At 45.5% G+C, this 51,497-nt stretch carries 38 protein-coding genes and 3 pseudogenes; 26 read left to right on the forward strand and 15 right to left on the reverse strand.

Annotated elements, in window-relative coordinates:
• Window positions 1-267 precede the first annotated feature (267 nt).
• Genes NSB03_RS10095 through NSB03_RS10105 form a run of 3 tightly spaced genes read left to right on the forward strand, consistent with a single transcriptional unit; the run spans window position 268 to window position 3,785 of the window.
• A complete protein-coding gene (locus NSB03_RS10095) occupies window positions 268-2,403 on the forward strand; it encodes a cation:proton antiporter domain-containing protein (protein WP_257466374.1) in 2,136 nt (711 codons plus the stop codon).
• Window positions 2,385-3,119 (forward strand): tRNA threonylcarbamoyladenosine dehydratase, encoded by a 735-nt coding sequence (locus NSB03_RS10100; RefSeq protein WP_024987067.1) that lies wholly within the window; start codon window positions 2,385-2,387, stop codon window positions 3,117-3,119. The genes NSB03_RS10095 and NSB03_RS10100 overlap by 19 nt, the downstream gene beginning before the upstream one ends.
• Before the next feature lie 9 nt (window positions 3,120-3,128).
• Window positions 3,129-3,785 (forward strand): ABC transporter ATP-binding protein, encoded by a 657-nt coding sequence (locus NSB03_RS10105; RefSeq protein ID WP_024987043.1) that lies wholly within the window; start codon window positions 3,129-3,131, stop codon window positions 3,783-3,785.
• 177 nt (window positions 3,786-3,962) lie between these two features.
• Here NSB03_RS10105 and NSB03_RS10110 read toward each other — a convergent pair whose 3' ends face one another.
• Both NSB03_RS10110 and NSB03_RS10115 read right to left on the reverse strand, forming a co-directional pair.
• Window positions 3,963-4,889, reverse strand: coding sequence for a ComEA family DNA-binding protein (locus NSB03_RS10110; RefSeq protein ID WP_024987044.1), 927 nt, complete (start codon window positions 4,887-4,889; stop codon window positions 3,963-3,965).
• The gene (locus NSB03_RS10115) at window positions 4,889-6,259 is read right to left on the reverse strand and encodes a sodium-dependent transporter (RefSeq protein WP_172503708.1); all 1,371 of its coding nucleotides are present in this window, start codon (window positions 6,257-6,259) and stop codon (window positions 4,889-4,891) included. Before NSB03_RS10115 ends, NSB03_RS10110 begins: the two co-directional genes overlap by 1 nt.
• 102 nt (window positions 6,260-6,361) lie before the next feature.
• Here NSB03_RS10115 and NSB03_RS10120 point away from each other — a divergent pair, with 102 nt between their 5' ends.
• Window positions 6,362-6,769 carry a VanZ family protein gene (locus NSB03_RS10120; protein ID WP_024987045.1) on the forward strand — a complete coding sequence of 136 codons (408 nt, stop codon included), beginning with the start codon at window positions 6,362-6,364 and terminating at the stop codon, window positions 6,767-6,769.
• A gap of 66 nt (window positions 6,770-6,835) precedes the next feature.
• On the opposite strand, the gene NSB03_RS10125 is transcribed toward NSB03_RS10120, so the two are convergent.
• Window positions 6,836-8,134, reverse strand: a complete 1,299-nt coding sequence (locus NSB03_RS10125; protein ID WP_172503707.1) for a UDP-N-acetylmuramoyl-tripeptide--D-alanyl-D-alanine ligase — start codon at window positions 8,132-8,134, stop codon at window positions 6,836-6,838.
• A 95-nt stretch (window positions 8,135-8,229) separates the two neighbouring features.
• Here NSB03_RS10125 and folP point away from each other — a divergent pair, with 95 nt between their 5' ends.
• From folP to NSB03_RS10165, 7 genes and pseudogenes are all read left to right on the forward strand, one after another.
• The gene (gene folP, locus NSB03_RS10130) at window positions 8,230-9,096 is read left to right on the forward strand and encodes a dihydropteroate synthase (protein WP_024987046.1); all 867 of its coding nucleotides are present in this window, start codon (window positions 8,230-8,232) and stop codon (window positions 9,094-9,096) included.
• A 12-nt stretch (window positions 9,097-9,108) separates the two neighbouring features.
• Window positions 9,109-9,873 (forward strand): diadenylate cyclase CdaA, encoded by a 765-nt coding sequence (gene cdaA / locus NSB03_RS10135; RefSeq protein WP_257466368.1) that lies wholly within the window; start codon window positions 9,109-9,111, stop codon window positions 9,871-9,873.
• A 481-nt stretch (window positions 9,874-10,354) separates the two neighbouring features.
• Window positions 10,355-12,691 carry a beta-galactosidase gene (locus tag NSB03_RS10145; RefSeq protein ID WP_024987048.1) on the forward strand — a complete coding sequence of 779 codons (2,337 nt, stop codon included), beginning with the start codon at window positions 10,355-10,357 and terminating at the stop codon, window positions 12,689-12,691.
• A gap of 23 nt (window positions 12,692-12,714) precedes the next feature.
• Window positions 12,715-13,418: pseudogene (locus tag NSB03_RS10150) on the forward strand (family 43 glycosylhydrolase); the annotation flags it as partial.
• 326 nt (window positions 13,419-13,744) lie between these two features.
• Window positions 13,745-16,210, forward strand: coding sequence for an alpha-L-arabinofuranosidase family protein (locus NSB03_RS10155; RefSeq protein ID WP_024987049.1), 2,466 nt, complete (start codon window positions 13,745-13,747; stop codon window positions 16,208-16,210).
• Between the two features lie 27 nt (window positions 16,211-16,237).
• The gene (locus NSB03_RS10160) at window positions 16,238-18,241 is read left to right on the forward strand and encodes a glycoside hydrolase family 97 protein (RefSeq protein WP_128824297.1); all 2,004 of its coding nucleotides are present in this window, start codon (window positions 16,238-16,240) and stop codon (window positions 18,239-18,241) included.
• Window positions 18,184-18,654, forward strand: a pseudogene (locus NSB03_RS10165) (glycoside hydrolase family 88 protein); the annotation flags it as partial. The gene NSB03_RS10160 and the pseudogene NSB03_RS10165, both read left to right, overlap by 58 nt.
• Window positions 18,655-18,662: 8 nt before the next feature.
• Here NSB03_RS10165 and NSB03_RS10170 read toward each other — a convergent pair.
• From NSB03_RS10170 to NSB03_RS10185, 4 genes and pseudogenes are all read right to left on the reverse strand, one after another.
• Entirely contained in the window at window positions 18,663-19,679 is a 1,017-nt protein-coding gene (locus NSB03_RS10170; protein ID WP_121766134.1) for a GNAT family N-acetyltransferase, read from the reverse strand.
• A gap of 17 nt (window positions 19,680-19,696) precedes the next feature.
• Window positions 19,697-20,614 carry a DUF2156 domain-containing protein gene (locus tag NSB03_RS10175; RefSeq protein ID WP_135035442.1) on the reverse strand — a complete coding sequence of 306 codons (918 nt, stop codon included), beginning with the start codon at window positions 20,612-20,614 and terminating at the stop codon, window positions 19,697-19,699.
• Window positions 20,615-20,670: 56 nt separating this feature from the next.
• Window positions 20,671-21,366 carry an LrgB family protein gene (locus NSB03_RS10180; RefSeq protein WP_024987052.1) on the reverse strand — a complete coding sequence of 232 codons (696 nt, stop codon included), beginning with the start codon at window positions 21,364-21,366 and terminating at the stop codon, window positions 20,671-20,673.
• Between the two features lie 105 nt (window positions 21,367-21,471).
• A pseudogene (locus NSB03_RS10185) lies at window positions 21,472-21,807 on the reverse strand (CidA/LrgA family protein); the annotation flags it as partial.
• 198 nt (window positions 21,808-22,005) lie between these two features.
• On the opposite strand from NSB03_RS10185, the gene pta reads away from it, so the two are divergent.
• From pta to NSB03_RS10215, 6 genes are all read left to right on the forward strand, one after another.
• A complete protein-coding gene (gene pta, locus NSB03_RS10190; protein ID WP_120465758.1) occupies window positions 22,006-23,025 on the forward strand; it encodes a phosphate acetyltransferase in 1,020 nt (339 codons plus the stop codon).
• Window positions 23,026-23,065: 40 nt separating this feature from the next.
• The gene (locus NSB03_RS10195; RefSeq protein ID WP_024987054.1) at window positions 23,066-24,265 is read left to right on the forward strand and encodes an acetate kinase; all 1,200 of its coding nucleotides are present in this window, start codon (window positions 23,066-23,068) and stop codon (window positions 24,263-24,265) included.
• Between the two features lie 141 nt (window positions 24,266-24,406).
• Window positions 24,407-25,396 (forward strand): glycosyltransferase family 2 protein, encoded by a 990-nt coding sequence (locus tag NSB03_RS10200; protein WP_172503704.1) that lies wholly within the window; start codon window positions 24,407-24,409, stop codon window positions 25,394-25,396.
• Between the two features lie 273 nt (window positions 25,397-25,669).
• A complete protein-coding gene (radC, locus tag NSB03_RS10205) occupies window positions 25,670-26,365 on the forward strand; it encodes a RadC family protein (RefSeq protein WP_024987055.1) in 696 nt (231 codons plus the stop codon).
• A gap of 112 nt (window positions 26,366-26,477) precedes the next feature.
• Window positions 26,478-26,789, forward strand: coding sequence for a metal-sulfur cluster assembly factor (locus NSB03_RS10210; RefSeq protein WP_022139307.1), 312 nt, complete (start codon window positions 26,478-26,480; stop codon window positions 26,787-26,789).
• Window positions 26,790-26,841: 52 nt separating this feature from the next.
• Window positions 26,842-27,606 carry a UDP-2,3-diacylglucosamine diphosphatase gene (locus NSB03_RS10215; protein WP_024987056.1) on the forward strand — a complete coding sequence of 255 codons (765 nt, stop codon included), beginning with the start codon at window positions 26,842-26,844 and terminating at the stop codon, window positions 27,604-27,606.
• 196 nt (window positions 27,607-27,802) lie between these two features.
• Here NSB03_RS10215 and susG read toward each other — a convergent pair whose 3' ends face one another.
• From susG to NSB03_RS10250, 7 genes are all read right to left on the reverse strand, one after another.
• Window positions 27,803-29,881 (reverse strand): alpha-amylase SusG, encoded by a 2,079-nt coding sequence (gene susG / locus NSB03_RS10220; protein WP_257466369.1) that lies wholly within the window; start codon window positions 29,879-29,881, stop codon window positions 27,803-27,805.
• Between the two features lie 109 nt (window positions 29,882-29,990).
• Window positions 29,991-31,448, reverse strand: coding sequence for a starch-binding outer membrane protein SusF (gene susF, locus NSB03_RS10225; protein ID WP_257466370.1), 1,458 nt, complete (start codon window positions 31,446-31,448; stop codon window positions 29,991-29,993).
• Window positions 31,449-31,473: 25 nt separating this feature from the next.
• Window positions 31,474-32,637: a starch-binding outer membrane protein SusE gene (gene susE / locus NSB03_RS10230; RefSeq protein WP_024987057.1), complete on the reverse strand. Its 1,164-nt coding sequence runs from the start codon at window positions 32,635-32,637 to the stop codon at window positions 31,474-31,476.
• A 34-nt stretch (window positions 32,638-32,671) separates the two neighbouring features.
• Window positions 32,672-34,324 (reverse strand): starch-binding outer membrane lipoprotein SusD, encoded by a 1,653-nt coding sequence (gene susD, locus NSB03_RS10235; protein ID WP_024987058.1) that lies wholly within the window; start codon window positions 34,322-34,324, stop codon window positions 32,672-32,674.
• A gap of 21 nt (window positions 34,325-34,345) precedes the next feature.
• The gene (locus NSB03_RS10240; protein ID WP_257466371.1) at window positions 34,346-37,357 is read right to left on the reverse strand and encodes a SusC/RagA family TonB-linked outer membrane protein; all 3,012 of its coding nucleotides are present in this window, start codon (window positions 37,355-37,357) and stop codon (window positions 34,346-34,348) included.
• 166 nt (window positions 37,358-37,523) lie between these two features.
• Complete coding sequence (locus NSB03_RS10245; RefSeq protein ID WP_024987059.1) at window positions 37,524-39,734, reverse strand: glycoside hydrolase family 97 protein; 2,211 nt, start codon at window positions 39,732-39,734, stop codon at window positions 37,524-37,526.
• Between the two features lie 197 nt (window positions 39,735-39,931).
• The gene (locus tag NSB03_RS10250; protein ID WP_257466372.1) at window positions 39,932-41,785 is read right to left on the reverse strand and encodes a glycoside hydrolase family 13 protein; all 1,854 of its coding nucleotides are present in this window, start codon (window positions 41,783-41,785) and stop codon (window positions 39,932-39,934) included.
• 245 nt (window positions 41,786-42,030) lie between these two features.
• Here NSB03_RS10250 and susR point away from each other — a divergent pair, with 245 nt between their 5' ends.
• Both susR and NSB03_RS10260 read left to right on the forward strand, forming a co-directional pair.
• Window positions 42,031-43,626 (forward strand): SusR family glycan utilization regulator, encoded by a 1,596-nt coding sequence (gene susR, locus NSB03_RS10255; protein WP_257466373.1) that lies wholly within the window; start codon window positions 42,031-42,033, stop codon window positions 43,624-43,626.
• Window positions 43,627-43,700: 74 nt separating this feature from the next.
• On the forward strand, window positions 43,701-45,101 hold the full coding sequence (locus tag NSB03_RS10260) for an alkaline phosphatase (protein ID WP_121766122.1): 1,401 nt from the start codon (window positions 43,701-43,703) through the stop codon (window positions 45,099-45,101).
• Window positions 45,102-45,174: 73 nt separating this feature from the next.
• On the opposite strand, the gene efp is transcribed toward NSB03_RS10260, so the two are convergent.
• Window positions 45,175-45,741 (reverse strand): elongation factor P, encoded by a 567-nt coding sequence (gene efp, locus NSB03_RS10265; protein WP_024987060.1) that lies wholly within the window; start codon window positions 45,739-45,741, stop codon window positions 45,175-45,177.
• A gap of 192 nt (window positions 45,742-45,933) precedes the next feature.
• On the opposite strand from efp, the gene rpmH reads away from it, so the two are divergent.
• The 7 genes from rpmH (at window position 45,934) to NSB03_RS10300 (ending at window position 51,320) form a co-directional block, all read left to right on the forward strand.
• Window positions 45,934-46,095: a 50S ribosomal protein L34 gene (gene rpmH / locus NSB03_RS10270; protein WP_005678985.1), complete on the forward strand. Its 162-nt coding sequence runs from the start codon at window positions 45,934-45,936 to the stop codon at window positions 46,093-46,095.
• A gap of 248 nt (window positions 46,096-46,343) precedes the next feature.
• A complete protein-coding gene (locus tag NSB03_RS10275; RefSeq protein WP_024987062.1) occupies window positions 46,344-46,994 on the forward strand; it encodes a PASTA domain-containing protein in 651 nt (216 codons plus the stop codon).
• Window positions 46,995-47,020: 26 nt separating this feature from the next.
• Complete coding sequence (locus tag NSB03_RS10280; protein WP_128824298.1) at window positions 47,021-48,094, forward strand: RluA family pseudouridine synthase; 1,074 nt, start codon at window positions 47,021-47,023, stop codon at window positions 48,092-48,094.
• Window positions 48,091-49,065 (forward strand): D-alanine--D-alanine ligase, encoded by a 975-nt coding sequence (locus NSB03_RS10285; protein ID WP_024987064.1) that lies wholly within the window; start codon window positions 48,091-48,093, stop codon window positions 49,063-49,065. The genes NSB03_RS10280 and NSB03_RS10285 overlap by 4 nt, the downstream gene beginning before the upstream one ends.
• Window positions 49,066-49,072: 7 nt before the next feature.
• On the forward strand, window positions 49,073-50,221 hold the full coding sequence (locus NSB03_RS10290; protein WP_135035476.1) for a 1-acyl-sn-glycerol-3-phosphate acyltransferase: 1,149 nt from the start codon (window positions 49,073-49,075) through the stop codon (window positions 50,219-50,221).
• Window positions 50,218-50,913 (forward strand): NigD1/NigD2 family lipoprotein, encoded by a 696-nt coding sequence (locus tag NSB03_RS10295; RefSeq protein WP_024987065.1) that lies wholly within the window; start codon window positions 50,218-50,220, stop codon window positions 50,911-50,913. Before NSB03_RS10290 ends, NSB03_RS10295 begins: the two co-directional genes overlap by 4 nt.
• Window positions 50,914-50,927: 14 nt before the next feature.
• On the forward strand, window positions 50,928-51,320 hold the full coding sequence (locus NSB03_RS10300) for a rhodanese-like domain-containing protein (protein ID WP_024987066.1): 393 nt from the start codon (window positions 50,928-50,930) through the stop codon (window positions 51,318-51,320).
• Window positions 51,321-51,497 lie beyond the last annotated feature (177 nt).

Here is a 51,497-nt window from a genome sequence, read left to right on the forward strand (position 1 = left end):
GGAGACTATGTGACGAATAAAAACTGGTCGGTAAAGCCTATCTAACATAATCTCAGGAAAATTTAAACAGGCTCTTACTTCGTTACACTATAGTTATCCGCAAGGGATACTATAGTGTTCCGCAATAAAAGTGCCTGGCGAAATACATCCTGATAGGTAAGCGGTGAAAAAGAAATGATTGTAGCTTACATTAATACAGTTTGGACATTCATTGTGATTCTGCAAACTTTTTTGTTCCTTTGCATTGAATTCCTAAAGCCACAGTTTATGAACCTGTTTGATTTTAATTTAACCTTGCCGATAACCGACCCGACCTGGGTATTCTTTCTGGTATTGATTATCATTCTGTTTGCTCCTATGATTCTGGGGCGTCTCCATATACCTCATATTATAGGCATGATTCTGGCAGGTGTCCTGATTGGCGAACATGGTTTCTATGTGCTCGACCGTGACAGCAGTTTCGAACTCTTCGGCAAAGTGGGATTGTACTATATCATGTTTCTTGCCGGACTTGAAATGGATATGGAAGACTTCAAGAAGAACCGGACGAAAAGTATTGTGTTCGGCTGGCTTACCTTTCTTATTCCGATGGGACTGGGCATATGGAGCAGCATGAGTATGCTGGGCTATGGCTTTCTCACTGCTGTGCTGCTGGCGAGTATGTATGCTTCCCATACGTTGATTGCTTATCCTATTATAAGTAGGTACGGATTGTCTCGTCTGCGCAGTGTCAATATAACTATCGGTGGCACGGCAGTGACCGTAACGTTGGCTCTGATTATCCTTGCCGTGATAGGGGGGATGTTCAAAGGAAACGTCGACGGCTGGTTCTGGGGCTTTCTTGTGGCAAAAGTGGCTTTCCTCGGATTCCTGATTGTTTTCTTCTTCCCTCGTATAGGCCGTTGGTTTTTCCGGAAGTACGATGACAGTGTGATGCAGTTCGTATTCGTATTGGCGATGGTCTTCCTCGGTGGCGGATTGATGGAATTTGTGGGAATGGAAGGCATCCTGGGAGCCTTCCTTGCCGGACTGGTCTTGAACCGTCTGGTTCCTCATGTATCTCCTTTGATGAATCGGTTGGAGTTTGTAGGAAACGCGTTGTTTATACCTTATTTCCTGATTGGCGTGGGGATGATTATTGATGTAAGAAGCCTGTTTGCCGGTGGGGAAGCGCTGAAAGTGGCGGTTGTGATGACGGTGGTGGCTACTTTCAGCAAATGGCTGGCTGCATGGGTTACGCAGAAGATTTATGGCATGCACTCCAATGAGCGGAGTATGATATTCGGTCTGAGTAATGCGCAGGCGGCGGCTACGTTGGCGGCAGTATTGATTGGGCACGAAATTATTATGGAGAATGGCGAACGGTTGTTGAATGATGATGTGCTGAATGGTACAGTGGTGATGATTCTCTTTACTTGCGTCATCAGTTCGTTGGTGACGGAGCGTGCGGCACGTCGTTTTGCGCTGGATGAAACTACACAATCGGAGGAGGAAGGAACAAGGAAAAGCAACGAACAGATATTGATTCCGGTCGCTAACCCGGATACGATTGAAGACCTAATCAACCTTGCGTTGGTGATAAAGGACGCTAAACAGAAAAATGCGTTGATAGCGTTGAATGTCATCAATGACAATAACAGTTCGGAGAAGAAGGAGTTGCAGGGAAAACGTAATTTGGAGAAGGCTGCAATGATTGCCGCCGCTGCCGATGTGCCTGTCACTATGGTGAGTCGTTATGATTTGAATATTGCTTCGGGAATTATCCATACAATCAAGGAATATGAAGCTACGGATGTTGTCATCGGTCTGCACCGGAAAGCCAATATTGTGGATTCTTTCTTCGGGCATCTGGCGGAAAGCCTGTTGAAAGGCACGCACCGCGAAGTGATGATTGCCAAATTCCTGATGCCGGTGAATACTTTGCGGCGAATCAATATTGCCGTTCCGCCGAAAGCCGAATATGAGACGGGTTTTGCGAAGTGGGTGGAACACTTCTGCCGGATGGGGAGCATCCTGGGATGCCGCGTGCATTTCTTTGCGAATGAACGGACATTGATGAGGCTTCAGCAGCTTGTGAAGAAAAAGTATGCAGGAACGCCGACGGAGTTCTCTATGATGGAAGAATGGGAAGACCTTCTTTTATTAACAGGACAAGTGAATTACGACCATCTGCTGGTGGTTATCTCCGCCCGTAGCGGTTCTATCTCTTATGATTCTTCTTTCGACCGCCTGCCCGCGCAACTTGGAAAATATTTCTCTAATAATAGTTTGATTATTTTATATCCCGACCAATTCGGTGAGCCGCAGGAGATTGTTTCTTTCTCCGACCCTCGTGGGCATAACGAGTCGCAGCATTATGAAAAGGTTGGTAAATGGTTCTATAAATGGCTAAAGAAAAACTGATGGAAGAAAATGATTGGCAGCAAAGGACGGAACTCCTTCTCGGTGAGGAAAAGATGAACCGCATCCGGAATTCCCACGTGTTGGTAGTAGGTCTGGGCGGGGTAGGAGCTTATGCCGCCGAGATGATTTGCCGTGCGGGAGTGGGACGAATGACGATTGTAGATGCCGATACGGTGCAGCCTACCAATATAAATAGGCAGTTGCCTGCCGTGCATTCTACCTTAGGGCTGACGAAGGCGGAAGTATTGGCTGCCCGCTATAAAGATATTAATCCGGATATTGAGTTGGCTGTTCTGCCGGTCTATCTCAAAGATGAAAATATACCGGACCTGTTGGACGCCGCCAAGTATGACTTTATAGTAGACGCCATAGATACTATCAGTCCGAAATGCTATCTGATTAGCGAAGCGATGAAGCGGCGCATCAGGATTGTTTCCAGTATGGGGGCGGGAGCGAAGAGTGATATTACCCAAGTACGTTTTGCCGACCTTTGGGACACCTATCATTGCGGATTAAGCAAAGCGGTGCGTAAACGCTTGCAGAAGATGGGAATGAAGCGGAAGCTCCCGGTTGTATTCAGTACCGAACAGGCCGACCCGAAAGCGGTACTGTTGACCGATGATGAACAAAATAAGAAATCGACCTGTGGAACGGTCAGTTATATGCCGGCGGTGTTTGGATGCTACTTGGCGGAATATGTCATTAAACGATTATAAAAGGCTGTTATGATAAAACTAGAAGGAATTACGAAGAGTTTCGGTTCGTTGCAGGTGCTGAAAGGGATTGATTTGGAAATCAATAAGAGCGAGATTGTCAGTATTGTAGGCCCGAGTGGGGCAGGTAAAACTACACTGTTGCAGATAATGGGTACTTTGGACGAGCCGGATGCAGGTGTGGTCGAGATTGACGGAACCGTGGTCAGCCGGATGAAAGAGAAGGCGTTGTCTGCTTTCCGTAATAAGAATATCGGTTTCGTGTTCCAGTTTCATCAACTTCTGCCTGAATTTACGGCATTGGAGAATGTGATGATTCCAGCGTTTATTGCAGGTGTCTCTTCGAAAGAGGCAAATGACCGTGCGGTGAAGATTCTGGAGTTTATGGGGCTTGCCGGCCGTGCTTCTCACAAGCCGAACGAGTTGTCGGGCGGAGAGAAACAACGGGTGGCTGTGGCGCGTGCCTTAATCAACGACCCGGCTGTTATTCTGGCAGACGAACCGTCCGGTAGCTTGGATACGCATAATAAAGAAGAATTACATCAACTGTTCTTCGATTTGAGGGATAGGTTGGGGCAGACATTTGTCATTGTCACCCATGACGAGGGACTGGCCAAAATCACCGACCGGACGGTGCATATGGTCGATGGCATGATTAAAAAAGATTAATTAGAAAAACTTATTTCTAAAAAAACATAGCTAAAAGGCAGAACTTTGCAGAAGTTCTGCCTTTTTGGTATATATTTATAGTCGCTTCTCTACGGAAGTCTGTGAAGATGATAGTAGAGTGTTTGTTTTGTTTGTGTGTGATGCATTCTTGTCTGGTGTGATAGGAATGCATCTTTTTTATAAATCACAACAAACGTAAGGCTCGAGCCTTTCCAAATCTGCCGGAGTGAACTCTTCATAGAGCGATAGCTGCTTCAGGCTTTTTATGCTTCCTTTCTTTTTCCGGTATTCTACGATGACTTTCGCTTGATAGAAGTTGATGTACGGGTGATATGTCATCCGTTCCAGGCTTGCTTTATTTAAGTTGATACGATGTATCTGTCCGGCGTCAATGGAAAACCAGGGACGGAGTTTCTCTGCTTTTAGCTGAATCTCCTGCAATTGCTCTATCCGGCAGAAGGCTCCCAGCCGCTTGCGATAGTTTACAATTTTACGGGCGATGACGCTTCCGATTCCGGGAATCTTCTTGAGTTCGGTGGTATCGGCAGAATTGAGACTGATGACAGTGCCGGGTTGATACTTGAATATGGTATCCCGCTGTGTGCTTTGTGCTGTTAATAACTGTACTGTATCCCTTGTTTCTTCAGGTTCGGAACTTTTCGCAATCTGAATATAAGGAAGCAGTGTCTTATATTGTTCTTCTGTCAGTCCGTATATTTTCCGGAAGTCTTCCGGGCGGTGGAATCGTCCCTGTTTGCTACGATAACGCAGGATGTTCTTAGCCATCCATGACGGTAGCCCAAGAGACAGAAAAGTCATGGAGTCGGCCGTATTCGGGTCAAAGACAGTAAGCCTTGTTTCTCTTTTGGGAGATGACCGGAAGGAGGTGCCGGCAGGTTTTCTGTGTGGTCTTGTCTCTTCGAGGGAAGAGATAAATTCATTTAATTCTTTTTCGAACCTCTCTTGTTCTGCGGCATCCATCTCTTTGGGATGGACGAAAAGCGTGAAGAGCTTAGGAGTTGCGAATGCTCCTAAAATAAGAACGACAAGGACAATAATACCTTGTCGTTCGGTTTTAGTGAAATAAAAAAAGTCTTTCCACATTATAGTTTGATGAATCCTAATTCGTTGGTAAATATCAGTGTGATGGCAACCGGGGCGATATATTTCAAGATGAAGATGATTAGTTTATACACGGGAACTTTCAATGAACCGTCATTCGTAATCTCCGACCATACTACTTTCTTGTCGAGATACCATCCTGTGAAAAGGGAGATACACAATCCGCCGAGCGGCAACATGATTTTAGCTGTAACAAAGTCGAAGAGGTCGAACGTGCCTAGTCCAAAGACTGTGAACCCTTTTGTGACTCCCAATGACAAGGAACAGAATATTCCCAGGAATATGCATCCGCCGGTGACCAATCTTGCCGCTTTTCCCCGGGAGAACTTGAACTCTTCGTGCAAATAAGCTGTCACTACTTCGTGCAGTGAAATGGTGGAGGTCAATGCGGCCATTGCCAGCAGGGTGTAGAACATCACAGAGAATATGTATGCTAATACGGGTACTCCGCTAAATGCCTGTTGGAATACATTAGGCAGCGTAATGAAGATAAGACTCGGCCCTGAACCGGGTTGGATGCCTACGGAGAAAGCTGCCGGAAAGATGATAAAGCCCGCCAATATGGCTACAAGAGTGTCAATGATGCCTACGCTGAATGCGGTTTTAGCCAGATTGGTTTCTTTATTGAAATAGGAAGCGTAAGTGCAAAGGCAACCCATTCCCAAGCTAAGAGAGAAGAAGGCTTGTCCCATCGCGCTAAGGAATACATTCCCGTTCACTTTGCTGAAATCCGGTTTCAGCAGAAACTCGATGCCTGCACCGGCTCCCGGCAGAGAGACTGAACAGACTACCAGTATGAGTATAATAATAAATAAGGTAGGCATCATAATCTTGGAAGATTTCTCGATGCCTTTTTCTACTCCTTTTACGATGATAAAATGAGTAACCAGCAAGAAAGCCACCAACCATGCTACGGGACGCCAGGGGTTACTGGAAAAATCTTGGAAAGAAGTGATGAACTCATTGGGCGTTTTACCGGCAAAGCCATTCGTGACGGCCTCAAAGATATATTCAAGCGTCCATCCTGCCACTACTGAATAATAACTGAGTATCAGGAAGCCGGCCAATACCCCCATGCGCCCTACCCAACGCCAATGTGTGCCGGGAGCGAGTTTTTGATAAGCGCCTGCGGTGTTTGCTCTTGAACGGCGTCCTATAAGAAACTCGGCAATCAAAATGGGAAGTCCGAGAAGAAGCACACAGCCTAAATAAATCAAAATAAAAGCCGCACCCCCATGATTTCCTGTTTCATAAGGGAATCTCCATATATTGCCCAATCCTACTGCCGACCCGGCGGAAGCAAGTATTACACCTAATTTACTGCCGAAGTTCGCTCTATCATTTTTCGTCATAAATCTTGTTTTATCTTACAAATCGTTATAAATGCACGCATGCAAGTGCAAATATAAAAAATGATACTTATATTTGCATCGAATCTGTAATTTTATTTAGATATGCTATCTTATATTAAGAAATATCCCGTTTCGCTTTTTATCATATTGACTGTGATTTACCTGTCGTTCTTCAAGCCGCCCAAGACGGATTTGAGCGAGATTTCCAACTTGGACAAGTTAGTTCATATCTGTATGTATTTCGGTATGTCGGGAATGTTATGGTTGGAATTTTTGCGGGCGCACCGCAGGGATAATGCTCCTATGTGGCATGCTTGGGTAGGTGCCTTCATCAGCCCTGTGCTTTTCAGTGGTTGTGTGGAGTTGTTGCAGGAATACTGTACCAGTTATCGTGGTGGGGATTGGATGGACTTTGCAGCCAATTCTACGGGAGCGATTCTGGCGAGTTTACTTGCCTGTTATGTGGTACGACCGAGAATGAATAAAAAAGAGAGTGCGTCAAAAAGATAGTATTTACTTCTTTTTGACGCATTCTCTTTTCATTTTATAGTATTTTGCTTCTAATTATTCCACTGCTTATAAGTGTTCTACTGTCGAACTGAGTTTGATGCCGTTGGAACCTTTGATGAGAATGGTGTATCCTTTCGGTTTATTAGTTTCCAGTTCTTTGATGACTTCCTGCACATTGGCATAGGTCTTGAAGGAATGTTGTGCGGCTGCGAACTGTTCGCCTACAAGCCAGACTTTCTCAAAACCGTTCTCCTTGATATAATCTACAATCTTTTGGTGCTCGGCTGCACTTTCGGCACCGAGTTCCCTCATATCTCCCAATAGGAGCATCTTATGGGGAACAGTCATATTGCGGAAGTTCTGTAAGGCAGCCATCATGCTGGTCGGATTTGCATTGTATGCGTCAATAATCAACGTGTTGTCTTCTGTCTTTTTGAGTTGGGAGCGGTTGTTTTGTGGTGTATATTCTGCCAGGGCTTCGTCAATCTGTTGTGCTTCTACTCCGAAGAAACGCCCGATAGTAATGGCAGCCAGGGCATTCGGGAAGTTATATTCTCCGATTAACTGCGTGCGTACCTGGTGAACCTCTCCGTCTTTTCCTGCCTTCCATTCGAAAGTAAGATAAGGGGAATTGTCCGTAATGCGTCCGTTGATATACAATCCGTCTTCCGTACCGTAAGAAACCAGGTTTAGTCCGCCGGCTATATTCATTAAATAGGAATTGTCGTGATGGATGAAAACGGTGGAATCGCTTTTGGGACGAAGGAAGTCATAGAGTTCTCCTTTCGTCTTGATAACTCCCTCGAACGAGCCGAATCCTTCCAGATGGGCTTTGCCTACATTGGTGATGATGCCGTAATCCGGTTCGGCTATTCCGCAAAGGAACTTGATTTCTTCCAGGTGGTTGGCTCCCATTTCGATGACGGCAAGGTCGTGTTCCGGTTTCAACCGGAGCAGGGTAGCCGGCACGCCGATATGATTATTGAGGTTGCCTAAGGTATAGAGCACATTATGGGCTTTGCAAAGGACGGAGGAAATCAATTCCTTGGTAGTTGTCTTGCCATTCGTACCGGTGATGCCGATAATCTGTGTGCCGAGCTGGCGGCGGTGGTAATTGGCAAGTTGTTGCATGGTTTGCAGGCAGTCGTCTACAAGTATATAGCGTCTGTCGCCTTCTACGGCATATCCGGCCTCATCGACGATGGCGTACGCGCACCCGGATTTTAACGCCTTTTCGGCAAATGCATTGCCGTTGAACGACTCGCCTTTCAGGGCGATAAACAAAGAACCGTCCGGGCAGTTCCGGCTGTCGGTCGTGACCGATTGACACTCTTGGAATACTTGGTAAAGAGCTGTGAGTTCCATATCCTGAACTTATTAATTAAAAAACGTTGCAAAGATAGGAGATTCTTTCGGATTATTTCTCTACATTTGCAACAATCTATAAAGAAATAATGTCAATGATAAAACCTGTATCTCCTATTTACATAAACGTAAAAGGGCAGTTGCTCGACCTCGCCGTTCCGCAGGTGATGGGTATCTTGAATGTGACTCCCGATTCTTTTTATTCCGGCAGCCGGATGCAGACCGAAGAAGATATTGCAGCCCGTGCCCGGCAAATCATTGACGAAGGTGCTGCCATTATTGATATAGGGGCTTATTCTTCGCGTCCCAATGCCGAACATATTTCTGCCGAAGAGGAAATGCGCAGGCTGCGCACCGGACTGGAGATCCTGAACCGTCACCATCCGGACGCTGTCATCTCCGTGGATACTTTCCGTGCTGATGTGGCGGAACAATGTGTGAGGGAATATGGAGTAGCCATTATCAATGACATCGCTGCCGGTGAGATGGACGACCGTATGTTCCGTACGGTAGCCGAATTGGGAGTGCCATATATCATGATGCATATGCAGGGAACCCCGCAGAGTATGCAGAAAGAACCTCATTATAACAATCTGATAAAAGAAGTTTTCCTGTATTTCGCCCGTAAAGTGCAGCAACTCCGTGATTTGGGAGTAAAAGATATTATTCTCGACCCGGGATTCGGATTCGGTAAGACATTGGAGCATAATTATGAGCTGATGGCACACTTGGAAGAGTTCAGCATTTTCGAACTTCCGCTCTTGGTAGGAGTATCCCGGAAGTCCATGATTTATAAGTTATTGGGCGGAACCCCGCAGGATTCGCTGAACGGGACAACCATATTGGATACCGTCGCGTTAATGAAAGGTGCACATATCCTTCGCGTACATGATGTACGCGAAGCCGTGGAAGCCGTCCGAATCATGGAAAAGATAAAAGAAGAGAGTTCATGTAGCAAATAAAAGGAAGATAGCATGTTTTTTGAATTTGGCATAAAAGATTTTATTGATATTCTGCTGGTAGCTTTGCTGTTGTACTATACCTACAAACTGATGAAAGCATCCGGTTCCATCAAGGTTTTCACCGGCATCCTTGTTTTTATCCTGATTTGGCTCGTAGTGACACAAGTGCTGGAAATGAAACTGTTGGGCTCTATTTTCGACACCTTGATGAATGTGGGTGTGATAGCCTTGATTGTTCTTTTCCAGGATGAGATACGCCGTTTCTTACTGACCTTGGGCTCTCACCGTCACGTCAGTGCATTGGCACGTCTTTTCAACGGCTCAAAGAAAGAGGCTCTGAAGCACGACGACATCATGCCGGTAGTTATGGCTTGTCTGAGTATGGGAAAACAAAAAGTCGGCGCGTTGATTGTCATTGAACATAATACTCCTTTGGATGAAATCGTCCGTACAGGCGAAGTGATTGATGCGGCTGTCAACCAACGCTTGATTGAAAACATCTTTTTCAAGAACAGCCCTCTGCATGACGGCGCAATGGTCATCAGCAAGAAACGTATCAAAGCGGCAGGATGTATCCTTCCCGTGTCTCATGACTTGGATATTCCCAAAGAATTAGGATTGCGCCACCGTGCGGCTATGGGAATCTCGCAGCAGTCGGACGCCCATGCCATCATTGTCTCCGAAGAAACGGGCGGAATCTCCGTGGCTTATCGCGGACAATTCTATCTCCGCTTGAATGCGGAAGAGCTGGAAAGCCTGCTGACAAAGGAAAACTGATTTTAGTTATAGTAATAATGTAATGGTCAAAAGATGATGGTCATTTTGTGACCATCATCTTTTGACCATTACATTATGAATTCATTATCTTTGGAGCAGAAACCAGTGTAATATAGGTATGAACAATCCTTTTGTAACTAATGGCTATGTTTCTGCAAAGTACTTCTGTGATAGGGAAAAGAGACAGAGAACGTGATAACGATGCTGCTTAACGGAAATAATATAGCTTTGATTTCTCCGCGACGATATGGAAAGACGGATTTAATCAGGCATTGTTTTTCCTGTCCGGAAATAAACGAGCGTTTTTATACGTTTATTGTGGACATTTATGCGACCCGTTCATTGCGTGATTTGGTAAATAAGCTCGGGAAAGCTATTTTGCTTTATTTTCAACCCTTTTTGAATGATAATTATCCCCTCCTTTTTAGGTGAATCACCTATCTTTGCCGTATACTATTAAAATTCTATTTTTGAATAAACCATGAAAAACAGATTGATTGCTTTACTGTTGCTTTTTACAGTCATTATCTTTAGTAGTGCACAGGCGCAAACCACTGCCCACAAATTTGAGGCGGGCAAGAACACATTCCTACTTGATGGAAAACCATTTGTAGTGAAGGCGGCGGAGTTGCATTACACCCGTATCCCACAGGCTTACTGGAGTCATCGCATAGAGATGTGCAAAGCATTGGGAATGAATACGATTTGCATTTATATTTTCTGGAATATCCACGAACAGGAAGAAGGAAAGTTCGACTTCTCCGGTCAGAATGATATTGCTGCTTTCTGTAAACTTGCGCAGCTACATGGAATGTATGTTATTGTCCGCCCCGGCCCGTATGTGTGTGCGGAATGGGAGATGGGAGGACTTCCCTGGTGGCTGTTAAAGAAAAAAGATGTGGCCTTGCGCACGCTCGATCCTTATTATATGGAACGTGTCGGCATCTTTATGAAAGAGGTCGGCAAACAACTGGCTCCGTTGCAAGTGGATAAAGGAGGAAACATTATCATGGTTCAGGTGGAGAACGAGTATGGCTCTTACGGAACCGATAAACCATACGTTTCTGCCGTGCGTGATTTGGTACGTGAATCCGGTTTTACCGATGTGCCTCTGTTTCAATGCGACTGGAGCAGTAACTTTACCAATAACGCACTCGACGACCTGATTTGGACTGTGAATTTCGGAACTGGGGCTAATATCGACCAGCAGTTTAAGAAACTGAAAGAGCTTCGTCCCGAAACTCCGCTGATGTGCAGTGAGTTCTGGAGCGGATGGTTCGACCACTGGGGACGGAAACATGAAACACGTCCTGCCAAAGATATGGTGCAGGGCATCAAAGATATGCTCGATCGCAACATCTCCTTCAGCCTTTACATGACTCACGGAGGAACGACTTTCGGACATTGGGGTGGTGCCAACAATCCTGCCTACTCCGCTATGTGCAGTTCTTACGACTATGATGCCCCGATCAGCGAAGCCGGATGGACGACAGAGAAATACTTTCTCCTTCGCGATCTGCTGAAAACATATCTTCCTGCCGGTGAAGCGCTGCCGGAAGTTCCTGCTGCACTGCCTGTCATTGAAGTGCCCGAATTTCATTTCACCAAAATAGCTCCGCTTTTCTCCAACTTGCCGGATGCCAAACAGTCGGTGGATATCCAGCCGATGGAACAATTCAACCAAGGGTGGGGAACGATCCTGTATCGTACCACATTGCCCGAAGCAGTAACCTCAGGCACTACATTGAAAATCACCGAAGTGCACGACTGGGCACAAATCTACGCCAATGGCAAACTGTTGGCTCGCCTCGACCGCCGCAAAGGAGAATTTACCACTACCTTGCCGGCCTTGAAGAAAGGCACACAACTGGATATTCTGGTAGAGGCAATGGGACGTGTCAACTTTGATAAGTCCATCCACGACCGGAAGGGAATCACCGATAAGGTAGAACTCCTTTCGGGCAATCAGGCGAAAGAACTGAAAAACTGGATTGTATATAACTTCCCCGTAGACTACTCATTTATCAAGAACAAGAACTACAAGGACACGAAAATATTACCGACTATGCCCGCTTACTATCGATCATCTTTCAAACTCGATAAAGTAGGCGACACTTTCCTCGACATGAGCACATGGGGTAAAGGTATGGTATGGGTGAACGGTCATGCGATGGGGCGTTTCTGGGAGATCGGCCCCCAACAGACCCTCTTTATGCCGGGTTGCTGGCTCAAAGAAGGAGAGAATGAAATTCTTGTATTAGATTTGAAAGGTCCTGCCAAGGCTTCTATCAAAGGCTTGAAGAAACCTATTCTTGATGTGCTTCGTGAAAAAGCTCCCGAAACACACCGCAAGGATGGAGAAAAGTTGAAACTGACAGGAGAAAAGGTTGCGCACGAAGGAGCCTTCACTCCGGGCAACGGCTGGCAGGAAGTACGATTTGCTGCTCCGGCGAAAGGACGTTATTTCTGTTTGGAAGCGCTTTCTCCGCAAGCCAATGATAACATCGCAGCAGTGGCAGAGTTCGATGTCCTGGGAGCTGATGGCAAACCGGTATCTCGTGAGCATTGGAAGATTCGTTATGCCGATAGCGAAGAAACGCGTAGCGGCAACCGTACAGCCGACAAAATATTTGATTTGCAGGAATCTACTTTCTGGATGACCGTGGACAATGTTCCTTATCCTCATCAATTGGTGATTGACTTGAGTAAAGTGGAAACAGTGACCGGCTTCCGCTATCTGCCCCGTGCCGAAAAAGAATATCCGGGCATGATTAAAGAATATCGGGTGTATGTGAAATCTGCTGACTTTAACTACTAAACAATTGATGTACAAGCATTGAAATGATAATAGATATGAAGAAAAATATAATCCTTTTCGCACTCCTTTTCGTAGGAGTGTTGACTGGATATTGCCAACAATCTGCTTACCTGTTCGTTTATTTCACCGGCAATCGCATGAGTGAAGAAGCCGTCAGGATGGCTGTTAGTCTCGACGGATATAATTATAAAGCCTTGAATGGAAATCAACCGGTACTTGATTCCCGTGTGATTAGTTCAACAGGTGGAGTGCGCGATCCTCATATTTTACGTTGTGAAGATGGGAAGACATTTTATATGGTAGTTACAGACATGGTATCTGCCAATGGATGGAGTTCTAATCGCGCCATGGTATTGCTGAAATCGAAAGACCTTGTACACTGGACTTCCAATATCGTAAATATCCAGAAGAAATATCCCGATCAGGAAAACCTGAAACGTGTGTGGGCGCCACAAACGATTTATGACAAGGAAGCCGGAAAATACATGATCTATTGGTCCATGCAACATGGCAATGGTCCGGACAGTGGACGGAATCAGATGACTATAAGCAGCAGACGAAGGATGCGGTAGAGGGTGCGGGCATCTTTCCATTGATTGGCTCGGATAAGTATATCTTGATGTATGATGTGTATATGAAAGGCAAATACCAGTTTACGGAAAGTGCTGATTTAGAACACTTCAAAGTGATTGACCATGCCGTTAGTATGGATTTCCATCCACGCCACAGTTTCTTGTCGCGAAGATGATTTCATTGAAAGGAAATTTGGGCACCTCTCATCTACAAATTCAATGAATTTCAAGCGGGTAGTCTTCATTTCCAGATAAATACATTCATTCTTTCGTCTTTTTCTGAGTTATTAAGATAAGGTGGATTCACTAGTGTAATCCAGGAAAATAGTATACGATATTGGAAAAAGTGTATATTTTACTCTTGTTTACTTGTTTCTTATATATTTTTAAGTGTAAAACAACCAATTATAGCTTGAAATATATCAGTTAGAATAATGAAAATCTTAACTTTGCGATTGATAATCTTAATGCAATAGATACCATGAGAAAATTATTCCTGTTTTTAGTTGTCTTGTTTTTGTCGTTTCAGCAAGTCACTTTAGCTGCCATCAAAGAAATGACGAGTACCCCCGATTCGGTTTATCTCTTTTCCTTCGCTACTTCCGGAGACGACGGACGCAGCGGACTTCGTTTTGCCTGGAGCATGGATAAAGAAAACTGGTTTGAAGTCGGTCGGAACTACGGATATCTCCGGTGTGATTACAGTCGCTGGGGATCACAGAAGAAAATGCTCGACCCTTATTTGAAACAGTCGCCCGCTGGCGAATGGATATGTACCTGGAAATTGAATGATCGTGATGGATACGGTCAGGCCACTTCTAAAGACTTGATAAACTGGACCAGCCAGAAATATCCCCGTACTACTTCCGATTTTAACGGAACAAGAGTGAAAGCCGTAGTTGCCGGAGAGGAGCAGAAAGGAACTATCAACCGGGTAGCGTGGACTTTGGTAGATGGATTAAATAAGAATTATGGCTGGAATCAATATCGGAACTCATTGCATGGAGAACGTCCGGTACAGGATGGAGAACGTTTTGCCGGTTTGAAGCCTGTAAAAGCAACGGTCACCGTACAACCCGAACGTGCCAAGACCATCAGCGATGTCTTGTTGGGTGCTTTCTTTGAAGATATTAATTATTCGGCAGACGGAGGACTCTATGCAGAACTTATCCAAAACCGCGACTTCGAGTATGACCCTTCGGACAGGGAAGGAGATAAGAACTGGAATAGTACTCATTCGTGGACATTGAAAGGAGATAAAACCACTTTCACTATTGCTACTACCGATCCTATTCATGCCAATAATCCGCACTATGCCGTATTGAATGTAGAACGACCGGGAGCCGCGTTAGAAAATACAGGCTTTGATGGTATCGCGCTGAATGTCGGAGAGAAATATGACTTTTTCATATTTGCGAGGGTTCCGCAGGGTCAATCAAATAAATTACAGGTTCGTTTGGTAGATGGAGAAGGAAATATATGTGGAGAGACTCCTCTGACTGTGTCTTCCCGTCAATGGAAAACGTATAAAGCAGTGATTACTGCCAAAGCAACCGCAGATACTCGCCTCGAAATCATTCCCCAATCTGCTGGAGAATTGAATCTGGATATGATTTCCCTGTTTCCGCAGCATACATTTAAAGGACGCAAGAACGGACTCCGCAAGGATCTGGCTCAAGTGTTAGCTGACATTCATCCCCGTTTCATCCGTTTTCCGGGTGGCTGTGTGGCTCATGGTGATGGTCTGAAGAATATCTATCAATGGAAAAACACAGTCGGTCCGTTAGAAGCAAGAAAGGCTCAACGCAACCTTTGGGGGTATCATCAAAGCATGGGACTGGGATATTTTGAATATTTTCAATTCTGCGAAGATATTGGTGCGGAACCGCTTCCGGTATTGGCTGCCGGTGTTCCTTGCCAGAACTCTGCCTGTCACGGTGACTTGAGAGGCGGACAGCAAGGCGGTATCCCTATGAGCGAAATGGGTGCTTATATTCAGGATATTCTTGATTTGATAGAATGGGCAAACGGCGACGCTAAGAAGACAAAGTGGGGAAAGGTACGTGCCGAAGCAGGCCATCCGAAACCTTTCAACCTGAAATACATTGGTATCGGAAATGAAGATCTCATCACCGATATCTTCGAAGAACGTTTTACAATGATATTTAATGCCATCAAAGAAAAATATCCGGAAATGATCGTTGTAGGTACAGTAGGACCGTTCAATGAAGGTACAGACTACGTAGAAGGATGGAAACTGGCCGACAAACTGGGTGTGCCGATGGTGGACGAACATTATTATCAGACTCCGGGATGGTTCCTGAACAATCAGGATTTCTACGATAAATACGACCGTTCGAAAAAGACAAAAGTATATCTGGGCGAATATGCGACTCATATCCCGGGACGAAAAGCGAATATCGAAACTGCACTGACGGAAGCTCTTTATCTTGCTGCCCTGGAACGCAATGGAGACGTTGTACACATGACTTCTTACGCTCCTCTTCTCGCCAAAGAAGGACATACCCAATGGAATCCGGATTTGATTTACTTCAATAACCGGGAAGTGAAACCGACCACCGGATATTATGTGCAGAAACTCTACGGACAGAATGCCGGAAACGAATATTTGCCGTCGAAGATCACTTTGGATAATAAAGACGATAAAGTGCAGAAACGTTTTGCTTCTTCCATTGTCCGCGATTCGGCAAGTGGAGATGTGATTGTGAAGTTGGTCAACTTACTTCCAGTAGAGGTTAATACCCATGTCGACCTTTCCGGAATCGGTGCGATACAGTCTTCTGCAAAGAGAACCGTACTGACCGGCAAACCGGCAGATACTCCGCTACCTGTTGAGGATACGGTGGAAGTGGCAGAACAGTTTGATTGCCAATTGCCTGCCTACTCTTTTACGGTGATCCGGATAAAAAAGGCAAATGAGAAATAACAGGAAATAAATGAAGAACATAATAACATGAATAATATAAAGAAGATAATAAGCGCTCTGCTGGCTGGTTGCTGTCTGACTTCGCTGACGGCACAAGACGTGGTCGTGAAAGGACCGGATGAAAAACTGCAATTGGTTGTCTTTACTTCCCCTGCCGAAAAGCCAAGTTATTCCATTACCTATAATGGGAAAACCATGCTGGAGAAATCACCTTTGGGTATGAACACGAATATCGGTGACTTTGCTAAAGGAATGAAACTGACAGGGCATACGGTCACCCCCATTGATACTGTCTACCATCAGGATCGTATTAAAACCTCACAAGTGCATTATCAGGCAAACGAGCTGAACTGTCATTTTGAGAATCCGAAAGGACAGAAAATAGACGTTGTCTTTCGTGTCGGCAACAATGATGTAGCTTTCCGTTATACCTTGCCGCGTCAGGATGGAAAAGGAAGTGTAACGGTGACTGCCGAAGAAACCGGTTTCCGTTTCCCGCAACAGACTACTACTTTCTTGTGTCCGCAAAGCGATGCCATGATAGGATGGAAGCGTACAAAACCCAGTTATGAGGAAGAATACAAGGCAGATGCTCCGATGAGTGACCGTTCCCAGTACGGGCATGGTTACACATTCCCTTGCCTGTTCCGTATTGGTGACGATGGTTGGGTGCTGGTTAGCGAGACAGGAGTGGACAGTCGATATTGCGGCTCACGTTTAAGCGATGTGAGCGAAGGTAATCTGTATACGATTGCTTTCCCGATGGCAGAAGAAAATAATGGCAACGGAACGGTTGCTCCGGCATTTGCCTTGCCGGGAGCTACTCCCTGGCGTACCATAACAGTTGGCGAAACTTTGAAACCGATTGTGGAAACAACTGTTGCGTGGGATGTCGTGCGTCCTCTTTATGAAACAAAATATGACTACCGTTTCGGACGCGGCACATGGAGCTGGATTCTTTGGCAGGATGGTAGTATCAACTATGACGATCAGGTGCGATATATTGATTTTGCTGCGGCAATGGGATATGAGTATGCGTTGATTGATAACTGCTGGGATACGAACATCGGTCGCGACCGCATGAAGTCTTTGGTAGAATACGCACGTAGTAAAGGCGTGGAACTCTTCTTATGGTATAGCTCTTCCGGTTATTGGAATGATATTGAGCAAGGACCGGTTAATCACATGGACAACGCCATTATTCGCAAACGGGAGATGAAATGGTTACAGAGTCTTGGAGTAAAAGGCATTAAAGTCGATTTCTTTGGTGGCGACAAGCAAGAAACGATGCGCCTGTATGAAGATATCTTGAGTGATGCCGACGATCACGGCCTGATGGTGATCTTCCACGGTTGTACAATCCCTCGCGGATGGGAACGCATGTATCTGAATTATGTTGGTAGTGAAGCCGTACTGGCATCCGAGAATATGGTATTCAACCAGCACTTTTGCGATAAAGAGGCTTTCAATGCTTGTCTGCATCCGTTTATTCGCAATGCAGTGGGCAGCATGGAATTTGGCGGTTGTTTCCTGAACAAACGGCTGAACCGCAACAATGACGGAGGAACTACGCGTCGCACTACTGATATATTTCAATTAGCCACTACCGTGTTATTCCAGAATCCGGTACAGAACTTTGCACTTGCCCCCAACAACCTGAAAGATGTTTCCCCTGTTTGCATGGACTATATGAAAACGATTCCTACCACGTGGGATGAGACGTGTTTCATTGACGGATATCCTGGAAAATATGTCGTGTTGGCACGTCGTCACAATGATACTTGGTATCTGGCTGCTGTGAATGCAGGAAAAGAAACATTGAAGTTGAAACTGGATTTAGAAATGTTTGCCGGAAAAACGGTTACCCTGTATAAGGATGATAAGAAAGGAGAGCCACAGCTTGTGCCGTTGAAAGTGAAAGAGAACGGTAAAGTGCAGCTGGAGATTCTTCCGCAGGGAGGTGCTGTATTGGTAAACATTTTTGGGCGCGTGGAGATGGCTGGGTATTGGCAGGATTGGCAAAAGTGCTGAAGGAGCTTCCTGAAACAGATAAGTATCGTCAGGAATATATAGACCGTTTCCGTACATTAGCCAAATCTGTTGCTGCTTGTCAACAATCGGAAGGCTACTGGACACGCAGTATGCTTGACCCGGAACATGCGCCGGGGCCGGAAACCAGTGGAACGGCTTTCTTTACTTACGGTTTGCAATGGGGCATAAATAACGGCTTCCTTGATTCAGATGAATATCAGCCGATAGTTGAAAAAGCATGGAAATATCTCTCAACGGTTGCTTTGCAACCTGATGGTAAGATTGGCTATGTGCAGCCGATTGGCGAGAAAGCGATACCCGGACAGGTAGTAGACGCCAACTCTACTTCAAATTTTGGAGTGGGGGCGTTTCTATTGGCTGCTTGCGAACGGGTACGTTATCTGGATAAATAATCCGTACCTTAATTCAGCATCAAACTCATATAAGGATTTAGTTTCTTGAGTATTCTCTCTGTTAATTCGCTTATATTCATTTGTATATGTGCACCGGGCAATCGCTCGGTGCTATATCTGCATTTCCCGTCGGATAGATAATAATAACCATTATTCACCGATAACTGCGTGTCTGATACTTCCAGTTGCATGTCATCTTCAGGAAAGGCGGACGCATAAATCTGCAATACTTCTTTAGCATTGATAATTCGTGCCATTCCTAGTGAATGTTGAGGCAGTTCTTTATCGGGTGGCAGTAATTGGATTATATGGTTACATCCGGTATATTGTTTAATGGCAAATAATAAACTGTACTCCGTATCCTTATCTTCTGCCGGAAGTTCATTAATAATGATACTGTTTTCTCCTTTATATATAATGGCTACTCCCCGTATTTCATTAGCTTGTCTTGCAACGAATAAATTTCCCCTACTTATAGGTAAGTCTGCCATAACAATCTGGAAATCCTCTGCGGAATGTTGAATGCAACAAGGACGTTCGGACAATTTCTTATTCAAATATGAATAGACTTCATCTTGAGGTTCGGAAACGGCATTGACAGCAATCTCTTTAGAAGGGATAAACTCTGGTAAAGTCATCTCCTTGACCGAATATTGAAAGACAGTGGCATATCCCATACGTTTGTAATAATCGAATAGCCAAGGATCTGCCGGTATCAGTGTACTGAACTGTACCCCATTCCGCAGCATCCGGGCAAAAGACTGGGATAAGAGTTCGCGCATCACTCCCTTACTTCGAAAGTCAGGATGCGTGCAGGCTCCTGAAATATAGGAGGTCTGCACCGTTTCTCCGCAGAAAGTCATCGGATAAGGAAGCATCTGAAGCGCAGAGATTACCTCATCGCCACTTTGGATGGCAACGTTCACTTCGTTCTTATAGCGTAGCTTGAAGTACATTTCAACAAACTCTTCACTATCTTCGAAGCACAATTTCCATAACGCTTTTACTTGTTCCTTTATTATCATATTCGCTCGTCGGGAATTTACCATTTTACCATATTCATGGGATGCTCTTTGAGGCAAGCCATATACTTTTCAAGAATCGTCACCGGCTGATAAGACAGTTTGGCTTTCCGTAACCCCTCGATTCCTAAATCCTCTTCCCGATTGATATAAATATACTGTTCGGGCATCCGGTTTGCGAACTCATAGTTAATCATGGCATAAGCACCCTCGATAGAAGTGTCTGCCTTTTCTACATGCACGCCGAATGTCTCGTGATTGATAGGCATGCCAAAAGTGAATGCGACGATTTTTCCGTTCACATGGAGAATGCCACCGGTCAATCCGAGGGCTTCAAAGTTATGAAGGGCATAAATCAAGGCACGGCGTTCATTGCCCGTTCCTTCTTGTTGGTCACAATTATTCACTTTGCACCATTCCGCTTCCAAATCCAAACATTCCTGAATACGGTCGGGAGTAATCGGGGTATATTCATAATCCGGATATGTATTGCGGAATCGGTTGATATGATTTCTTTTTGCCTGGAATTTCTTTCCTTTTAAAGTCGAAAGGTCACTTCTTAGATAAATGTAATCTGCATAATCACGGTCTTCCGTGAAAGTAAATTGTTCGGGAAGGATAGTTTCGAGTTCGGCACGCATACAGCTGCATACTCCCAGCATGCAAAAGGGCTGGTTTTCTTGTCCGGCATCCTCTATCAACTCTTTCAATACGGCTTTTAAGTCACCGGTGCCTACAGGCATCATATATGCCAGTTGTTCTCCTGCCCAGAATTTGAATACTAAAAAGTTGTCGATAACAGCGAACTTGGTATCATACAGGAATCGCCAGCTACAAAGATTGGAAAATGACAGGTCGCAGTTGCGCCGCCCACTCTTCATTGTAAATGAGGTAATCGTGTCTTTATCTGCTAATGTGATATCTTTAAATGGAATCATAAAATTGCGTTTTGCGTTTAACTCTTTATATAACGGAAAATCAGGCAATTTTGTTTTCACAGAATGCCTAATAATCGAAGAATGGTAGGTGTCAGCAGTGCAGTGAATATTCCGTTCAGTGTCAATCCCAGGCTGGCGTATGCTCCGTATTTGCTGCTGACATCCATGGCGGTCGAGGTGCCGACTGCATGGGCGGCTGTTCCCATGGAAAGCCCTTGGGCAATCGGGCTTCCTACGCGCATAATCTGCATGGTCTTAAACCCGCAGATAGCTCCCAATAACCCGACTGCTACTACAACTGCCGCCGTCAGTGACGGAATGCCGCCGATAGCTTTTGTCACTTCCATCGCAATCGGGGTAGTCACCGATTTGGGAGCCAGAGACAATATTACTTCTTGGGAAGCTCCCATCAACTTTGCAATCAGCACTACCGAAACAACTCCGACGATGCATCCTGCCAATTGGGACAGAAGGATAGGCAATAACTGCTTCTTAATCATTTCCAACTGAAGATATAAAGGTACGCCCAAGGCAACCACAGCCGGACGTAGCCAGAATTCGATAAGATGTCCCCCTTTATTATAAGTCTCATAAGAGATACCGGTCATTTTAAGGAAGATAATAAGAACGGCGATAGTCAGTAATATCGGATTTAGCAATACTAACCCTGTTTTCTTCTGAAGCAACTTGGCAAAGAAGAAAACCCCGAAGGTGATGGCCAGCAGGAAGAAGTTATTTTCTAGGAAACTCATTTGTCTTTATCTGTTAAGTTGTTTTTTTTCTTTACGGTGAAGTCTTTCCGGCAGATGGAAATCTGTCAGGTGCAGTTTGCGTGCCAATTTGATTTGACGTGCCAGCCTGAACTTGCGGACAATCTGGTGAACCCATCCCGTGACTACAAGTACAAGGGCGGTACTTACAACTGTAGCTGTCACTATCGGCCAGAACTCTGCCGCAATCACATCGAAGTATAACATAAGCGCCACTCCGGGCGGGACAAAAAAGAAACCTAAGTTAGCTACCAGAAAGTCGGACAATCCCTGTACCCAATGCAGTTTAATCCAACCCAATTTCAGAAAGAGGGTGAGCAGCAGCATACCGATGATGCTGGAGGGGAGCTTGATACCCGTAAGATAAACTATCCATTCACCCAAAGCCAAACAGCCAAATAAAATGGCGCACTGACGTATCATATACTAATTATCTATTGATTTTGTTTGAAAACGCTGCAAAGGTATGAAAAATAGGAGTACAGTGTTAAATATTATAATATTTTAGACTTGGAAGTAAAAATCGGACGAAATTGTAATGTGGATATTGCAAAATTGAGTACTTTTGCACCGAAATTTACAAATCGTAAGTAGGTTTTATAATATTATTCAATATATCTTATGCTCAATTTAATCAACCAAATCGTTGAACGCGCGAAAGCAAACCGCCAACGTATTGTTCTTCCCGAAGGAACTGAAGAACGCACATTAAAAGCTGCCAATCAGATTTTGACAGACGAAGTTGCCGACCTTATTTTGTTAGGAAATCCGGCCGAAATTAATGAACTTGCTACAAAATGGGGATTGGGGAACATCGGTAAAGCTACTATCATTGACCCTGAAACTTCTCCGAAGCACGAAGAGTATGCACAGTTGCTATGTGAACTTCGCAAGAAGAAAGGAATGACTATCGAGGAAGCCCGCAAACTTACTAATGATCCTTTGTTCTTTGGTTGTTTAATGATGAAGAGTGGTGACGCAGACGGTCAGTTGGCGGGTGCCCGTAACACTACCGGCAATGTATTGCGTCCTGCTTTGCAGATTATCAAGACGGCTCCGGGTATCACTTGTGTTTCGGGTGCTATGTTGTTGCTGACTCATGCTCCCGAATACGGAAAGAATGGCGTTTTAGTGATGGGCGACGTAGCTGTAACACCGGTTCCCGATGCTAATCAGTTAGCTCAGATTGCAGTTTGCACAGCTCAGACAGCAAAGGCTGTGGCCGGAATCGAAAATCCGAAAGTTGCCATGTTGAGCTTCTCTACCAAAGGCTCTGCCAAGCACGAAGTGGTGGATAAAGTGATTGAAGCAACCAAGATTGCCAAAGAAATGGCTCCGACCCTTGATTTGGATGGCGAATTGCAGGCAGATGCTGCTCTCGTTCCCGAAGTGGGTACAAGCAAAGCTCCGGGTTCTCTTGTAGCCGGACAGGCAAACGTGCTGATTGTTCCGAGCCTGGAAGTTGGTAACATCTCTTATAAATTAGTTCAACGCTTGGGACACGCTGACGCTATCGGTCCGATTCTTCAAGGTATCGCTTGTCCGGTAAACGATTTGTCTCGCGGTTGTTCTATCGAAGATGTATATCGCATGATTGCTATCACAGCCAATCAGGCTATTGCTGCAAAAGCAAACAAATAAGTATCAACTATAAAAGTTTCAAGTATTAATCGAAAACGGTATGAAAATTCTTGTATTGAACTGCGGAAGTTCATCTATTAAATATAAATTGTTCGATATGACCACCAAAGAAGTGATTGCTCAAGGTGGTATCGAGAAAATCGGTCTGAAGGGTTCATTCCTGAAACTGACTTTGCCGAATGGTGAAAAGAAAATCTTGGAAAAAGACATTCCTGAACATACGGTAGGTGTGGAATTTATCCTGAATACGTTGATTAGCCCTGAATATGGCGCTATCAAGTCTTTGGATGAAATCAATGCGGTAGGTCACCGTATGGTACATGGCGGTGAACGTTTCAGCGAGTCTGTATTGTTGAGCAAGGAAGTATTGGAAGCTTTTGCTGCTTGTAATGACTTGGCTCCGCTTCACAACCCTGCCAACCTGAAAGGTGTGAATGCTGTTTCTGCTATTCTTCCTGACATTCCGCAGGTAGGTGTATTTGATACGGCTTTCCATCAGACAATGCCGGATTACGCATATATGTACGCTATTCCTTACGAATTGTACGAGAAATATGGTGTACGCCGTTACGGTTTCCACGGAACTTCTCATCGTTATGTTTCGAAACGTGTATGCGAATTTCTGGGTATAAATCCTGAAGGAAAGAGAATCATCACTTGCCACATCGGTAATGGTGGTTCTATCGCTGCTATCAAAGACGGCAAGTGTATGGACACTACTATGGGATTGACTCCGTTGGAAGGTTTGATGATGGGTACTCGTAGCGGTGACATTGATGCCGGTGCAGTAACATTCATCATGGAAAAAGAAGGGTTGAATACGACTGGTGTTTCCAACTTGCTGAATAAGAAGAGCGGTGTACTGGGTATTTCCGGTGTTTCAAGCGACATGCGCGAATTGTTGGCTGCTTGTGCTGCCGGCAATGAGAAAGCTATCCTGGCTGAGAAGATGTACTACTACCGCATCAAGAAATACATCGGTGCTTATGCTGCCGCATTAGGTGGTGTGGATATCATCCTGTTTACAGGTGGTGTGGGTGAGAACCAGATGGAATGTCGTCGTGAAGTTTGTAAGGATATGGAATATATGGGCATCGAACTTGATAACGACATAAATGCGAAAGTTCGCGGTGAAGAAGCTATCATTTCTACTCCTGCTTCTAAAGTGAAAGTAGTAGTGATTCCGACAGACGAAGAACTGTTGATTGCTTCGGATACGATGGATATTTTGAACAAGTAATAAATAGGATTTTAGATATGAAAAGGCGGCTCTTTAACGGTGTCGCCTTTTTTTTTGATGCATAGAAATTCGTCATTCTTTTATAAGTATCATTTTTTTTCCCTTACTTTGCATATCTAACAGTTACATTCCATTTTTGATATGCGTTACTCCGTCATAATCCCCGTTTACAATCGTCCCGACGAAGTGGACGAGTTATTGCAAAGTCTCACTGTGCAGCACTTTAAAGATTTTGAGGTCGTTGTAGTGGAAGACGGTTCTTCCATTCCCTGTAAAGAAGTAACAGACCGATATACAGACCGACTGGACATCAAATACTTTGCTAAGCCCAATTCCGGACCGGGGCAGACCCGCAATTATGGAGCCGAACGCAGTGAAGGGGAATATCTTATTATACTCGATTCCGATGTGATTCTGCCCGAAGGATATTTCGAAGCCCTGGAGACAGAACTTCTCGCATCCCCTGCCGATGCGTTCGGCGGCCCCGACCGTGCACACGATTCCTTTACCGATATTCAGAAAGCGATAAACTACTCCATGACCTCTTTCTTCACAACGGGCGGTATCCGTGGCGGGAAAAAGAAGATGGATAAATTCTACCCCCGTAGTTTCAATATGGGAGTACATCGCAAAGTGTATGAAGCTTTGGGAGGATTTTCAAAGATGCGTTTTGGAGAGGATATTGATTTTAGTATCCGTATCTTCAAAGGCGGGTATACCTGTCGTCTTTTCCCTGATGCATGGGTATATCACAAACGACGGACTGATTTGAAGAAATTCTTCAAACAGGTGCACAACTCCGGCATTGCCCGTATCAATCTCTATAAGAAGTACCCTGATTCGCTGAAACTGGTACATCTGCTTCCGGCAGTCTTTACGTTAGGAGTAGCTGTCTTATTATTGGGAACACCGTTTTGCATGTTTAGTTTTACCCCCGTTTTTCTTTATGCATTACTGGTATGTATAGACTCGACGATTCAAAATAAGAGTTTGAGTATTGGCATCTGTTCCATTGCTGCCGCATTTATTCAGCTTATCGGCTACGGTACAGGTTTTTGGCGTGCATGGTGGCAACGTTGCGTCAGAGGAAAGGATGAGTTTGAAGCATTTCAAAAGAATTTCTATAAGTAAACTCATATGGTCATGAATTGTGGCTTTACTGTTATAAACTAAAATACCTATATAGTTATAAATTAAACGTTTATAGTTTCCTGTTGTGTCCTTATAAGGAAACTGCCGTATCTCTACGGGGGAACGCCCGTTTCCCTATAGGGATACGGGCGTCTCTCTACGAGGACACTGGCGTTTCTTTATAGGGAAACGAGCCTGACATTTCATTTTCCCCGCCATACCTTCTGTCATTAAATAAAATAATCCTATCTTTACACTTTCAAAACATAGAAAATGGAAAACAAACACAAGTTATCCATCAACCAATGGGCACTGGAAGACCGCCCACGGGAGAAAATGATGAAGAAGGGAGCAGCGGCATTAAGCGATGCCGAACTACTCGCTATATTAATAGGCTCCGGAAATACGGAAGAAAGTGCTGTTGAACTGATGCGGCGCTTACTTCTGTCTTGTGATAACAATCTCAATTCTTTGGCGAAATGGGAAGTCTGCGACTATTCACGTTTTAAAGGTATGGGACCTGCGAAGAGTATTACGGTGATGGCTGCCTTGGAACTGGGAAAGCGGAGAAAGCTGCAAGATATTAAAGAGAGACTCCGGATTACTTGCTCAAAAGATATCTACGACATTTTCCAACCTCTTATGTGCGACCTTGAGCAGGAGGAATTCTGGGTTTTATTGCTTAATCAGGCTACGAAACTGATAGACAAAGTCCGTATAAGTACCGGCGGAATAGATGGGACATATGCAGATGTGCGTACAATTCTTCGGGAAGCGCTCTTGCAAAGGGCTACACAGATAGCTGTAGTTCACAATCATCCCTCGGGGAATATTCGTCCCAGTCAGCCGGATAAAACATTGACGGAACATATCCGCAAGGCTGCCGATACGATGAATATTCGTCTGATAGACCACGTCATAGTCTGCGAAGACGGATTCTTCAGTTTTGCGGACGAGGGGTTGCTGTGATCTTCAGCAGTGAATGTGAAAAGAGGAATTGATCGGGATACGCATTCCGTGCCTATTTTTTTGTCTTTCGTATTTTATCTCTATCTTTGCGATACATAACAAATAAGAACGTATGGAAAAGTTTGAAATAGAAGAGAAGATTGTAGCCATGCTAAAGACGGTGTACGACCCGGAGATTCCGGTAAACGTATATGACCTTGGACTGATTTATAAGATTGATGTCTCCGATAATGGGGAAGTGGTGCTTGACATGACTCTGACAGCACCGAATTGTCCGGCTGCGGATTTTATCATGGAAGATATTCGTCAGAAAGTGGAATCGGTGGAAGGAGTGAACTCGGCTACCATTAACCTGGTGTTTGAACCGGAATGGGATAAGGATATGATGAGTGAAGAAGCGAAACTCGAACTCGGCTTTCTCTAGTGATGAGTGATAACTTCATAATCAATCTCTTATAACTAACAACTCAAAACTCATGAAGAACGTTTATTTCCTCTCCGATGCCCATCTTGGGTCTCGTGCCATAGAGCACGGACGCACCCGGGAACGGCGACTGGTGAACTTCCTCGACAGTATAAAACATAAGGCTTCTGCTGTTTATCTGTTGGGAGACATGTTTGATTTCTGGTACGAATTCCGGCTGGTGGTCCCCAAAGGGTATACCCGTTTTTTGGGAAAACTTTCAGAACTGACGGACATGGGAGTGGAAGTGCATTTCTTTATTGGCAACCATGATATATGGTGTGGGGATTATCTCACCAAAGAATGCGGTGTCATTATGCACCGTGAGCCGTTGACTACCGAAATCTACGGAAAAGAGTTCTATCTTGCTCATGGTGACGGGCTGGGCGACCCGGATAAGAAGTTTAAATTGCTCCGTCAAATGTTTCATAGCAAAACTTTGCAAACGATGTTTTCAGCTATCCATCCCCGTTGGAGTGTGGAGCTAGGTCTGTCATGGGCAAAGCATAGCCGGCAGAAACGGGTTGACGGAAAGGAACCGGACTATATGGGAGAAAATCAGGAGCATTTGGTACTCTATACTAAGGAGTATTTGAAAAGTCATCCCAATATAAACTTCTTTATTTACGGGCATCGGCACATTGAATTGGACTTGATGTTGAGCGCTACTTCCCGCGTACTGATTCTGGGAGACTGGATTAACTTTTTCTCGTATGCTGTATTCGACGGAGAGAATCTCTTTTTGGAAAACTATATCGAGGGGGAGACACAAATCTGATTTATCCATTAAAAAACGGAAATTCTGATTGATATAAGGTTTCTTGAAGATAGACAGAAGCCGGAAAAGTCAAGACTACGTCAGTTCGATATAAGAGTCAGCCGCGTGGTTTGGGGCTGGCTAAAAAGTCAATTTCGAGATAGAATCGACTTTTTAGTCACCCCTAATTGAGTTGCCTTGTTCGAACTCGCGTTATTTAGTTACCCAGCTTGAACACTACAGAGGCATATCCTCCCAGTTTCAGGGTGTAACTGTCGCTGTCTGTATTTTGTTGTGCTTCGCCATTCACAAACAATACTTTCTCAATCTTGTCTGTCAGCGGAAGTTGCATGGCCGTTCCGCCGAAATTATGGATGACAAGCAGTTTCTCGTTGTCCTTGGTCATATACCAGGCGGCAATCGGCTTATAGTTTTTCTCTTGCGATTCGTTGTAGACGGAATGTCTGGTCATACTTCCTTCCGCCAATGCCGGATAGGTGTTGCGCAATCGGGTGAGGGAGAAATATATGTTCAGAAGTGAATGGGTATCGGCTTGCTGGTCCGCTACCGTTTTCACATTTTTCGAAACGGTGGCATCCGTCTTGTCTGTGTACTTGGTAGTGTAGCTATCTCCCCATAGCATCGGGCTGCGCACATATTCGTCTCCATTATCCTTTGTTCCGTAAAGTCCCAGTTCTTCACCGTAATAGATGTAGGGATGTCCGGCGGAAGTGAGCAAAACGGCGGCTGCCAGTTTGCATTTGTCGGTGGATTTACCCAACTTGGACGATGTACGGTCTTCGTCATGGTTACTCAGTTTCGTTGCTTCGATGTAATCGCTTCGATAGTTGGCGTATTTCTGTTGGTACGAAAGGATGTCTTTGGCAAAATAACATCCGGTACTATTATTGATTCCCCATTCCAGACGATACCAGAAGGAAAATTCAAAAAGGGCGGGCAGACCTTTATAATAAGGAGCTACTTTATCGTATTCCGACAACACTTCGCCTACCATATAGAAGTCGTCCGTATGTCCTTTTTGTTTGTAATAGGCGTTCATATCCTCATAGAACATTTTCAGGAAGCGAGGATTTTCTTCGCTGGTCTCACTGTGGTAGATGTGCTTCACGGCGTCGAGGCGGAGGCCATCCACACCTCGGGCAATCCATCCTTTGGCGGCATCTGCTATTGCCTGATATGCCGGTGATTCTCCTGCCTGGTCTACAGGGCCGTAGTTAAGGTCGGCAAACCAGTCGGTGCAGAAATGAGAATGGAAATAGGTGATCTGCTGGCTGTCGAACATGATGTTGGCAGGGCTGCCGGCGTTGGTCAGTTTGAAGTCCTTGTTCAGCGCGAGTTTATCGGACGAGGAAGAGGCACCGTATTTTGTTCCGGATGGCCAGGAAGAAGCATTGCTGGTACGGATCAGAAGCCCCCAAGTGGATTCAAAGTCGACGGTGAGTTCATAGATGTTGTTTCCTTTGTCATAAAACTTTTTGCAGATACCGTCTCCGTAGTATAAGTATTTGGCGTTGTCGGTGCCTGTGTCCGGATTATCCTCGTCTGCTTTGGTTCCTGTGGAAACGACAAGGATGGGAGAAGATGCGTTGCTCCAGTCCAGTGTAAATTTCAGCAGTCCTTTCACGGCAGCGGTCTCGTCAGAAACTTGAAACCATTCTGCGGCATTGTATCCGGCTGCTCCTTCTTGGGTGATCATGTCGATTTTGCCTGCTGCGATATCTGTTTTCGGGTCTTCGGAGAAAGAATAATAATTGCGATACGGGCTTTCGGATGATGAACTGGCTTCGGTGAACCACGGGTGGGCAGTGCCGGTGTGGTTCATTACGTAGTCCAGATAAATCTTGATGCCCCGGTTGTGGGCTTCCGTAACCAGACGGTCGAAGTCGCTTTCTGTGCCGAGGTGCGGATTGACTTTGGTGTAGTCTGTGACGTCATATCCGTGATAAGACATACAGGGGTGGATGGGAGAGAGCCAGAGGGCTTTCACGCCCAGCTGGTTGAGATAGTCCAGCTTTTGAGTGATGCCATTCAGGTCTCCATATCCGTCTCCGTCGCTGTCGGCGAAGGAATAGACCAGTAACTGGTAGGAGATGTCTGCCCGTTTGGTCTTGTCCCATGTGTCGGGAGCGGCGGTAAGTGTGGCCCATTGCCCTTCAACGGACGGTTCGGGTTCCGGAGCAGGGTCAGTGATATTTTTGTCATCGCTGCAAGCGGTCATAAATGCCATGAGCATTGACAACCACAAAAGAGATAAAAAGTGGAGATGTTTATTCATAATGATGATGTATTAAAGACAATAAGTGTAGTTTCTTAAAAAACAGTGGCCGCCCCGATTTCATTGTATTCGCGACGGCCATTCCCTGTTTCTCAGATTTCTTGTAGTATTATTCGATACGGCCTGTTCCGTTGCCGAAGTTCAGATAAACCTTTTGTCCGGTTTTACCTTGTACCGCAGCTTGGTCACCGCCGTTGCCCCGATAAGCTATTTGTCCGTTGAAGATGATAAACTCTGTTTTCCACCAGTCGCCGGCAGAGACAGCTTTCGGATTTACGCAGATTCGTACTGCGCCATCTTTCAGGAATGCCGGAGAAACAAATTCACCATCAGCCGTTCCGGGCACGGTAAATAAATCCTGTTCTACCAGTTGCGCATCCCAACCGTTGTATGAGGTATCGCCCATCAGATATACATTCGGCTTTTCAAATTCTATCACTTTATCATCACCGATAACGGAGACGTATACTAAGTACCAGCCGGCTATGCCGACTTTTAGATTGCCGTCCTCGTCCGACAATCCGGCAAGGTCTTTGGATTCCTGTGAGATAGCATCTACAAAACCGAAGTCATTGCCCCAGTTGGCTTGCGGTGCAAATTTCACTTTGTCGTTAGCAGCGAAATAGAAGATTCCCCAGAAAGTTCCTTTCGTTCCGTTGACCGGAACAAGTGCTTTCCATGCATCCGGGTCGCCTGCTGGCGATCCCCATCCGTATGCGTTGCCGGTCATGTAAAGTTCGGTAGGGGCGCTGTTGTCTTTCACTGTAAAACGGTAGTTGAAAGCATCGAACGAGATTTTAATCTTACCGTCCAGTTTTGTATTAATGGCTCCCGCATTGGTCCAGGTAACGAAATTATCGCCCGAGGTGTCGCCGTCGGTAAGACTTCCCAAAGCTTTGTCCCAGTCTATGTTGTTTCCATCGATGGCCGATGCAGGGAAAATCTTGAAGTTGGAACTGCTTTCTATTTCGGCTTCGAGTGTGTACAGGTTTTCGTTGAGGGCGTCTTTCTTCATTGGTTGGGCATCGGTGCCGTTCCAGTCTGTGAAATCGCCTACGATGTAGTAGCCTTCCGGATCGGGGGCAGGAGTTGCGGCAGGCTGCAAGGTGATGCTTACTTCATTGCCCACCAGTTGAATACCTTCGCCGGAAGGAGTTACGGCAGAAGCATTGATAGAGATTCTCAACTCACGTACCACGCTTGCACGGCTTTTGTAGGCTTCCTGTGTCACACTGTCCAGTTGTGCCAAGGCTACTTTAAAGACATGATCTTCCGTCATGGAAAATGGAATGGTGTGATTTTCATTCAGTGTCAAAGAGTTGACAACGATCTTACTGCCTTCTTCGGCTGTGGTCGAGCTTAACTTTGCAATTTCTACGGAATCGGCTGTGGCCGCGTCCATGACGATGCTGGCGTCCTTGCCTGCTGTGAAAGTTGCAGTCAACTGTCCCACCGACTCTTCCTGGGGATTGGACTGGGGATCAGCCCAGTCCTTGAAGTCTTCGTTACAGGCAGAAAACCCGATTGCTGCCAGAAACATCCCTGTGTATATTAAATGTTTTTTCATGATGAATCGTTCTTTTTAAAGTTAATTACTTCTTTTCTCCTGTACCCGCCGTGAAGTTCAGATGGATCACATTGCCGGCTGAACCCTGTACGGAATAACCGTCTCCTTTTTCTGTCCAACTGTCAATAAGGTTGAAATCGCGATAGAAGATTTCACCGTCATGGAGTGTAAACTCAGTTCTCCACCAGTCGAGGTCTGTCTTGAAGCACATACGGACTTCTCCGCTTGCAGTCATGGCAGGAGATACGAAGTTGCCGTCTTTGGTAGCGGGAACTGCAAACTTCCATTCGTCGGTGAATGCCCACGAACCGCCGGTGGTGTTACCGAACAAATATACTTCAGCCGGATAGAAAGTAATGGTAAACTGATAGTCATCCCCTTTGACAGCCGCTTTGACGTAGAAGAGATACCATCCGGCGTTCTTTACGACGAAGTTGTTACTGCCGCTGACTCCTGCTCCGGCTTTGTCGGTAACCGTTACGCGGTTGTCGTGAATACCGATATACTCGTTTTCCTTTGTTCCGAACTTGAACTCGGAGTTGGCATCGAAGTAAATCATTGAATAGAACTGACCGTCCATGCCGTAGACACCTGCCATCGGTTTCCATACTTTCCAGTCGGCATCCAGCATAGAACCTACAATGAACATCGTCTTGGGAGGTGTCAATGAGCTGTTGCTCTTTGAAATCAGAACGTTGGGCAACTCAATCACATTGGAAAAACATACTCCTTTTCCACTGCTTGTGATGTTGGCCTTCAGGCGGATATATACAGCTACCGGTTCGGTGGGGAGTTCTGCCTGCTCTCCGTTCACGGCCGTCCACAAATCGAGAAGCGCACTGTTGAGTTCGGAAGCATCCACATTGATCTTTGCTGTCGGGGAGGTGCTTTCCAACACTGTATAGTTGGCTTTGCTCTCATCTGTCGCTTCTATGAAATCCTGTTCAAATGAAGCTTGTACCGTGTAGGTGGTAGCTGCCGGAAAACCGTAGTCCGGTTGCGAACAAGTGAGTTCTACAGTTTGGGCATTCTTCAGGTCATATACATTGTTGGCTGCATACGCGGGCGTATTGAGCGTGAATGTATCGGGCTCGTTCAAGACCGGATTGCTGTCATTGTCTGTTTCGCAGGCCGTGAACAAAGGCAATGCAAACGTGGCAGCCAATAATATATTGAATATTTTCTTCATAATGATATTCTTTTATATAATGATGGACTACTGATTAATAATTGGGATTTTGTGACATATTCGGATTGTTGTTCAAGTCCGATACCGGAACCGGGAAAACGTTGTAGTGTGAAGCTACAGGCGCCCCGTTCATTGTTCCCCCTTTCCAGTCCCAAACGTACTTGTTTGTTGTGAACATATCGAAGCGAACCAGGTCGGAACGACGGCGGCCTTCCATGTAAAACTCGCGTGACCATTCATCAATAAGTTCCTGTTCAGTCACAGTCTCTACCATTCTTGTGCAGTTGGCGCGCGAACGAAGTTTATTGATATCCGCTGTCGCGTCTTTATCTTGACGGAAGAGAGCTTCGGCACGTGTCAGATAGGCTTCTGCCAAGCGGAACAGGGGGATGTCGGTGTCCGGATATTCGGTATGGTTCACGGGTTTGCCGTCCGAGCGGTAGTTCTGCCATTTGACGATGGACAATCCATTGGTGAATCCCGTGATGGCATCTGTCTGGAGTTTACGTCTGCCGCCTCCTACACCAGAGTATAGTAAGGCACGGTCGTCACCGGCAGCTTTGATGATATCTTCCGTCCGGAGACCGTGTTGGGCATCGAAAGCGTCAATCTGTGCATCCGTATCCAATCCTTCGTTGGGAATTTTTTTATCGTCGGGCAGTACGGGCACTTTGGTAAGGTCGGGGAAGAATTTCTGCACCATTGCTGCGCGGGCGAAGATGCAAGACCATCCGTTGGTGGTTCCCATGCGGGGCATGCCGGCAATGCGGGTGGCGCAGATCAAATAAACGGATCCGCCGTAGTTGCGTGTTTTCACGCCGTCCTGACGGATAGGCAGAATGATTTCCTGCATGGCATTGGGGTTTTCATCATTGTCTGCCATGAATAGTTCGGCATAATTGTCGCACAGTTCATATCCTGAGTCGATTACTTTGCCAGCATATTCTTCTGCCTTTGCATAATCGGTTTGTCCGGTATATACACCCGCGTTCAGGTACAGACGTGCGCGGAGTAACCAGTTGGCTGCCTTGTCCGCACGGCCGAACGGTGCTTGGCGGGGTTCATACATATTGCCTTCAATATCGTTCAGTTCGTTTTGAATATAGGCATAGAGTTCGGCGCCTTTCTTTTCGACGGGTAATTCGTTGTTGAAGTGCTCTTTGAACGGTGCTTTCCCGAACAAATCGAGGAAGTACCAGTAGTGCAAGGCACGCAGGAAACGTATTTCAGCGCGTTGGCGTAAAGTCTCTTCGTCTGTTTTCCCTTCCGTTTGGTCTAGGAAGAAGTTATATTGTGTGATGTTGTATCCTAAACGGACATATACCCACTCAGTGCGTTGGCTGGAAGAGTTCCAGCTGATGTTTGTGAACTGCGGAATGTCTTGGTTATCCTGCCACGCCCAGAGACACTCGTCCGTGGGCAGTTCGTTGCAGTTGAAGGTGGTGCGGTAGAAACCGGATTCGCCCTCGTCCTGCCCGTCAAGGTCGGCAGAACCGGCGATACCCTTTTGTCCGGTCAGTCCTAACATGGCATATCCTTTTACGAATACTCCTTGTTGGTCGAAACTACCGTCTGCCTGAGGATCGATAGGACTAATATTCAGGTCGTTGATGCATGAAGTTACTCCCAAGGAGAGAGAGGCAATCAATGCAGCAGAAAACAGTTGCTTTATAGTTTTTATTTTCATAATAGTTTGATTTAATGTAATTTAGAATTGAAGGCTTAACCCTAATAAGAAAGTCATGGCTCTCGGGTATGGATTGGCGTCGATGCCGCTTTTCACTTCGGGGTCAAGACCTTTGTATTTACTGATGATAAACGGATTCTGTACTGTGGCGTATATACGTCCGTTGATTCCTTTATAGGCTTGGCTCTTGCATATATTCTGGAAAGAATAACCCAATGTGATATTGTCACAACGGATGAATGAAGCGTTGCGTATAAAGTAGTCGCTCATGTAATATTCCCCTTGTCCGGTGAAACCGAGTGCAATGGCTTCGGGAGTAGTATTGCTGTAAGCATTGTTCAAATACAAACCTGAAGTGCTGATATTGGCTTTGTTGCTCAGGAAGTCATAATACACATAGTTGTTGAGGCTGGCACGCAAAGCAAAACTGAAATCGAAGTTCTTGTACATCATTTTGGAGGTCAATCCCATCAATACGTCGGCAGCCGGTTTCTTATAGATATACTTATCCGAGCTGTTGATGATACCGTCACCGTTGCGGTCGACAAACATATTCTCGATAGGCTTGCCGTTTTCGTCGTATACCTGCTGGTAAACATAGAAAGAACTGGCGGCATATCCTACTTTATGCACTTGCACTTTGTTATTGTTACCTCTGGAAATTTTATCTCCTGTTTCTACGTAATAGTCGCTATCGTCACCACCTGTCAGTTTGGTGATTTCATTGTGGTTCCATGTCACGTTGTAACTCAGGTCCCAAGTGAAGTCCTTAGTCACAATCGGTTTGGCATTGATGGAAAATTCCATACCGTAGTTTTCCAGTGAACCGATATTCTGTGTCATCTGGGCATTGAAGTTAGTTCCTACGGGAATCTTAACACTGTTCAGCAGGTCGTCCGTTTTACGGAAGTATCCGTCAATGCCGCCTGTGATTCTTCCATTCAGGAATCCGAAGTCCAGTCCGGCATTCCATGTGGTCGTTTTTTCCCATTTCAGATTTTCATTGAAAGCCTTCGGGCGGGAAGTAGAGTAATACGTATCGCCAAAAGGATACTGGGCATACTCGTTATTGACTACATACAGAGGAAGATAAGCAAAATCATCACCTATGTTTTGCTGACCGGTAATACCCCAGCCTAAACGCAATTTCAGATCAGACAGGACATTTACGTCTTTCAGGAAGTTTTCTTCTTTAATCTTCCATCCCAGTGCCAATGACGGGAATGTACCCCAGCGGTTGTCTTCGGAAAAACGTGACGAACCGTCCCAACGCATGGTGAATGTGAATAAGTAACGGTTCAACAGCGAGTAGTTCAGACGGCCGAAGTAAGAAACCAATGTATTTCGGGTGGCGTAAGCGGTCTGGCTGCGCAGGCTTGCATCGTGTGCTTCCTGAGTGTACGGGTCCCAACCCTGTCCTTCGTCAAATCCGTTGCGGTGGAAATGCTGCTCTTCGCCACCGACCATCAGGTCGAAATCGTTTGCACCCACTGATTTGAAATACTGTGCGTATATGTTGTAAGAGAGGTTGTATTTATATTGAGTGACAGCCCCGTTCCATCCATAATAATTGTTGGAGAATGAATAAGGGGATATACGGGTGGTTTGAGTACCTTCCGCATATTCGCCGCCTATGCTTGCATGCACATGAAGGTCGGGCAGGAAATGAAACTTGTAGTCTACATCCACATTTCCTACAAAATCGTTGCTGTTGCTTTGGTCGTTCTTCAAGTGCAAGGCAGCTACCGGATTCTGGGCGGAGTTCGGGTTGACCGTATATTTCCAGTCAGGGTCGCTGAAGTTGCTTGTTGAATTGGTGCTCTGCCAGTATCCGCCTGTGAACTGGTAAGGGTCTTCGTTAGAATAAACCGGACGGGTAGGGTCGATGGCCAATGCCCCGCCAATAGCGGCGCCGGCGTCTGCATAGCGGTTTTTACCGTTCATGTATTTGGCGTTGATGTTGAACTTCAGATGCTCATTAAAGAAAGAAGGAGCCAAGTTTATGGAAGCGGTAAAACGCCGGAAGTTGGATGTTTTCACGATACCGTTAGTTCCTGTATATCCTAAAGATATGCGATAAGGCAGGTTCTTGAATCCTCCGTTGATAGAGACATGATGGTCGGTGCTGACAGCCGTGCGGAATATTTCGTCCTGCCAGTCTGTGCTGTCGGTTCCTAAATTTGCCGGTAATTTTTCGCCCCACAATTGATTGGCATAAGCGCGATATTCGTCTCCGTTCAGTACATCATAACGTTTTTGGGTCTTAGAGAAGGATACGGAACCGTTATAGCTTACGCTGGGAGCTTGTCCGTTTTTTCCTTTCTTGGTGGTGATGAGGATAACGCCGTTGGATGCGCGCGAACCGTAAATGGCGGTTGCAGAGGCGTCTTTCAGCACGGTGAGGGTTTCGATATCTGCCGGATTGACCATTGATAGTCCGTTTGCCATCCCTTTGATACCTTCGTTGTCGATGGCAAGACCATCAATAACAATCAACGGGTCGTTGCTTGCATTCAATGAAGAACCGCCGCGGATACGGATTTGCGCGCCGCCACCCGGTGTACCGTCGTTGGAGATTACGCTGACGCCGGCAATTTTACCCGATAACATATCCTGAGCATTGGTGGTGATACCTTTACTCAGTTCATCGGGCTTGATAGCCATTACCGAGCCGGTCATGTCGTTCTTCTTCACTTGTCCGTAACCGATGACAACTACGTCATTCAGTAGTTGACTGTCGTCCTGCAATGTCACGATGACGGAAGGAGCTGCTTTCACTTCCACAGTCTGGTATCCCACGAATGAGATGGAGATAATGGATTCTTTGGGAGCATTCAGCGTAAAATTACCGTCAAAATCGGTTATCATTCCGTTGGTTGTGCCTTTCACCAGTACGTTGGCGCCGATGACAGGTTCACCCGTTGCGTCTTTCACATGCCCCTTCACGGTGATTTGCTGTGCAAATGCTCCTATAGAAAGGAAGAGTCCTACCAAGGTGATGAGCAGGGCTTTTAGTTTTAAGCTCTTTTTCATGTTTTTAATTTAAAGTTGGTTTAATTCAAAAAGTAAATTATCTCTTAAAAAATACCTATTGAAAACTGTTTTTCTTATCCTTTTTTTATTTATCACTTAACGTCTGTCCGATATAACTTCTTCTGTGATACTATCGAATGGTTGGTCAGCCCTCAATGACGTTAGCTTATAACTTTTTCATCCCTTTTACTTCTGCCTTATCTTTTACCTCCTTGATGCTGATGGCATAACCGCCTCCGTTTGCCGCGCGCAGGTTCAGTTTGCTTTTGCTTGTCAGGATACCTTTGGTGATGGTATACGCTTGCGGGTTTTCTTTCCAGTCAGCGTCTTTGGCGTCCGCATACACAGTGGCAATGTATTGCTTGCCCGGTGTGAGGAAGTCGAATACCAATCGGGAGGTATGCCCGTTCTCGCCGGCGGTGCAACCTACATACCAGTCATCGGTTCCTTTTGCCTTGCGGGCAATGGTGATGTATTCGCCCGGTTCGGCTTCTAAGTAGTTCGTTTCGTCCCAGTCGATGGCTACGTCTTTGATAAATTGGAAGGCGTCCATGAAACGTTCGTAGTTTTCAGGGATATCGGCTGCCATTTGCAGCGGGCTGTACATGGTCACGTACAAGGCTAATTGGCGGGCGATAGTAGAACGTACCTGCGAGTTGTTGGCAGGATTCATCTTGTTACAATGAGTTTCGAAGATACCCGGAGTGTAATCCATCGGTCCGCCCACCAGACGGGTGAACGGCAGGATGGTGGTGTGATATACCTTGTTGCCGCCGAAGGCTTCGTATTCGGTTCCGCGTGCGGATTCGTTGCCGATGAGGTTAGGATAGGTTCGGCATATACCTGTCGGGCGGGTTGCTTCGTGGGCATTTACCATGATTTTGTAGTCGGCGGCTTTCTTCACAGCATACAGGTAGTGGTTGTTCATCCATTGTCCGTAGTGGTGTTCGCCGCGGGGGATGATGTTGCCTACGTAGCCGCTTTTCACGGAATTATAGCCGTTGTCTACCATGAATTGGTAGGCTTTGTCTATATGGCGTTCGTAGTTGCGCACCGATGAAGAGGTTTCATGGTGCATCATCATCTTGATGCCCTTGCTTGCAGCGTAACGATGTACTTCTTTTACATCAAAGTCGGGATACGGAGTGACGAAGTCGAATACATAGTCCTTGCTGTTGCCGAACCAGTCTTCCCAGCCCTCGTTCCAGCCTTCCACCAATACGGCGTCGAATCCGTTGGCGGCGGCAAAGTCGATGTAACGTTTCACATTGGCGGTGTTGGCGGAGTGTTTGCCGTTCGGTTTGGTCTTGGAGTAATCGGTTTCACCCAATTTGACGCTGGTCAGTTCGTCGGTATATGCCCAAGAGCCTTTTCCGGTAATCATGTCCCACCATACGCCGATGTATTTCACCGGTTTCACCCATGAAGCGGCATCTGCGATTTTGCAAGGTTCGTTCAGGTTCAGAGTGATGCGGGATGCAAGGATGTTGCGGGCGTCATCGCTGACGATAACAGTACGCCACGGAGTGTTGCAGGGAGTTTGCAGGTGTCCTTTGTCTCCTTTGGCGTCCGGAGTCAGCCACGATTCGAATGTCATATTCTGGTCGTTCAAGTTTAGGTGCATGCAGGAATAATCAATCAAGGCAGCTTCGTGCAGGTTAATATATAAGCCGTCATCCGTTTTCATCATCAGTGCGGTCTGTACGCCGGTCTGTGAGAAAGGAGTCTGCGAAGAGTTCGGAGTGACGGCCTGTTTCATCAAACCTCTGATTTCTGACAGGCGGGAGATAGTATAATCATATTCCTGCGTATCATAGTCGCCCGGTATCCAGTAGGCGACGTGGTCGCCTGCCATTGCAAATTGCGAATGTTCTTCCTTGACGATGAAGTAGTTCAGGTTTTTCTGCTGTGGAAATTCGTAGCGGAATCCCAAACCGTCGTTGAACAAGCGGAAACGAATCAGGATAGAACGCTCGTTCATGGGCTGATACAGCGTGGCTGCCAGTTCGTTATAATGATTGCGGATTTCCTTCTCTTCTCCCCATACCGGTTGCCATGTTTCGTCGAATGTGGAAGTCTTGATGTCTTTCACTGTAAAGCCGTTATAAAGATTCGTTTTTGAATCGAGTTTGGTCAGGTCCCGGCGGTCTACCCAGTCGAAGTCCGTGCGGGTGTTATCTTCTTTCTTGAGTTCCAGTCCGAGGGTGCTGGGTTTGATTACCGTTTTGCCTTTGTAGGTGAGGTCGTAGGTGGGAGCACCTTCCTTGTCAACTTGGAAGGTCATTACCAAATTACCGTCCGGCGATGTGAGTCGCTGTTGCGCATTCGTGATGTACGAAATGCAGAGACATACAATTAGTAAAAGTTTCTTTTTCATTGGATGTATGGTATTAAATTAAATGCTAACTTGTGTGTTTATCCCTTTTTGTTTCGGATGTTGCAAATGTAGCGACCTTGTGTGCTGCGTCTGCCTGTTAGAATAAAAATACAAGTCTATATAAATTCTACTGTTCTGATTGATAGATGAATAAGCATTCTGCTGATACGAAGAAATATAAGTCGAAGTGAACTTCTTTAAAAGGATAACACACAGACACCACGGTGAGGAAGTGTTAATTCCTTTCCAATTTCCACCTCTTTCCCTTCCAATACGTTGCGTGCGGAGGTGCGGGGCAGTATTTCCTGATAAGCACTGAGGTCGATGGTCTGTTCGCGGTCTGTACCGTTGAGGAAGACAACGACCGACTGGTCACCGTGTTTCCTTTCGTACGCATAGACTCCTTGATGGGGCGAGAAGTGTTTCAGTTTGCCTTTGGCTATCACTTCGTTTCCTTTCCGCCATTGCAGCAACTTCTTCAAGTAAGAGAATGCTTCGTTTTGCAGTGCGGTGCGGTTTGCCGCATCAAAGTAATTATGAGTGTCATTTTGCCAGCCGCCGGGGAAGTCGCAGCGAAGCAGTCCGTCACCGTTCGCCTTGTCGGCAGCCATCAGGATTTCCGTTCCGTAGTATATTTGCGGAATGCCGCGTGTGGTGAGTAGGAAAGCCAATGCCTGTTTGTACCGGTCGAGGTTCTTGGTGTCTGCTTCCGAACGGTAGAAGCGGGAAGTATCGTGATTGTCGAGGAAGGTGAGCAGGTGCATCGGGTCGGCAAAGACGATGTCTTGCGACAGGTATTCGTGGAGTCGGCTCAGTCCGCCATATCCGTCGGTGGTCTCTTCGTCGAAGGCTTTGTTCATGTGGTCCATCAGCGGGAAGTCCATGACGGTGGGCAGGTAGCTGTTGCGCGGGTGGGCAAGCGGGCTGTTTTTCTGCCAATAAGAGATAAGCACGTTGTTGCCCAACCACGTTTCGCCTACGATATTGAAGCGGGGATACTCATCGTTCACTGCCTTGCACCAGCGTGCCATCATGTCGAAGTCCGCATACGGGTGTGTGTCTTGGCGTATGCCGTTGATACCGGCATATTCAATCCACCAGATACTGCTTTGAATCAGATAGGTAGCCACGTGGCGGTTGCGTTGGTTGAAGTCCGGCATACTTTGTGTGAACCAGCCGTCCACTGCTATTTTCTTTTCATAATCGGAAGCGTACGGGTCCGACTGGGTAGCGGTCTTGAAGGTTGTCTGCACGTAGTTGCCCTTGAAGTTGAACCAGTCTTTGGAGGGCATATCCTTGAACAGATAGTTCTCGGAGCCGCAATGGTTGAAAATCATATCCATCACTATCTTCAGCCCTTTGGAGTGTGCCTGTTCTACCAACGTGCGAAACTCTTCATTGCTTCCGAAACGGCGGTCTGCCTGATAATAATCGGTGATGGCATACCCGTGATAGGAGCCTCCTTGCATGTCGTTCTCCTGAATGGGGTTGAGCCAAACGCTGGTGACGCCTAAGTCAGCGATGTAGTCCAAGTGTTGCTCTATTCCTTTGAAGTCGCCGCCATGACGGGCGAAGGAGTCGTTGCGGTCCACTCTGTCTTCCAGCATTCCGGGGATGACGTCGTTGGAAGCATCACCGTTGGCGAAGCGGTCGGGCATGATGAGGTAGAGCACGTCGCTCGAGTTGAATCCTTCTATTTGTGCGGCATCCGCTCTCCGTTGTTTGAGTTCGTAGGGGATGACTGTCTGTTTTTTGCCCTGTTTCAGGCAGATGTCGAATGTTTGCGGGGCTGCTTCCGAGGTGTTCAGATAGAGGAGGAGGTAGTTGGGATTGTCTTGCTTTACTACTTCCTGCAAAACGATGTCGTCCGAAGAGATGCTGACATCGGCAGAGCTTATCTGTTCTCCGTACAACAGTACTTGCAGTTCGGGATTGTTCATACTTGCCCACCAAAAGGAAGGGGCTACTTTTTTTATCACGCTTGCGGCATACAGTGAATTGTGTCCGCAGAGTAAAACGGATAAAACGGTTACTAAAAAAATCTTTTTCATGGTAATGTGTATTTTTTATGCTTATTCGGTCAAACCGATGTTGCAAATGTAGAAAGATAGGAGAGCGCATGAAGGAGAGTAGAATGGAAATATAAACATGTTTTTTTATTATGATATTTATAATGAGTGGTTTAACTGTCGATGTATGGTGGAGAAATACAAACGGGAATTAAAAAACTTTTAAGGCAATATTTCGTATTCATTCTGATATTCCCTATATTTGTGACATCTTAAACAACCGACTTATGAAGAATATGGCCTGTATTTTAGCTTTTCTCTTGGTTTATCCTTTTTTATTGTTTGCCGCTCCGGCAGATGACAATGCGGCAGCACTTGAAAGGCTGGACGAGGTTATCAAAAAGAAAGAAACCTATCAGAAGCGGAAAGAGAAGGATATTGATGTGCTGAAAAGGCAACTGTCCCGGTCGGTTGCGCCTGCCGATAAATACCGGCTGTATGGTGCTTTATACGATGCTTACCTTCATTATCAGGCGGATTCCGCACTTCATTATGTAAATAAGAGACAAACCGTTTTTCTTCTGCTCGATACTCCGGAGCTGGCAAACGAGATAACCATCAACCGTGCCACGGTGTTCGGAGTGATGGGGATGTATATCGAAGCTATGAAAGAACTGGACGGTATTCGAACGGAAAAACTGGACCGAAACACATTGATGTATTATTATCAAACCTACCGTGCTTGCTATGGTTGGCTGGCGGACTATACCACCAACAGGGAAGAGAAAGAAAAGTACCGGGAGAAGACCGATGCCTACCGCGACTCCATTATCAGTGTCATGCTCTCCGAAAAGAACCGTACTATTGTGATGGCGGAGAAATGCATCGTGGCAGGCAAAGCGGATACAGCGTTGGTGATTCTCAATGCTGCATTGAAAGATGCTACGGATGAACGGCAGAAAGTTTATATTCATTACACGCTCTCCGAAGCCTATGCGGCAAAGGAAGACACGCAGAAAGAGATTTATTACCTGATACTGACAGCTATTGCCGATTTGGAATCTTCGGTCAGGGAATATGCTTCATTGCAGAAACTGGCACACTTGATGTATGAACTGGGCGATGTGGACCGCGCTTATAAATATCTGAGCTGTTCGATGGAAGATGCCGTAGCTTGCAATGCCCGCCTGCGTTTTATTGAGGTGACGGAATTCTTTCCTATTATCGACAAGGCTTATAAACTGAAGGAAGAAAAAGAACGTACGGTTTCACAGGCAATGCTTATCAGTGTCAGTATGCTCTCTTTCTTTCTCCTGATTGCTGTTTTCTATTTGTATCGCTGGATGAAGAAACTGTCTGCCATGCGGCGTGATTTAAGCTTGGCGAACAAACAAATGCAGGCAGTAAACAAAGAACTGGAACAGATGGGAAAAATTAAAGAGGTATATATCGCCCGCTATCTGGACAGGTGCGTCAACTATCTGGATAAGTTGGAAACTTACCGTCGTTCACTGGCGAAGCTGGCTATGGCGTCACGTATCGAGGACTTGTTCAAAGCCATCAAATCCGAACAGTTCATCCGTGACGAACGGAATGAATTCTATAATGAGTTCGACAAGTCCTTCCTGAAACTGTTTCCGAACTTTATTACCGCCTTTAATGAACTGCTGGTAGAAGAGGGGCGCATATATCCGAAATCCGACGAACTGCTGACAACGGAACTCCGCATTTTTGCCCTTATTCGCCTGGGAGTGGTAGACAGTAATAAGATAGCCCATTTCCTGGGCTACTCTTTGGCGACTATCTATAATTATCGTAGCCGGATGCGTAACAAGGCTGCCGGTGATAAGGACAGGTTTGAGCAAGATGTGATGAATTTGTAATATGGCATCCGGATAATTTCTTCTTTTTTTCCTACTTTTGTAGACGACTAATCTAATAATAAACTTACTAAAAAATGAAAAAGTTAATCTACACACTGTTCTTTGTCCTTATCTCCGTTGTGGCAAACGGTCAGGCAAAGTACGTATTCTATTTCATCGGGGATGGGATGGGAGTGAACCAAGTGAATGGTACGGAGATGTATCAGGCCGAACTTCAAAACGGACGTATTGGTGTCGAGCCTTTATTATTTACTCAATTCCCGGTCGCTACCATGGCAACTACTTTCTCTGCGACAAATTCAGTAACCGACTCTGCCGCTGCAGGCACTGCGTTGGCAACGGGACAGAAAACGTATAATCATGCTATTTCTGTAGGAGAAGATAAGAATGCGATTCAGACAGTAGCCGAAAAAGCGAAGAAAGCCGGCAAGAAAGTAGGTGTCACTACTTCTGTCAGTGTAGACCATGCCACTCCAGCCGCATTTTACGCACACCAACCGGATCGTGGTATGAATTATGAAATTGCCCTTGACTTGCCGAAGGCTAATTTTGATTTCTATGCAGGCGGTGGTTTCCTGAAACCGAATACTTCTTTTGACAAGAAGGAGGTTCCGAGTATTTTCCCTATTTTTGAAGAATCAGGATATACAGTGGCGCGTGGTTACAATGACTATAAAGCGAAAGCCGGCAAAGCCGACAAAATGATTCTTATCCAGGAAGAAGGAGCAAATCCGTCCTGCCTGCCTTATGCCATTGACCGCAAAGAGGGTGATTTGACATTGGCACAGATTACCGAAAGCGCTATCGACTTCCTGACGAAAGGTAAGAATAAAGGTTTCTTCCTGATGGTAGAAGGTGGAAAGATAGACTGGGCTTGCCATGCTAATGACGCCGCTACTGTGTTCAATGAAGTGAAAGATATGGACGATGCCGTTAAGGTGGCTTACGAATTTTATAAGAAGCACCCGAAAGAAACTTTAATTGTTGTCACAGCCGACCATGAAACAGGCGGTATCGTACTTGGCACAGGAAAGTATGCGTTGAACCTGAAAGCATTGCAATATCAGAAACATTCTGCTGACGGACTTTCACAACGTATCAGCGAATTGAGAAAATCAAAAGGCAATAAAGTGACTTGGGAAGACATGAAAACATTCCTTGGTGAGGAAATGGGCTTCTGGAAACAATTCCCTATTTCGTGGGAACAGGAAAAAAAATTGCGTGATGAGTTTGAAAAGTCATTCGTGAAGAACAAGGTGGTATTTGCTGAAAGCATGTACTCAAAGAGCGAACCAATGGCTGCACGTGCCAAAGAGGTGATGGATGAAATATCTATGGTCGGCTGGGTAAGCGGCGGACACTCTGCAGGTTTTGTTCCGGTATTCGCTATCGGAGCCGGTTCTCACTTGTTTGGTGAAAAGATAGACAATACTGAAATTCCGAAGAGAATTGCCAAAGCGGCAGGATATAAATAAGAACAGAACCGTATGTATATAAAAATAGCCGGTAGTCATTGGACTATCGGCTGTTTTTATATGTTCTTGTCAATTATGCTTTCACGCGTCCTACGTAAGAACCGTCGCGAGTATCAATTTCGATTGTTTCGCCTTCGCTGATGAACAACGGAACACGAACAGTTGCGCCTGATTCTACAGTGGCAGGTTTCAGAGTGTTAGTAGCTGTATCACCTTTCATTCCCGGTTCTGTATAAGTAACTTTCATCTGAACCTTGATTGGCATATCAGCGTAAAGTACGGTTTCGGTAGAAGCATCGGAAACAACGTCCAATACAGCGCCTTCAAGTAAGAAGTCAACACCGTTGATTAAGTCATGTGCGATTGGGTGTTGGTCAAAAGTTTCCTGGTTCATGAAGATATAATCTTCTCCCTCTTTATATAAGAACTGGTAAGGACGACGTTCTACACGTACATCTTCCAGTTTTTCACCGATGTTGAAACGGCGTTCGATAACGTATCCGCTTACTACATCTTTCAGTTTAGTACGCATGAAGGTATTACCTTTACCTGGTTTTACATGCAGGAATTCAATACAGAAATAGAGCTTTCCGTCCATACGGATACAAGTTCCGTTTTTGATGTCTTGAGCATTAATCATACTGCTATTCTTCTTAATATATTATTGTTATTTAATTGTTTTCGTAGGAATTCGGGTGCAAAAGTAATCTAAATCGGTAAAAAACACAAAAACTTTTGAGCAAAAATGAGTTATCTCTTGGTTAATTTAAAAAAAGTGCCTATTTTTGCAGCCCGATTACGTAGAATAATAACATAAAAATAAGATACAGTAATGAAAAGAACATTTCAACCCTCTAACAGAAAGAGAAAGAACAAACACGGTTTCCGTGAGAGAATGGCATCGGCTAATGGTCGTAGAGTATTAGCTGCCCGCCGTGCAAAAGGCAGAAAGAAACTGACTGTTTCTGATGAGTACAACGGACAAAAGTGGTAATCACTTGCCATCAGGGAAACAAAAAAGGCGGAGAGTATATTCTTCGCCTTTTTTGTTTCTGTACGTGACCGAAAAAAACGCATAATCATAATAGGGTTGTTGAAATCTATAGGAGTGGGGATTATAGTTGCAGCAATTCTGGCGATAATTAGTGCCCCTGCGTCGTGGTTGAGGATATTTTTCATCGCCTACTTTTTAAAAGTTCAACTATTTTGTAGTATCTTTGGCGCATATTAACAGCAATGCGTATGACTATTAAAGAATTCTTTTCTTTTAAAACAAATAAATTTTTCTGGTTGAATATTATCGCCATGATTGTGGTGGTGATAGTGATGGTATTCGGTGTGTTGAAATGGCTCGATATGCATACACATCATGGTGAGACGGTCATGGTGCCCGATGTGAAAGGCATGACAGTGGAAGAAGCAACAAAAATGTTCCGTAATCATGGGCTGGTGTGTGTGATTTCCGACACCAAATATGTCAAGGACAAAGCCGCTGGTATCATTCTTGACTTAAAGCCGGGAGTAGGAGAAAAAGTAAAAGAAGGCCGTACTGTATACCTGACAGTCAATACCCAGGACATTCCTTTGCGTGCCATTCCTGATGTGGCGGATAACAGTTCCCTTCGGCAAGCAGAAGCGAAGTTGCAGAGTGCCGGCTTCAAACTGACTGAAATTCAGTTGATACATGGTGAGAAAGATTGGGTGTATGGTGTGAAATACCAGGGACGCCAGTTGACGGCAGGGGAAAAAGTTCCCGTAGGTTCCGCCCTCACGCTAATGGTAGGAAATGGGGCAGGCAATATGCTGGAAGACGATGCTACTGATACCAGTATGGATACGGAAGAACCTGTGGCATCAGACGCGTCTCCTGCTCAGGAAGACAGTTGGTTTTAATTGATAAATAACAGAAGCAGACTCACATGATAGAGGAAGAACTTCCGGACGGACTGGAAAATGACTTGGATGATATAGAACCTGTCGGTAACGAAGCCCAACTTTACGAACACTTCCGCGTGGTTGTAGACAAAGGTCAGGCGATGGTCAGAGTCGACAAGTATCTGTTCGAGCGTATGGTCAACGCCTCGCGCAACCGTATCCAGAAAGCTGCCGAAGACGGGTTCGTTATGGCCAACGGCAAACCGGTGAAAAGCAGCTATAAAGTGAAGCCGTTGGATGTCATCACGGTGATGATGGACCGTCCGCGCTATGAAAATGAAATTATTCCTGAAGATATTCCCCTTAATATCGTTTATGAAGACCCGTATCTGATGGTCGTGAATAAACCTGCGGGATTGGTAGTGCATCCGGGACACGGTAATTATCACGGTACGCTCGTCAATGCCCTTGCATGGCACATGAAAGATAACCCCGATTATGATGCGAACGATCCGCATGTCGGACTTGTCCACCGGATTGATAAAGACACTTCGGGCTTGCTGGTGATTGCCAAAACGCCGGACGCTAAAACAAATCTGGGACTCCAATTCTTTAATAAGACTACCAAACGCAGATATCGTGCTCTGGTGTGGGGCGTTGTAGAACAGGATGAAGGAACGATTGTCGGTAATATCGCCCGCAATCCGAAAGACCGGATGCAGATGGCAGTGATGTCCGACCCGACGATGGGCAAGCATGCCGTTACGCACTACCGTGTGTTGGAACGCTTGGGATACGTCACCCTTGTGGAATGTATACTTGAAACGGGGCGTACCCATCAGATTCGTGTCCACATGAAGCATATCGGTCATGTACTGTTCAATGACGAACGTTATGGCGGGCATGAGATACTGAAAGGAACTCATTTTAGTAAATACAAACAGTTTGTAAATAATTGCTTTGACACTTGTCCCCGACAGGCTTTGCATGCTATGACGTTGGGGTTTGTGCATCCCGTCACAGGTGAGGAAATGCATTTTACTTCCGAACTTCCGGATGACATGACCCGGCTTATCGAGAAGTGGAGAGGCTATATAAGTAATAGAGAATTAGAATGAAACGCAACATTGCTATCGTGGCAGGGGGAGATACCTCTGAAATCGTAGTTTCCCTGCGTAGTGCACAGGGTATTTATTCCTTTATAGATAAGGAAAAGTATAATTTGTACATTGTGGAGATGGAAGGTCGTCGCTGGGAAGTACAATTGCCGGATGGAAACAGGGTTCCGGTGGACAGAAATGATTTTAGTTTTACGAACGGGACAGAGAAGGTGGTGTTCGATTTTGCTTATATCACTATTCATGGCACACCGGGCGAGGACGGTCGCCTGCAAGGTTATTTCGACATGATGCGTATTCCGTATTCCTGCTGTGGAGTATTGGCTGCTGCCATTACCTATGACAAATTTGCCTGCAACCAGTATCTGAAAGCTTTTGGCGTACGCATTGCTGAATCATTACTGTTGCGTCAGGGACAATCAGTTTCCGATGAGGATGTCATTGAAAAGATTGGTTTGCCTTGCTTCATTAAGCCCAGCCTGGGTGGTTCGAGTTTCGGCGTTACCAAGGTAAAAACGAAAGAACAAATCCAACCGGCCATTGTTAAGGCTTTCGGAGAAGCGGAAGAAGTGCTTGTCGAAGCATTTATGGATGGAACGGAATTGACTTGCGGTTGCTATAAGACCAAAGAGAAGACAGTCATCTTCCCGCCTACGGAAGTGGTGACGCACAATGAGTTTTTTGATTACGATGCAAAATACAATGGTCAGGTAGATGAAATCACTCCCGCGCGCATCTCGGACGAACTGACCAAGCGTGTGCAGATGTTGACTTCGGCTATCTATGATATATTGGGTTGCTCCGGCATTATCCGTGTGGACTATATAGTGACCGACGGTGAAAAGCTTAACCTTCTCGAAGTGAATACGACTCCGGGGATGACTGCTACCAGCTTTATTCCCCAGCAAGTGCGTGCGGCCGGACTGGATATAAAGGATGTGATGACTGATATAATAGAAAACAAATTTTAATCACGCTATGGACCTGACAGAATTTAATGAGATTCGCCCTTATAATGATGAGGAACTTCCTCAGATCTTTGAGGAACTGATTGCTGATCCGGCTTTTCAGAAAGCTGCCACCGGAGCTATCCCGAACGTTCCATTCGAACTTCTTGCGCAGAAAATGCGTGCTTGCAAGACTAAACTGGAGTTTCAGGAAGCATTCTGTTATGGTATCTTGTGGAAGATAGCGGCGGACCATACTGACGGATTGACACTGGACCATGCCGCTATACCGGACAAGTGCAAGGCCTATACGTACATATCAAATCACAGGGATATTATTCTTGACTCGGGCTTTCTTTCCATTCTGCTGATTGACCAGGGGATGGATACAGTCGAGATTGCGATTGGTGACAACCTGCTGATCTATCCTTGGATAAAGAAACTGGTTCGTGTCAACAAATCCTTTATAGTGCAGCGGGCATTGGCCATGCGTCAGATGCTTGAGTCTTCGGCACGAATGTCCCGTTATATGCATTACACTATTTCGCAGAAAAAACAGTCCATCTGGATTGCGCAGCGTGAAGGACGCGCGAAAGATTCCAACGACCGTACACAAGATAGTGTATTGAAAATGTTGGCAATGGGTGGCGAAGGCGATTGGGTAGAACGTCTGATGGAAATGAATATCGCTCCGCTTGCCATTTCATACGAGTATGACCCTTGCGACTTTTTGAAAGCGCAGGAGTTTCAATTGAAAAGGGATGTGGAGGGATACAAGAAGACCACTCAGGACGATTTGATTAATATGCAGACCGGTCTGTTCGGCTATAAAGGCAGAGTGCACTTTCAGGTTGCCCCCTGTCTGAATGATGAGTTGCAATGTTTGGACCGTTCGTTGCCGAAACCGGAACTGTTTGCCCGCATTTCTTCATGCATCGACCGCAGGATTCATTGTAACTACCGTATGTATCCGGGCAATTATGTTGCATACGACTGGCTGAATGGTACGACAAAGTTTGCGTCTAACTATACCGAAGAAGAGAAACAACGGTTTATAAACTATATCGAGCAACAATTAAGCAAGATAAAGATTCCGAATAAGGATGAAGGATTTTTGCGTGAGAAGTTGTTATTGATGTATTCCAATCCGTTAGTAAATCATTTAGCTGCTTGCCAATGAGAAGAAGTAAATTACATATAGTCTGGTTGTGGGGATTGCTATTCCTGATGACTGCTTGTGGAGATGACGACTATTATTATCCTTCGGTGCAACTGGAATTTGTTACAGTAGTGTCCGGCGAGGATGGTAGCATACAGACGCTTATCCCCGATAAAGGGGAGTCGTTGCCTGTATTGGAAGACCGTACAAAGTCTGCTATTTCTCCGAATACTTCCAGACGTGTAATGAGTAATTATGAACTGCTGACGGGCGGTGTCCGTATTCATTCTTTGCAGTCACTTGTGACGCCGGAGCCCAAGCCGGAAGATGATCCGGTTTATAAAGACGGCGTAAAGACTGATCCTGTAGAGATGGTCAGCATTTGGCTGGGACGGAATTATCTGAATATGATTCTGAATCTGAAAGTCAGCACTGGCAAGGGACATGTATTCGGCATAGTGGAAGATGTATCCGAACTGGCAACAAAAGGCATTGTGAATATGTTATTATATCATGATGCGAACAGTGATGCGGAGTATTACAACCGACGCGCTTATATCTCTGTTCCTTTGGAGAAATATGTAGATGCGGAAAATCCTGACCGGGTGATAAAGATTAAGTTTAAATATTACAAGTACGGTGAGAACGGGACTGGCGAAGAGTCAGACAAATATTGTAATCCCGGATTTGACTATATCCCGGAACTGAATTGAAGAATTGAGTACATATGTTTAAAATGAATCAACTGGCCGTGGGGATATTTTTATTTCTTTCTTCCCTCTTCTCCTGTCAGCAGAAAGGGGACTTTCAGTCAATGGATGTAGAGGATTTCGATACTCTTATTCAGAATGAGGATATACAGCGTCTGGATGTCCGCACATTGGCCGAATATTCGGAAGGGCATATCGCAAAAACGATTAATATCAATGTGATGGATGATTCTTTTGCTGCCATGGCGGATTCGTTATTGCAAAAAGACAAACCGGTGGCTGTATATTGCCGTAGCGGCAAACGGAGTAAGAAGGCTGCTGCCATTCTGAGTGCGAAAGGCTATAAAGTCTTTGACCTCGATAAAGGATTCAATTCCTGGCAGGAAGCAGGTAAAGAGACGGAACGTTAATTTGAACAGTAGTAATTATAGGATATCGGACACGGATTAGCCAACTTATAGATTATAAACCGGAAATGTAAAAATAGTTGCCTGACCCGTGCCTGATAATTAAGAGCCTGTTTAAATTTTCCTGAGATTATGTTAGATAGGCTTTACCGACCAGTTTTTATTCGTCACATAGTCTCC

This window comes from Bacteroides acidifaciens, from assembly GCF_024623065.1.
Classification (GTDB): domain Bacteria; phylum Bacteroidota; class Bacteroidia; order Bacteroidales; family Bacteroidaceae; genus Bacteroides; species Bacteroides acidifaciens.

Excerpts from the sequence above, each read along its gene's own strand:
- NSB03_RS10095 (WP_257466374.1), top strand. The coding sequence starts at position 268 with ATGAACCTGTTTGATTTTAATTTAACCTTGCCGATAACCGACCCGACC.
- NSB03_RS10100 (WP_024987067.1), top strand. The coding sequence starts at position 2,385 with ATGGCTAAAGAAAAACTGATGGAAGAAAATGATTGGCAGCAAAGGACG.
- NSB03_RS10105 (WP_024987043.1), top strand. The coding sequence starts at position 3,129 with ATGATAAAACTAGAAGGAATTACGAAGAGTTTCGGTTCGTTGCAGGTG.
- NSB03_RS10110 (WP_024987044.1), bottom strand. The coding sequence starts at position 4,889 with ATGTGGAAAGACTTTTTTTATTTCACTAAAACCGAACGACAAGGTATT.
- NSB03_RS10115 (WP_172503708.1), bottom strand. The coding sequence starts at position 6,259 with ATGACGAAAAATGATAGAGCGAACTTCGGCAGTAAATTAGGTGTAATA.
- NSB03_RS10120 (WP_024987045.1), top strand. The coding sequence starts at position 6,362 with ATGCTATCTTATATTAAGAAATATCCCGTTTCGCTTTTTATCATATTG.
- NSB03_RS10125 (WP_172503707.1), bottom strand. The coding sequence starts at position 8,134 with ATGGAACTCACAGCTCTTTACCAAGTATTCCAAGAGTGTCAATCGGTC.
- folP (WP_024987046.1), top strand. The coding sequence starts at position 8,230 with ATGATAAAACCTGTATCTCCTATTTACATAAACGTAAAAGGGCAGTTG.
- cdaA (WP_257466368.1), top strand. The coding sequence starts at position 9,109 with ATGTTTTTTGAATTTGGCATAAAAGATTTTATTGATATTCTGCTGGTA.
- NSB03_RS10145 (WP_024987048.1), top strand. The coding sequence starts at position 10,355 with ATGAAAAACAGATTGATTGCTTTACTGTTGCTTTTTACAGTCATTATC.
- NSB03_RS10155 (WP_024987049.1), top strand. The coding sequence starts at position 13,745 with ATGAGAAAATTATTCCTGTTTTTAGTTGTCTTGTTTTTGTCGTTTCAG.
- NSB03_RS10160 (WP_128824297.1), top strand. The coding sequence starts at position 16,238 with ATGAATAATATAAAGAAGATAATAAGCGCTCTGCTGGCTGGTTGCTGT.
- NSB03_RS10170 (WP_121766134.1), bottom strand. The coding sequence starts at position 19,679 with ATGATAATAAAGGAACAAGTAAAAGCGTTATGGAAATTGTGCTTCGAA.
- NSB03_RS10175 (WP_135035442.1), bottom strand. The coding sequence starts at position 20,614 with ATGATTCCATTTAAAGATATCACATTAGCAGATAAAGACACGATTACC.
- NSB03_RS10180 (WP_024987052.1), bottom strand. The coding sequence starts at position 21,366 with ATGAGTTTCCTAGAAAATAACTTCTTCCTGCTGGCCATCACCTTCGGG.
- pta (WP_120465758.1), top strand. The coding sequence starts at position 22,006 with ATGCTCAATTTAATCAACCAAATCGTTGAACGCGCGAAAGCAAACCGC.
- NSB03_RS10195 (WP_024987054.1), top strand. The coding sequence starts at position 23,066 with ATGAAAATTCTTGTATTGAACTGCGGAAGTTCATCTATTAAATATAAA.
- NSB03_RS10200 (WP_172503704.1), top strand. The coding sequence starts at position 24,407 with ATGCGTTACTCCGTCATAATCCCCGTTTACAATCGTCCCGACGAAGTG.
- radC (WP_024987055.1), top strand. The coding sequence starts at position 25,670 with ATGGAAAACAAACACAAGTTATCCATCAACCAATGGGCACTGGAAGAC.
- NSB03_RS10210 (WP_022139307.1), top strand. The coding sequence starts at position 26,478 with ATGGAAAAGTTTGAAATAGAAGAGAAGATTGTAGCCATGCTAAAGACG.
- NSB03_RS10215 (WP_024987056.1), top strand. The coding sequence starts at position 26,842 with ATGAAGAACGTTTATTTCCTCTCCGATGCCCATCTTGGGTCTCGTGCC.
- susG (WP_257466369.1), bottom strand. The coding sequence starts at position 29,881 with ATGAATAAACATCTCCACTTTTTATCTCTTTTGTGGTTGTCAATGCTC.
- susF (WP_257466370.1), bottom strand. The coding sequence starts at position 31,448 with ATGAAAAAACATTTAATATACACAGGGATGTTTCTGGCAGCAATCGGG.
- susE (WP_024987057.1), bottom strand. The coding sequence starts at position 32,637 with ATGAAGAAAATATTCAATATATTATTGGCTGCCACGTTTGCATTGCCT.
- susD (WP_024987058.1), bottom strand. The coding sequence starts at position 34,324 with ATGAAAATAAAAACTATAAAGCAACTGTTTTCTGCTGCATTGATTGCC.
- NSB03_RS10240 (WP_257466371.1), bottom strand. The coding sequence starts at position 37,357 with ATGAAAAAGAGCTTAAAACTAAAAGCCCTGCTCATCACCTTGGTAGGA.
- NSB03_RS10245 (WP_024987059.1), bottom strand. The coding sequence starts at position 39,734 with ATGAAAAAGAAACTTTTACTAATTGTATGTCTCTGCATTTCGTACATC.
- NSB03_RS10250 (WP_257466372.1), bottom strand. The coding sequence starts at position 41,785 with ATGAAAAAGATTTTTTTAGTAACCGTTTTATCCGTTTTACTCTGCGGA.
- susR (WP_257466373.1), top strand. The coding sequence starts at position 42,031 with ATGAAGAATATGGCCTGTATTTTAGCTTTTCTCTTGGTTTATCCTTTT.
- NSB03_RS10260 (WP_121766122.1), top strand. The coding sequence starts at position 43,701 with ATGAAAAAGTTAATCTACACACTGTTCTTTGTCCTTATCTCCGTTGTG.
- efp (WP_024987060.1), bottom strand. The coding sequence starts at position 45,741 with ATGATTAATGCTCAAGACATCAAAAACGGAACTTGTATCCGTATGGAC.
- rpmH (WP_005678985.1), top strand. The coding sequence starts at position 45,934 with ATGAAAAGAACATTTCAACCCTCTAACAGAAAGAGAAAGAACAAACAC.
- NSB03_RS10275 (WP_024987062.1), top strand. The coding sequence starts at position 46,344 with ATGACTATTAAAGAATTCTTTTCTTTTAAAACAAATAAATTTTTCTGG.
- NSB03_RS10280 (WP_128824298.1), top strand. The coding sequence starts at position 47,021 with ATGATAGAGGAAGAACTTCCGGACGGACTGGAAAATGACTTGGATGAT.
- NSB03_RS10285 (WP_024987064.1), top strand. The coding sequence starts at position 48,091 with ATGAAACGCAACATTGCTATCGTGGCAGGGGGAGATACCTCTGAAATC.
- NSB03_RS10290 (WP_135035476.1), top strand. The coding sequence starts at position 49,073 with ATGGACCTGACAGAATTTAATGAGATTCGCCCTTATAATGATGAGGAA.
- NSB03_RS10295 (WP_024987065.1), top strand. The coding sequence starts at position 50,218 with ATGAGAAGAAGTAAATTACATATAGTCTGGTTGTGGGGATTGCTATTC.
- NSB03_RS10300 (WP_024987066.1), top strand. The coding sequence starts at position 50,928 with ATGTTTAAAATGAATCAACTGGCCGTGGGGATATTTTTATTTCTTTCT.